General features: G+C 48.0%; 57 protein-coding genes. 18 read left to right on the top strand and 39 right to left on the bottom strand.

The genetic code is table 11. The features are described from left to right. Positions 1 to 17: 17 nt before the first annotated feature. The 6 genes from ACZ50P_RS00285 to gatC form a co-directional block, all read right to left on the bottom strand. The gene (locus ACZ50P_RS00285; RefSeq protein WP_464132658.1) at positions 18 to 1379 is read right to left on the bottom strand and encodes an LPXTG cell wall anchor domain-containing protein; all 1362 of its coding nucleotides are present in this window, start codon (positions 1377 to 1379) and stop codon (positions 18 to 20) included. Between the two features lie 114 nt (positions 1380 to 1493). After that, positions 1494 to 1961 (bottom strand): DUF192 domain-containing protein, encoded by a 468-nt coding sequence (locus ACZ50P_RS00280; RefSeq protein ID WP_464132656.1) that lies wholly within the window; start codon positions 1959 to 1961, stop codon positions 1494 to 1496. Beyond that, positions 1927 to 2841 (bottom strand): Ppx/GppA phosphatase family protein, encoded by a 915-nt coding sequence (locus ACZ50P_RS00275; RefSeq protein ID WP_464132652.1) that lies wholly within the window; start codon positions 2839 to 2841, stop codon positions 1927 to 1929. The genes ACZ50P_RS00280 and ACZ50P_RS00275 overlap by 35 nt, the downstream gene beginning before the upstream one ends. Positions 2842 to 2853: 12 nt before the next feature. Continuing rightward, positions 2854 to 4287 carry an Asp-tRNA(Asn)/Glu-tRNA(Gln) amidotransferase subunit GatB gene (gene gatB / locus ACZ50P_RS00270; RefSeq protein WP_464132651.1) on the bottom strand — a complete coding sequence of 478 codons (1434 nt, stop codon included), beginning with the start codon at positions 4285 to 4287 and terminating at the stop codon, positions 2854 to 2856. After that, positions 4277 to 5752, bottom strand: coding sequence for an Asp-tRNA(Asn)/Glu-tRNA(Gln) amidotransferase subunit GatA (gene gatA, locus ACZ50P_RS00265; RefSeq protein WP_464132648.1), 1476 nt, complete (start codon positions 5750 to 5752; stop codon positions 4277 to 4279). The genes gatB and gatA overlap by 11 nt, the downstream gene beginning before the upstream one ends. An 8-nt stretch (positions 5753 to 5760) precedes the next feature. Then, positions 5761 to 6042 (bottom strand): Asp-tRNA(Asn)/Glu-tRNA(Gln) amidotransferase subunit GatC, encoded by a 282-nt coding sequence (gatC, locus tag ACZ50P_RS00260; protein WP_464119218.1) that lies wholly within the window; start codon positions 6040 to 6042, stop codon positions 5761 to 5763. A 113-nt stretch (positions 6043 to 6155) separates the two neighbouring features. On the opposite strand from gatC, the gene ligA reads away from it, so the two are divergent. Beyond that, positions 6156 to 8153, top strand: coding sequence for an NAD-dependent DNA ligase LigA (gene ligA, locus ACZ50P_RS00255; protein WP_464132646.1), 1998 nt, complete (start codon positions 6156 to 6158; stop codon positions 8151 to 8153). Between the two features lie 72 nt (positions 8154 to 8225). Here the strand turns inward: ligA and ACZ50P_RS00250 are convergent, their stop codons facing one another. Both ACZ50P_RS00250 and ACZ50P_RS00245 read right to left on the bottom strand, forming a co-directional pair. Continuing rightward, positions 8226 to 8420, bottom strand: coding sequence for a histone-like protein (locus tag ACZ50P_RS00250; RefSeq protein ID WP_011162677.1), 195 nt, complete (start codon positions 8418 to 8420; stop codon positions 8226 to 8228). An 88-nt stretch (positions 8421 to 8508) separates the two neighbouring features. Continuing rightward, positions 8509 to 9975 carry a metallophosphoesterase gene (locus ACZ50P_RS00245; RefSeq protein ID WP_464132643.1) on the bottom strand — a complete coding sequence of 489 codons (1467 nt, stop codon included), beginning with the start codon at positions 9973 to 9975 and terminating at the stop codon, positions 8509 to 8511. 30 nt (positions 9976 to 10005) lie between these two features. Between ACZ50P_RS00245 and murD the strand changes: the two genes are divergently transcribed. Beyond that, complete coding sequence (murD, locus tag ACZ50P_RS00240; protein ID WP_464132641.1) at positions 10006 to 11307, top strand: UDP-N-acetylmuramoyl-L-alanine--D-glutamate ligase; 1302 nt, start codon at positions 10006 to 10008, stop codon at positions 11305 to 11307. Here the strand turns inward: murD and ACZ50P_RS00235 are convergent, their stop codons facing one another. From ACZ50P_RS00235 to ACZ50P_RS00185, 11 genes are all read right to left on the bottom strand, one after another. Beyond that, complete coding sequence (locus tag ACZ50P_RS00235) at positions 11308 to 13341, bottom strand: hypothetical protein (RefSeq protein ID WP_464132638.1); 2034 nt, start codon at positions 13339 to 13341, stop codon at positions 11308 to 11310. Positions 13342 to 13474: 133 nt separating this feature from the next. Then, positions 13475 to 13915 (bottom strand): hypothetical protein, encoded by a 441-nt coding sequence (locus tag ACZ50P_RS00230; RefSeq protein WP_464119213.1) that lies wholly within the window; start codon positions 13913 to 13915, stop codon positions 13475 to 13477. Beyond that, positions 13915 to 14562 (bottom strand): fructose-6-phosphate aldolase, encoded by a 648-nt coding sequence (fsa, locus tag ACZ50P_RS00225; RefSeq protein WP_464119212.1) that lies wholly within the window; start codon positions 14560 to 14562, stop codon positions 13915 to 13917. The genes ACZ50P_RS00230 and fsa overlap by 1 nt, the downstream gene beginning before the upstream one ends. A gap of 60 nt (positions 14563 to 14622) precedes the next feature. Further along, the gene (locus ACZ50P_RS00220; protein WP_464119210.1) at positions 14623 to 15132 is read right to left on the bottom strand and encodes a hypothetical protein; all 510 of its coding nucleotides are present in this window, start codon (positions 15130 to 15132) and stop codon (positions 14623 to 14625) included. Next, positions 15129 to 15815, bottom strand: a complete 687-nt coding sequence (locus ACZ50P_RS00215) for a 4-hydroxy-tetrahydrodipicolinate reductase (protein ID WP_464119209.1) — start codon at positions 15813 to 15815, stop codon at positions 15129 to 15131. Before ACZ50P_RS00215 ends, ACZ50P_RS00220 begins: the two co-directional genes overlap by 4 nt. Next, complete coding sequence (gene dapA, locus ACZ50P_RS00210; protein WP_464119208.1) at positions 15812 to 16693, bottom strand: 4-hydroxy-tetrahydrodipicolinate synthase; 882 nt, start codon at positions 16691 to 16693, stop codon at positions 15812 to 15814. The genes ACZ50P_RS00215 and dapA overlap by 4 nt, the downstream gene beginning before the upstream one ends. Continuing rightward, positions 16690 to 17547, bottom strand: coding sequence for a diaminopimelate epimerase (dapF, locus tag ACZ50P_RS00205; protein ID WP_464119207.1), 858 nt, complete (start codon positions 17545 to 17547; stop codon positions 16690 to 16692). Before dapF ends, dapA begins: the two co-directional genes overlap by 4 nt. Further along, positions 17544 to 17735: a hypothetical protein gene (locus ACZ50P_RS00200; RefSeq protein WP_464119206.1), complete on the bottom strand. Its 192-nt coding sequence runs from the start codon at positions 17733 to 17735 to the stop codon at positions 17544 to 17546. The genes dapF and ACZ50P_RS00200 overlap by 4 nt, the downstream gene beginning before the upstream one ends. After that, entirely contained in the window at positions 17719 to 18585 is an 867-nt protein-coding gene (locus ACZ50P_RS00195) for a tetratricopeptide repeat protein (protein ID WP_464132637.1), read from the bottom strand. The genes ACZ50P_RS00200 and ACZ50P_RS00195 overlap by 17 nt, the downstream gene beginning before the upstream one ends. A gap of 4 nt (positions 18586 to 18589) precedes the next feature. Beyond that, positions 18590 to 19162, bottom strand: a complete 573-nt coding sequence (locus tag ACZ50P_RS00190; RefSeq protein WP_464132635.1) for a hypothetical protein — start codon at positions 19160 to 19162, stop codon at positions 18590 to 18592. Between the two features lie 73 nt (positions 19163 to 19235). Then, the gene (locus ACZ50P_RS00185; protein ID WP_464119202.1) at positions 19236 to 21641 is read right to left on the bottom strand and encodes a DNA translocase FtsK; all 2406 of its coding nucleotides are present in this window, start codon (positions 21639 to 21641) and stop codon (positions 19236 to 19238) included. Positions 21642 to 21733: 92 nt separating this feature from the next. Between ACZ50P_RS00185 and ACZ50P_RS00180 the strand changes: the two genes are divergently transcribed. The 5 genes from ACZ50P_RS00180 (at position 21734) to ACZ50P_RS00160 (ending at position 25493) form a co-directional block, all read left to right on the top strand. Next, positions 21734 to 22372, top strand: a complete 639-nt coding sequence (locus tag ACZ50P_RS00180) for a radical SAM protein (protein ID WP_464119201.1) — start codon at positions 21734 to 21736, stop codon at positions 22370 to 22372. A gap of 34 nt (positions 22373 to 22406) precedes the next feature. Then, a complete protein-coding gene (locus ACZ50P_RS00175) occupies positions 22407 to 22706 on the top strand; it encodes a helix-turn-helix domain-containing protein (protein WP_011162662.1) in 300 nt (99 codons plus the stop codon). 104 nt (positions 22707 to 22810) lie between these two features. Next, positions 22811 to 24223 (top strand): replicative DNA helicase, encoded by a 1413-nt coding sequence (gene dnaB / locus ACZ50P_RS00170; protein WP_464119200.1) that lies wholly within the window; start codon positions 22811 to 22813, stop codon positions 24221 to 24223. Between the two features lie 14 nt (positions 24224 to 24237). Then, positions 24238 to 25164: an SDR family oxidoreductase gene (locus tag ACZ50P_RS00165; protein ID WP_464119198.1), complete on the top strand. Its 927-nt coding sequence runs from the start codon at positions 24238 to 24240 to the stop codon at positions 25162 to 25164. Between the two features lie 125 nt (positions 25165 to 25289). Next, on the top strand, positions 25290 to 25493 hold the full coding sequence (locus tag ACZ50P_RS00160; protein WP_464119197.1) for a hypothetical protein: 204 nt from the start codon (positions 25290 to 25292) through the stop codon (positions 25491 to 25493). A gap of 55 nt (positions 25494 to 25548) precedes the next feature. Here the strand turns inward: ACZ50P_RS00160 and ACZ50P_RS00155 are convergent, their stop codons facing one another. The 4 genes from ACZ50P_RS00155 to rpsF form a co-directional block, all read right to left on the bottom strand. Next, positions 25549 to 26433 (bottom strand): S1 family peptidase, encoded by an 885-nt coding sequence (locus ACZ50P_RS00155; protein WP_464119195.1) that lies wholly within the window; start codon positions 26431 to 26433, stop codon positions 25549 to 25551. A 169-nt stretch (positions 26434 to 26602) separates the two neighbouring features. Beyond that, positions 26603 to 27046 (bottom strand): 50S ribosomal protein L9, encoded by a 444-nt coding sequence (gene rplI / locus ACZ50P_RS00150; protein WP_464119194.1) that lies wholly within the window; start codon positions 27044 to 27046, stop codon positions 26603 to 26605. 14 nt (positions 27047 to 27060) lie between these two features. After that, the gene (locus ACZ50P_RS00145) at positions 27061 to 27951 is read right to left on the bottom strand and encodes a DUF2232 domain-containing protein (protein WP_464119193.1); all 891 of its coding nucleotides are present in this window, start codon (positions 27949 to 27951) and stop codon (positions 27061 to 27063) included. Between the two features lie 20 nt (positions 27952 to 27971). Further along, entirely contained in the window at positions 27972 to 28430 is a 459-nt protein-coding gene (rpsF, locus tag ACZ50P_RS00140) for a 30S ribosomal protein S6 (protein ID WP_464119192.1), read from the bottom strand. Positions 28431 to 28578: 148 nt separating this feature from the next. Between rpsF and ACZ50P_RS00135 the strand changes: the two genes are divergently transcribed. After that, complete coding sequence (locus tag ACZ50P_RS00135; protein ID WP_464132632.1) at positions 28579 to 29268, top strand: FHA domain-containing protein; 690 nt, start codon at positions 28579 to 28581, stop codon at positions 29266 to 29268. Positions 29269 to 29280: 12 nt separating this feature from the next. Then, positions 29281 to 30159, top strand: coding sequence for an alpha/beta fold hydrolase (locus ACZ50P_RS00130; protein WP_464119189.1), 879 nt, complete (start codon positions 29281 to 29283; stop codon positions 30157 to 30159). Positions 30160 to 30259: 100 nt separating this feature from the next. Here ACZ50P_RS00130 and ACZ50P_RS00125 read toward each other — a convergent pair whose 3' ends face one another. From ACZ50P_RS00125 to ACZ50P_RS00105, 5 genes are all read right to left on the bottom strand, one after another. Beyond that, on the bottom strand, positions 30260 to 31903 hold the full coding sequence (locus ACZ50P_RS00125) for a S8 family serine peptidase (RefSeq protein ID WP_464132631.1): 1644 nt from the start codon (positions 31901 to 31903) through the stop codon (positions 30260 to 30262). A 211-nt stretch (positions 31904 to 32114) separates the two neighbouring features. Further along, positions 32115 to 32363 carry a hypothetical protein gene (locus ACZ50P_RS00120; protein WP_464119186.1) on the bottom strand — a complete coding sequence of 83 codons (249 nt, stop codon included), beginning with the start codon at positions 32361 to 32363 and terminating at the stop codon, positions 32115 to 32117. A 332-nt stretch (positions 32364 to 32695) separates the two neighbouring features. After that, entirely contained in the window at positions 32696 to 33484 is a 789-nt protein-coding gene (locus ACZ50P_RS00115) for a succinate dehydrogenase/fumarate reductase iron-sulfur subunit (RefSeq protein ID WP_464119184.1), read from the bottom strand. Positions 33485 to 33494: 10 nt separating this feature from the next. After that, on the bottom strand, positions 33495 to 35411 hold the full coding sequence (locus tag ACZ50P_RS00110) for a fumarate reductase/succinate dehydrogenase flavoprotein subunit (RefSeq protein ID WP_464132628.1): 1917 nt from the start codon (positions 35409 to 35411) through the stop codon (positions 33495 to 33497). A 12-nt stretch (positions 35412 to 35423) separates the two neighbouring features. Continuing rightward, on the bottom strand, positions 35424 to 36083 hold the full coding sequence (locus ACZ50P_RS00105) for a succinate dehydrogenase cytochrome b subunit (RefSeq protein WP_464132627.1): 660 nt from the start codon (positions 36081 to 36083) through the stop codon (positions 35424 to 35426). Positions 36084 to 36264: 181 nt separating this feature from the next. On the opposite strand from ACZ50P_RS00105, the gene ACZ50P_RS00100 reads away from it, so the two are divergent. The 8 genes from ACZ50P_RS00100 (at position 36265) to ACZ50P_RS00065 (ending at position 43876) form a co-directional block, all read left to right on the top strand. Then, the gene (locus ACZ50P_RS00100) at positions 36265 to 37038 is read left to right on the top strand and encodes an electron transfer flavoprotein subunit beta/FixA family protein (RefSeq protein WP_464119182.1); all 774 of its coding nucleotides are present in this window, start codon (positions 36265 to 36267) and stop codon (positions 37036 to 37038) included. Positions 37039 to 37050: 12 nt separating this feature from the next. Beyond that, on the top strand, positions 37051 to 38019 hold the full coding sequence (locus tag ACZ50P_RS00095; RefSeq protein WP_464119180.1) for an electron transfer flavoprotein subunit alpha/FixB family protein: 969 nt from the start codon (positions 37051 to 37053) through the stop codon (positions 38017 to 38019). A 134-nt stretch (positions 38020 to 38153) separates the two neighbouring features. Then, a complete protein-coding gene (locus ACZ50P_RS00090; protein ID WP_464132625.1) occupies positions 38154 to 38687 on the top strand; it encodes a lysophospholipid acyltransferase family protein in 534 nt (177 codons plus the stop codon). Positions 38688 to 38790: 103 nt separating this feature from the next. After that, positions 38791 to 39600: a peptidylprolyl isomerase gene (locus tag ACZ50P_RS00085; protein WP_464119177.1), complete on the top strand. Its 810-nt coding sequence runs from the start codon at positions 38791 to 38793 to the stop codon at positions 39598 to 39600. Between the two features lie 12 nt (positions 39601 to 39612). Next, positions 39613 to 40581, top strand: coding sequence for a peptidylprolyl isomerase (locus tag ACZ50P_RS00080; RefSeq protein WP_464132623.1), 969 nt, complete (start codon positions 39613 to 39615; stop codon positions 40579 to 40581). Further along, complete coding sequence (locus tag ACZ50P_RS00075) at positions 40574 to 41518, top strand: peptidylprolyl isomerase (protein ID WP_464119174.1); 945 nt, start codon at positions 40574 to 40576, stop codon at positions 41516 to 41518. The genes ACZ50P_RS00080 and ACZ50P_RS00075 overlap by 8 nt, the downstream gene beginning before the upstream one ends. After that, positions 41511 to 42461, top strand: a complete 951-nt coding sequence (locus ACZ50P_RS00070; RefSeq protein ID WP_464132622.1) for a 4-hydroxythreonine-4-phosphate dehydrogenase PdxA — start codon at positions 41511 to 41513, stop codon at positions 42459 to 42461. The genes ACZ50P_RS00075 and ACZ50P_RS00070 overlap by 8 nt, the downstream gene beginning before the upstream one ends. Positions 42462 to 42508: 47 nt before the next feature. Further along, on the top strand, positions 42509 to 43876 hold the full coding sequence (locus ACZ50P_RS00065; RefSeq protein ID WP_464132619.1) for a phosphomannomutase/phosphoglucomutase: 1368 nt from the start codon (positions 42509 to 42511) through the stop codon (positions 43874 to 43876). A 37-nt stretch (positions 43877 to 43913) separates the two neighbouring features. Here ACZ50P_RS00065 and ACZ50P_RS00060 read toward each other — a convergent pair whose 3' ends face one another. Next, on the bottom strand, positions 43914 to 44360 hold the full coding sequence (locus ACZ50P_RS00060) for a hypothetical protein (protein ID WP_464132617.1): 447 nt from the start codon (positions 44358 to 44360) through the stop codon (positions 43914 to 43916). Between the two features lie 145 nt (positions 44361 to 44505). Between ACZ50P_RS00060 and ACZ50P_RS00055 the strand changes: the two genes are divergently transcribed. Further along, positions 44506 to 45438 carry a hypothetical protein gene (locus tag ACZ50P_RS00055; RefSeq protein ID WP_464132614.1) on the top strand — a complete coding sequence of 311 codons (933 nt, stop codon included), beginning with the start codon at positions 44506 to 44508 and terminating at the stop codon, positions 45436 to 45438. A 101-nt stretch (positions 45439 to 45539) separates the two neighbouring features. On the opposite strand, the gene ACZ50P_RS00050 is transcribed toward ACZ50P_RS00055, so the two are convergent. The 10 genes from ACZ50P_RS00050 to dnaA form a co-directional block, all read right to left on the bottom strand. Next, the gene (locus ACZ50P_RS00050; RefSeq protein ID WP_464119165.1) at positions 45540 to 45854 is read right to left on the bottom strand and encodes an ATP synthase F0 subunit C; all 315 of its coding nucleotides are present in this window, start codon (positions 45852 to 45854) and stop codon (positions 45540 to 45542) included. Between the two features lie 31 nt (positions 45855 to 45885). Next, the gene (atpB, locus tag ACZ50P_RS00045) at positions 45886 to 46575 is read right to left on the bottom strand and encodes a F0F1 ATP synthase subunit A (RefSeq protein WP_464119164.1); all 690 of its coding nucleotides are present in this window, start codon (positions 46573 to 46575) and stop codon (positions 45886 to 45888) included. After that, on the bottom strand, positions 46565 to 46921 hold the full coding sequence (locus tag ACZ50P_RS00040) for a hypothetical protein (protein ID WP_464119162.1): 357 nt from the start codon (positions 46919 to 46921) through the stop codon (positions 46565 to 46567). The genes atpB and ACZ50P_RS00040 overlap by 11 nt, the downstream gene beginning before the upstream one ends. After that, the gene (locus ACZ50P_RS00035; RefSeq protein ID WP_464119160.1) at positions 46918 to 47154 is read right to left on the bottom strand and encodes an AtpZ/AtpI family protein; all 237 of its coding nucleotides are present in this window, start codon (positions 47152 to 47154) and stop codon (positions 46918 to 46920) included. Before ACZ50P_RS00035 ends, ACZ50P_RS00040 begins: the two co-directional genes overlap by 4 nt. Next, on the bottom strand, positions 47154 to 47951 hold the full coding sequence (locus ACZ50P_RS00030; RefSeq protein WP_464119159.1) for a tetratricopeptide repeat protein: 798 nt from the start codon (positions 47949 to 47951) through the stop codon (positions 47154 to 47156). Before ACZ50P_RS00030 ends, ACZ50P_RS00035 begins: the two co-directional genes overlap by 1 nt. Position 47952: 1 nt before the next feature. After that, positions 47953 to 50433 (bottom strand): DNA gyrase subunit A, encoded by a 2481-nt coding sequence (gene gyrA / locus ACZ50P_RS00025; RefSeq protein ID WP_464132613.1) that lies wholly within the window; start codon positions 50431 to 50433, stop codon positions 47953 to 47955. A 22-nt stretch (positions 50434 to 50455) separates the two neighbouring features. Next, positions 50456 to 52876 carry a DNA topoisomerase (ATP-hydrolyzing) subunit B gene (gene gyrB, locus ACZ50P_RS00020; RefSeq protein ID WP_464132610.1) on the bottom strand — a complete coding sequence of 807 codons (2421 nt, stop codon included), beginning with the start codon at positions 52874 to 52876 and terminating at the stop codon, positions 50456 to 50458. Positions 52877 to 52963: 87 nt separating this feature from the next. Further along, positions 52964 to 54088, bottom strand: a complete 1125-nt coding sequence (recF, locus tag ACZ50P_RS00015) for a DNA replication/repair protein RecF (RefSeq protein ID WP_464119153.1) — start codon at positions 54086 to 54088, stop codon at positions 52964 to 52966. Next, positions 54088 to 55194: a DNA polymerase III subunit beta gene (gene dnaN, locus ACZ50P_RS00010; protein WP_464119151.1), complete on the bottom strand. Its 1107-nt coding sequence runs from the start codon at positions 55192 to 55194 to the stop codon at positions 54088 to 54090. The genes recF and dnaN overlap by 1 nt, the downstream gene beginning before the upstream one ends. Before the next feature lie 232 nt (positions 55195 to 55426). Then, positions 55427 to 56842, bottom strand: a complete 1416-nt coding sequence (gene dnaA / locus ACZ50P_RS00005) for a chromosomal replication initiator protein DnaA (RefSeq protein ID WP_464119149.1) — start codon at positions 56840 to 56842, stop codon at positions 55427 to 55429. Positions 56843 to 56942: the final 100 nt, after the last annotated feature.

The raw sequence follows: 56942 nt of genomic DNA, 5'->3' as shown, positions 1-56942 counted from the left end.
TTTCCACCGACCCCGGATTAAGTTCCGACGTGAGTGTTGTCCATGGCTTGTTGTTCAAGCTCTTTTTGTTTTCTTTTCTTTCTCATCACAATCAGCACAGCCAAACCTGCCGCTGCCAGACCCACAACAGCCAAAGCCATTGTTGTGTCATTATCCATTCCCGTTGGGGCCTCTTCGGCCACTTGCGGAGCCGGAGGATTGATGGCTTCAACCGGTGGTGGTGGTGGAGGTGCCATTTCCTGAGCCATATCCGGTGGCGGAGGCGGAGGCGCCATTTCGCCAGCCTGATCCATTGGAGGTGGAGGCGGGATGTCCATCTGCGCCTGCTGCGCCATTGGATCTTCAGGCATTGGTGGAGCTGGAATCTCTTCCTGCATTGCAGGCGGAGCCTGCTCTGGCATCGCTGCCGCTACTTCCTGATGCTGCTGAGGAGCTGGAGCGGCCGGAGCTGCGGCCACTGCGCCACCTCTCCAGTAACGAAGTTCTGTTCCTTCTGCGATCTCACCTTTGGAATCAACAGAGTTGGAAGCCCAAACTTCTTTCCACGCATTATCATAACCCAGAAGAGTCTTGGAAATTTTTCTGATATTGTCGCCAGCTTTTGCCACATATGTTTCAGGAGCCAGTCCGTTGTCTTCATAGTAAGTGATCATACGGGCCGAATCATCCGGACGGTGTGGGGAGTTGTAGTAAACTTTGTCTCCGGCGCGCACATCGCGTGAATGATAAGTGGGGTTTCCTTTTTTCAGCTCAGCTCTTTTATCCGTACCGTAGATCATCTGGCTGATGCTCTTAAGCGTGTCGCCAGGACGGGCAAAGTAAACTGTATTAAACCAAGTGCCGCCGGCTTTCCATGGCGTCGTTGCCACTTTCTGCAAAGGAACGTTGGCTTTTTTCGGAGCTTCCGAAGGGGCTGAATCAACAACTGTTGTGGAGGAATCACTGACTGAGGAGCTTTCAAACACTGAACTGGATGTTTCAGACTGAGCTACAGATGTGGAAGTTTCAACAGGTTCTGGAGTTGTGGCTGTTGTTGTGGTTGATTCCGCGAAAGGATCTGCCGGAAGAGTTTCTGTCGTTGTTGCAACATCTGTTTGTTCCGTTGTCGCCTCACTGTCGGCAACCGTAGTTTCAGTTGTTGTGGTCGTGGTTTCCGTCGTGGTGGTTGTTTCACCCAAAGCGTCTTCAGGAAGTTGATCACTGGCCAGGGAATCATCGCCCGCGATCTCAAGAGCCTCGTCACCTTCCAGCTTCTCAAGGTCAGCAGAGTCAAAATCAGCAGCTACTTCAGAGTCTGCTTGGCTATCCTTAGACGTACAGCTTGTTACTTGGAATGCCAGACCGAGGCACGCTAGTAAGACAACGAGTTTTTTCATCATGTATTCATCCTTGATTGATGCCACGAAACATACTGTTTCAGTTAAGCGTTATTAACAATCTAATGCACAAGATCGAAGGCTTGCAAATACTAAGAAATTCACTGGACTTTCGATCTAGTGAATTTTCAGTTTCGATCCCAGCTTTATCTTATTCTTATCGAACCAACCTGCGTTCATTTCAAGTGCGTACTTTGCTGGTTGTGCGCTGGCATAAGAAGGCAGAGCCGAGTCCGGGACACCTTTGCCAGATTTCATCTCCTTGATATCTATCAGTTTCATTTCTGCATCGAAGTAGCCAATAGACAAATCAATCAGGGTGTTCTTCATCCAGAAAAAACGTGTCTCAGTGTTCTTAAAGATGAAGAGCATTCCTTCATCTTCCCCCATTTTGGTCCTGAACATCAAACCGCGTTCGTGCTGATCCGGAGTCTCCGCCACTTCTACGACAAAGGTCTTGCCACCCAAAGAGATTTTCTTTTTGGAAAAATCCTTGGCAAAAGCTGACGGCATTATAAGGACAACAAGCAGACTGACCTTCGCGAAAAAATTAACGAGACCTAAGCATTTCAAGCGCCACGCCATAACGAACTCCTTTGGTGGATACCATCATCCCGTCCAGGCCCAGGGCCTCGACGACAGCCAGTAAGATGGAAGCCCCCGCAAAAATAATATCAGCTCGTCCACCGAGTTGATACTTGGTCTTTTTTTCTTCGACTGTGGTACGGGCAAACTCTTCCACCCAGTGATGCAGACGATCTTTCTTTAAGAAGTATCCATCCACTTTGGCCTCGTCAAAACCGCCCACCTCAATAGCCACCAGAGATGTCGGAGTTCCGGCCACAGCAATAATTTGATCAATGTTGTGCTTTTCCAGCTCGGGAAGAACTGTCTTCAGCTGTTCCTGAATATATGCTTCCAGGCGACGGCGATCGTCTTCCTTCACTGGTTGAGCGCTGATAAACTTCTCTGTCAGTCGCACGCCACCGATATCTAGGCTTTCCCCGAAAAGAATGTCCGAGGCCTTGCCCACAATCAGTTCTGTTGAGCCGCCCCCCACGTCCACCACCAAAGATGTCAGTTGAGGATTTTTGGCGCCTGCGGTGGCCCCTTGATAGGTGATACGGGCTTCATCTTCGCCAGGGATGATCTCAATCGGAATGCCCAGCTCTTCACCAATACGGAAGAGCTCCTGACCGTTGCGCGCATCACGTGCGGCTGATGTCGCCATCGCCAGAACCTGATCAACTCTTTCAGCGTCAATTTCCTTCTTGAATTCCGTCAGACACTTTCGCGCCCTTGCCAAGGCATCAGGATGAAACTCGCCCGTTTGACCAACACCTTGACCTAAACGCACCACCTGAACAAGATCCCGATGCACTTTGCGAATACCGTTTTCATCACCATCAGCAATCAGACACAAAAATGTGTTCGTTCCCAGATCAAGAGCAGCAACCTTCTTCATTCCTTTTCCTATCTACTTTAACTTTTCCTGCAGAATCTTATTAACCATATCCGGATTTGCCTGCCCCTTGGAAGCCTTCATAACGGCCCCCACGAAGAAACCAAAAAGATTCTTCTTTTTGCCCGAACGGTGGTCCTCCACCACCTGAGGGTTGGCTGCCAGAACTTCATCGACAATCTTTTCAATGGCCGCCGGATCAGAAATCTGCACCAGACCTTTTTCTTTAATCACAACTTCAGGGTCTTTGCCGGTATCCCACATTTCCTGAAAGACAGTCTTGGCTATCTTTCCAGAGATAGTTCCTTTATCAATCAACGCAATCATGCGCCCCAACTGGGCTGGCTTGATCGGGGAGTCCTTGATGCTTTTCCCGGCGCTGTTGAGCTCACGCATCAGCTCCGTCATAATCCAATTTGACGAAGCTTTAAAGTTCTTCGCTTCCCTGGCGGTTTCTTCATAATAGTCCGCCACATCTTTTTCCATGGTCAGAACCGAGGCGTCGTAGGCCGGCAGGGCATGTTCCGTTTCAAATCTTTTGGCCCTTGCAATTGGCAACTCGGGAAGCTCCTGACGGAATTTTTCAATCATGCCGTCTGTCACGATGATTGGCAGCAGATCCGGATCTGCAAAATATCGATAGTCTTGAGCATCCTCTTTACTGCGCATCGAGAACGTCCGGTTCTTATCCGGGTCCCACAAGCGGGTCTCCTGCACGATCTTTTCCCCGCGTTCAACCTCATCAATCTGCCTTTCAATTTCATATTCGATGGCTTTTTCAACGAAGCGGAACGAGTTGATATTCTTAATCTCGACACGAGTCCCAAGCTGCGGATCGCCGATCTTGCGTACGGAAACGTTGCAGTCACAGCGCAACGATCCTTCCTCAAGATTTCCGTCGCAGACATCCAGATAGCGAACTATCTGACGAATGGTGCGTGCGTATTCGGCGGCTTCCGCCGGTGATCTGATATCAGGCCCGGAAACCACCTCCAACAAGGGAATGCCCGAGCGGTTGTAATTGATCAGTGTGTATTCACCAAAGTGTGTGGATTTGCCCGCATCTTCTTCCATGTGCGCACGCGTGATGGAAACGGTTTTTTCCTTCCCATCAACCGTGAATGTCACAGAACCATTTTCACAGAGCGGCAGATCATATTGAGAAATTTGATACCCTTTGGGTAAGTCCGGGTAGAAATAGTTCTTGCGGGCAAAAACAGATTTTCTTCTGATGTCACAGCCCAAAGCCAAACCCGTTTTTATGGAGTACTCAATCGCCTTGGAATTAACGACAGGCAAAGTTCCCGGCATTCCCACACTGACGGGAGAGGTATTTTCATTATCCCCAGCCTCAAAAGAAGTGGAGTCACCACAGAACATTTTTGTTTTTGTGCTGAGCTGAACGTGAATCTCTATGCCGATGACGGCTTCATAACCTCTATACGACATGGGGATTTTTACCTTTCACCGGCGAAGCGCCTTCTAAAGCATAAGCCACATTCAGCATCTTCTGCTCCTCGAAATGCGCCGCCGTCAGTTGCACACCGATCGGCAGCCCCTCTTTGGACATTCCAAAGGGAACACTCATCCCCGGAAGTCCCGCCAAATTTGTGGAGGTGGTAAAGATGTCATTCAAATACATCGTCAAAGGGTCCGAAATGCGCTCGCCCAGCTTAAATGCCGGCGCCGTGGTGACCGGACTTAAAATCACATCACATTGTTTGAAGGCAGACTGATATTCTTCCAGTAACAAACGGCGAACCTGACCCGCCTTGGTGTAATAAGCATCATAGTAACCACTGGACAGGCAGTAGGTCCCCAGCATAATTCGACGCTTTACTTCGGCGCCGAAACCCTGCCCGCGTGTTTGGCTGTAAAACTCTGCCAGATCAACTGACGACAGATTTTTAAATTCGGCTCTGAATCCGTACTTGACCCCGTCGTATCGGGACAGATTCGAAGACGCTTCGCTGGCTGCCACAAGATAGTAAACTGGGACCGCATACTCGGCCAGTGGCAAAGACACTTCAACAATTTCAGCACCGAGTTTTTTAAGCTCAGTGACGGCGTTTTCCACAGTTTTTTGCACATCAGAGTCCAGACCCTGGGCGGATAAATATTCTTTGACCAGCCCGACCTTTAAGCCCTTCATATTGGCATTGAGGTTGTGACTCCAGGCGGGTACGGCTTTCTGAGAAGTGGTGCCATCCTGCGCATCAAAACCTGAAATCACTTCAAGAGTCAGGGCCGCATCTTTGACCGTGCTGACCATGGGGCCGGCCTGGTCCAATGAAGACGCATAGGCGATGATGCCATAACGACTGACACGGCCATAAGTGGGCTTCACACCCACAATGCCGCAAAAGCTGGCGGGTTGGCGAATCGATCCGCCGGTGTCAGTGCCTAGTGTGCCCGCCACTAAGCGCGCCGCCTGTGCCGCCGCAGAACCACCCGATGATCCTCCTGGAACTCTTTCCAGATCCCATGGATTTCTGACAGCTCCATGAAAAGACGTTTCATTGGAGGACCCCATGGCAAACTCATCCTGATTCAATTTTCCCAGAACAACGGCACCAGCAGTTTTTAACCGAGCCACCGCCGTGGCATCATATGGCGGCACAAAGTTTTCCAGCATCTTAGAACCCGCTGTCGTTTTAAGTCCTTTGGTGCAAAACATTTCTTTGATACCAAAAGGAACTCCCGCAAGAACGCCCGCATCTTCACCTTTGGCGATGCGCGCATCAAGAAGTTCGGCTTCTTTCAATGCATTTTCATTCAGCGAGGTGAAGGCGTTGAGTTTTCCATTCAGCGAATCGATGCGATTTTGAAAGTGCGTTGTGACTTCTTTGGCGCTGATCTGTTTGCTCTTCACAGCCTCGGCAATCTCGGACAGGGTGGCAAAAGTTAAATCCATAACGTTCCTTAAACTACCGGTGGCACTTGGAAAAGGTTTCCTGATTTTGCCGGCGCGTTGTTTGTCATCTCTTCGGCAGAGAAGTCCTGTTTTACGACGTCTTCCCGCCAATAGGATTCAATTTCTGTGGGTGTAATCAGGGGCTCAACACCGGCTGTGTTGACCTTGGATATCTTTTCAAAATGCCCTAGGGCTTTCGCCAGCTGGGTGCTGTATTCCAGCGCCTCCTGTTCAGTCACATGAAGTCGGGCCAGTTTGGCAATATGCTCAATGGTTTCTTTATCGATCATTTGAAAAACTCCTTGAGATGGCACATACAAGCTATCTTAAACGGCAACACACGTCACTCTTGGGACGTGCAATTTCTTGGTGACTGGACCTTCAATCATGGTACAAAGAGGGCATGTCCAAGAAACGCCACGAAGAGCTTAAGAAGATCATCTCCGAACACGACCATAGCTATCATGTTCTTGATAAGCCCACCATTACGGATTTTGAATACGACAAACTCTTTTCCGAGCTGTTAGAGCTTGAGAAAACAGAGAAAGGTCTGGACCTGGCGGATTCTCCCTCTCAACGAGTGGGTGGAAGCATTTTAGAGGGGTTTGAAAAAGCCCCGCATCGTCTGCCCATGCTTTCTTTGGCGAATAGTTATTCCCCCGAGGACATCTTTGATTTTGATGAACGCATAAAAAAATTTCTCAATACCGACGAGCCCATAGAATACCTCTGCGAACTGAAATTCGATGGACTGTCCATGGAGCTAATCTATGAAAATGGTCACTTCGTCAGGGCGATCACACGCGGTGATGGTTCCGTGGGCGAAGACGTCACCCAGAACATCAAAACCATCAAAAGTATTCCATTAAAATTACGTCATAAAGATCCGCCGGCTCTTTTTGAGGTTCGCGGAGAGGTTCTGATGTTCAAGCAGGACTTTGCCAAGCTCAATGAAATGCAGCAGGAGAATGGCCAGCAGACGTTTGCCAATCCTCGCAACGCCGCCGCGGGAACAGTTCGTCAATTGGACTCAAAAATTGCAGCCTCCCGTCCTTTGCGGTTCTTTGGATATGCCCTGGGAGCCACCGATGGGGTTGCTTTTGAAACACAAAAAGAGATCCAAGAGTACTTCGCTGCACACGGCATACCGACAACTCTGAAATACAAGGAAGACCTTCTGCGGGTTGCAAAAGGACCTGAAGAGGTGGTCGAGTACTATCACCACATCGAGAAGGTTCGGCCCGCTCTGCCTTTTGATATCGATGGCGTCGTTATCAAGGTCAACTCTCTGAGATTGCAAGAGGACTTGGGACTTGTCGCACGCAGCCCTCGATGGGCCACGGCCGCCAAGTTTAAACCTGAACAGGCTTTGACGACCATTGAAAATATCGTGGTGCAAGTTGGTCGCACAGGGGCGCTGACCCCCGTGGCGATCATGAAGCCCGTCAAAGTCGGCGGCGTCACCATCACCAACGCCACCTTACACAATCAAGACGAGATCACCCGTAAAGATATTCACATCGGGGACACGGTGGTTATCCAACGTGCCGGGGATGTCATCCCTGAAGTCGTCGAGGTTGTGAAGGACAAACGCCCCAAGGGAAGCACGCTGTTCTTGATTCCTGAAAATTGTCCTGCCTGCGGCTCCAAGGCGGTGAAGGCCGAGGGTGAGGTCGTTACCCGCTGTGTGAATCCACTTTGTATCGCCATGGTCAAAGAATCACTGAAACACTTTGTGGCTCGACGTGCGATGAATATCGACAAAGTCGGTGACCGTTTGATTGAGACTCTGGTCGATAATAAACTGCTTTCCAGCTTTTCAGACTTCTATCGCCTGTCCAAAGAAAACATCCTGTCTTTGGATCGCCAGGGCGATAAGTCCGCAGAGAACATCATCAAATCCATCGAAGCCAGCAAACATCCAACACTGGCACGATTCATCTTTGCCCTGGGAATTCGTTTCGTCGGAGAGCAGACCGGAAAACATCTGGCCGATCACTTCCTGACTATTGAAAAGTTCCTTGGCGCCAGTGAGGAAGAGCTGCTTCTGGTGCCAGAGATCGGCCCTAAAGTGGCAAAGTCCATTCGTGATTGGACCTCCAATCAACGTTTGGTGGATGATGTCCATGCCATGATCAAGTTGGGAGTGAAGATCGCAGAACCCCTGCGCTCTCAAGAGGGGGCTTTGTCCGGAATGAGCTTCCTGATCACTGGAACGTTGCCCGTGAAGCGGGATGATGCCAAAGACCTGATTGAAAAGAATGGCGGAAAGATTCTCAGCTCTGTTTCCTCTAAGCTGAACTACTTGGTGGTGGGTGATGATCCCGGCTCTAAAGTTGAAAAAGCTCAAACTCTGGGCGTAAAAATCATCTCTTGGGACGACTTGCAGAAAATGATCTAAGCACCAAAAAACAAAAACCCACGGTTACAAGCCGTGGGTTTTATAAGCGCCTTGCAAAGGCTTTTGACCGAATTAAAGGTGGTCAATAACGATGTCGCGAGCCATTACAGTCTTACGACCGTCAGCTTTCGCGCTCTCAACACCTTTTAGGCAAAGTTGCTCAATTGCCTTACTGAGTACGTCGATAGTCTCAGCAGATGTGTTCATTTGACCTTTTTCTTTGATAAGTTTTTTTACTTTGCTTGTAACTACAAGTACTTCTGCCATGATATACCTCTCCATCCATGTTAAAACGAACAATAAAAGGTTTGCATAGGGTCCTGGGATTGACAATATGAAATCTTCTTGCGCCGCACTAATTTATAGAGCGGCCCGGGTTCAATAAGAGCTCTGACTTGCCATCGACGAACTTGAAAAGCTCTGCCTGCCTTGTCCCACTTTCACCTGGGGATATCCATACAAAAGTTTTTTGATCCAATGGCTTTGTACATTCAACATCCAGGAATGCGGGGGACCAGCAGCCACTATTTAAGTGTTCGACCGAACCGATGATCTCATGCCGGGTGTGGTGTGTGTGTCCATAAACTATTCGATTCACCTTGGTGATTGCACTGGTCATTGCCAGCACACGGTCGTCGGGCTCTTTGTACCCAGACACCAAAGATGTAACTGACTTACTATAAAACAAGAAGAATGGCAGAAGCAGAAACAACGGAATGAAAGCCCAGAAGAAGGAGATTTCATAGATTGAACGAACAACCACCATCAGTTGAAAGATCAGATAGAACGCGACAAAAATAATAAACGCACGATCCAGCCACAGCTCTCTTGCCAATAAAAAAGGATTGCTGGCAGCCGGGGCCACAAAGAGCTCTTTCAGCTCGCGAACCATCCGCGGTTCTGCATTTGCTTTTTCAGCAATGAAGGCCACTCGATCTTCGATCTTCAGCGGATTACGTATCGGGGCCGCCAGGCGATCAAAGAACGAATGCAGCAAAGTCACCACCGAACCCCAGAACCATGTCAACACCAGCCCGGGTTGAGCCCGCAACATATACTTTAGGAAGAAGCGAATATATTCCGGAATCGACATGATGTAGTTGCTGTCCACGTGGGGGTTAAAAAATCCCATACCATTCATTAGATAACGGCAGGCCAGATTTCCGAATGGGAGCTTGAGCGACACAAAGTTATAGCCCCGAACATAAGGATTGATCGGGTCTTCACACATGCAATACGGATCGTATTGATTGCCATGCTCAATCAAGGTGTCCTGGTTGCTGATGTAGAACCATTCCACAAAACGCACCTGCATCTTTTTGTCTTCTGGCAAATCCAAGTGCTTATAAATTTCCGCCTGCACTTCCGTGAAATGCAACTCGAGGTCATGATTGCCAATAACAAACACAGCCCGATTCCCACGCAAAATGAATTCCCGTAAGGCACGAACCCACTCGGCGTGATCTTGCAGAATGACTTCAATTTTGTAACGAGACCGCTCTTCGATCGGGAAAAGTCCCCGATGCTTCTCCAGCCAGCTCATGTGGAACACGGGTTCATCAGGCAGCTTTAATACACTGTCAAAGTCGAAAATATCCCCATTCAGCACCAGCTCCACCGGAGCCCCTTGAGCCCGTTCTTCGCAATGCTTTAGGAAAGACTCAAAGACATCGTCAAAGAAAAACTGACGTGTCTTAAACTTCTTCCACAGAGGAAAACGCAGGTTGACCGGTTCGGCTTCGCACAAATGCAGATCACTGATGATTGCCGTATGCGAGGCTGTTTTAAAATCAGGAAAGGGTCTTGAAAAAAAAGTGGGCAAAGCTGCCTCCCACGATCTATGATCGTGCAGATGAAAGAATTTATCAAGAACCTGAAGACTCCAATTGCAATTGTCGGCATGGGTAAAAGTGGTGAAGCCGCTCGACGCCTGCTGCTTCTGGCGGGATATGCCCCAGAATCCATTCTTACCTTTGACGGCAAACTAGAGTCTGCTCACTTTCGTGATCCACAGGCTCTTATGTCGCAAGGCGCACCACGCACTTTGGTGGTTTCTCCCGGGGTGCCGCTGGCTTCGCCATGGATACAGGAAGCTCGCACCAAAGGTGTTGCCATAACCAGCGAAATTTCGTTGGCCTGCGCCACGCTGGAAAACGAAAGACTTATCGGTATCACGGGATCTGTTGGCAAAAGCACCACCGTGTCCATACTGGGCGCTGGCTTGCACGCCTTTTCCAAAACGGGTTTTGTGGGAGGCAATCTAGGGACACCCTTTGCCGACTATGCTGCCGATGTTCTGGAAAAAAAACGTCCTCGTGCTAACTGGATCATACTTGAGCTTTCCAGTTATCAGTTGGAAAACTGCGAGGGTCTGGAATTGGATTATTCCGCCATCACGTACTTCACTTCGAACCACCTTGAGCGATATGAAAACCTAGAGCACTACTATCAGACAAAGTGGAAGATCCTTTCTTTGACGAAGAATGTGCTTTTATTGAATCGCGAAGGTGGCGATCTTGTGGAGTACTTCAACAAGAATGGCTCTTCCCAGCAGATTCAGGTCATTTCCCGTCAGGATCCGTCTTTACAAGCCCTGCATCTGGAGCAGGCTGAACTGATTGGACAACACAATCAGGACAACCTGGCACTGGCAAGCTCACTGGCGCTGGCCGCTGGATGGCCAGTGACGGCCATTGCGGGCATGAAGGCGTTCAAGGGGCTTGCCCATCGCCTTGAAAGCGTCGGCACTGTCAAAGGTGTGCGCTTTATCAATGACAGCAAAGCCACGGCCATGGACAGCGTTCTGATTGCCGTCACCGCAGCTCATGACACTCTTCAGTCCGCGGGCAAACTATGGGTCCTTCTTGGTGGCCGCGACAAGAACCTTCCCTGGCAGGATCTGAAACCGCTGGAGGCCCTGCAAAACACAGAGTTTGTATTCTTCGGCGAATGCCGTCAAACGGCTCAAGCCAAATCAACCTTGCCGGGAAAATCTTTCGTCAGCATGCAAGACGCCATGGAGTTCATCCTGTCACAGGTAAAACCCGCCGACACAGTATTGTTAAGCCCTGGGGGCACCAGTCTTGATGCCTTTAAGTCTTTTGAAGATCGCGGAGATGTCTTTAAAGCGATTGTGCGGGATTTCGCACGGTAGTTATTCTCTGAAGTTCAAAACAGATAGCGTGTTCGGATCCACCGGAAGAACACGCGAATAGATTTTCTGAGTTCTCTCGCCAACGACAACTACTTCATGAATATCTTCAGGGACGTTGTAGATAATAAAGCCCCCGCCAGCGATCCCTTTTCCATTCTGCAGAATGCGACCCTGCATATCAAAGTACACTATCTGACGTGGATTGATATTGTCGTAGGCGGCCAGATACACCTCGAAGTTTTCATCCGGGACAAAACCTACGATCACGCCTGCTGATGGCAAATCATCAATCTTCAGATAGTTCTTAATCGCACTCAACCACGACCAGTGAACAACTGGAGCGTGCACGAACTCATCGTTGTCGTTATAGACATAACGAGCTGCCACGTAATCTGCACCCTCGGGCTGAACACGCATCAGACCGTAACGCTTCAGATTCGGCAGTGTGACTGTTGCGACCCCTGTAACCTGCAGTTCTTCAGAAAGACTTTGCATAGTCACAAGACCCGTCACAGGTTCACCTGTGAAAGCATCGTAAACCCTTAACGGCACGGATTCATTTTTAATCGTAGCGGCAATATCACCCTGAGCAACTGAGCCTTCTTCCACAACCACGTTCTGGTAGCCGAGAATCACATCCGCTCGAGTCGCCAGAAGGGAATGGAATCCGGGGGAAGCATCGACAAAAGCAAACAGACCGTTTTCACTGGTGGCCTGCAGACTTGGATCAGGAAGCATAAATTGATTGAAGTAAACCGGCACCAAGCTTTGATCAGATTCCACCTGCACTTCGATACCTGCCAGGGTCTTGCCATCCAAAGTCACTTTACCCCAAATGACTGTTGGAGCCCCATCAAATGACATCTGCCTTTGCTGAGAAAGAATGTCCTGCAAAGCCTGAATCATCGTATTTGGATAAAGGGGAGTCTTAAATTCCGAACCGGAAACTACAATTGCCGCCGTCTGCATGTGAGAAGGGGCTGCGGCTCGCATTACCGTGGTGGAACCACGGGTGACATTGTCCATCGCCACGGCTCCATCTTTTCTGGGGGCGACTTCTTTAGCACCTTTTACAAAGGTCACAAGTGTTTTTGCCGGGGCTGCATCATCCGGTCGCGGGTTATAGGCGCTTGTCACAATACCCGCAAAGTCAGGATGCGGTTGGATGCGGATCTTGGGTCCCTGCAGAGTGTTCTGGCCCACGGACGCAACCCGGTTCAGGCGGAAGCTGCCTTCACCCAAAGTCTTACCTTCTTTATCTACCAGCTTGGCGACAATAGATCCGGTCACATCCTCGACCTCAATATTATATTGTCCCTGCACCAAATTCACACGGCCCAGTTCTTTCAGGACACCTTCGTCACTGCGACGGATCTCGATATGATGTTCGTTGGTCACTGCAAGTCCGCCAGTGATTTCCAACGGCCCAGAGATGGTCCGAATTCCAGCCGGCTTTTCTTCCACCAATCCATAGGAAGGCAAGTTCGGATCTTCCCCGGCAGATTCGTTCTTAGGCGCTACATAGACATCTGCTTTGGGGACTGACGTGTTGGCGCGCCCCTTTGAATCGATTCCCGCAACATACACTTTCGAATTTGCTACGCCTGTTTCGGCCGTGATCCCGGACTTCTGCAGGACTTCCCGGGCCATGTCCGACCAGGTTGGTTGGCTCCAATCCTGAGACAACACTTCGTTTTTTTGCTGGGCCACCTGCAGGCGTCTGGCTTGCGCAGCAGGAAGTTCATTTATCCACTGCGAAGGATCGCTGTCGATGGTTCCTGGAGTCTGTGCTGATTGCGAGGCAACAAATCTTTCCGGCGTTTTCTGAATGACCATTTCGGTCAGCTCGATCTTCTTGGCAAAAAGAGGAGCAGAGGATTTTTCCGACGCCAGATTCAGTGGTTTGATTTTTTCGATGCGGACCCATTCCGAAAGTTGCCTCTCGGATTCCAGCATCTCTTCAAACGCAATGTGTGGTGGTGAATTTTTCTGAGCCTTGATGACAAGTGCATCGTAAATAGGAATGAACTTCAAGCCACCTGTGGGGCTTGACCAGTATAAGCATCCAGCAAATACGGTCAGCGGTATCAACAACCGCTTCAGTCGCAGTCCTTGCAACAGTCACCTCATTATAAGAATAGTCACTTCTGACTAGTCTTTATCGTATTTAGAAGGAACGGAAGTCGTCAATCACGTTGCGACTGTCGCGACTTTGGTTAAGCGTCTGGCGCAGCTTTTCCGCGATGGGAGCGGCTCTGTCGTCATCGCGGTCAAGGAGGTCAAAACCTCCTTCTTCATTACGACCTTCGACCAGAACCTGCACTTGCACATCATAAGGACGGCGATCGCCCAGAATTGTGACGTGCGTATAATATCTTTCTTTGGCCATATCCATCTTCTCGATATTGCTGCCTTTTTTGTCGTAATAGCGGGACGTCATTTCGCGCCCGTTCTGGCTTACCGTGCGAGGCTCACCAATCACAGACATGACCACACGACGTGTCTCGCTGAGGTTCAGGGGCGTTTCACGTAGAATCACGCCCCCAGTTCGACAACTGGACAAAAGAACAGTCATTAGAAAGACAAATAACAAAGAAAGTTTGTTCATTACTTCTTCTGAGCCTTATTCCAATCGTCCATAAAGGCTTTAATACCTTTGTCGGTCAGTGGGTGATGAGTCATCTGCTGCATCACTTTAAATGGAATTGTAGCGATATCGGCACCCATTTCAGCTGCAAGTTGAATATGCATCGGGCTACGCACGCTTGCGACCAAGACTTCAGTGTCGAAATCATAGTTGCGATACATTTGGATAACCTGATCAACCATCTGCATACCTTCAACACCAATGTCGTCCAAACGACCCACAAACGGGGACACCATGGTCGCACCAGCTTTTGCAGCCAACAAGGCCTGCATTGGAGAGAACACCAACGTGACGTTGGTCTTGATCCCTTCCGCTTTCAGTTTCTTAACAGCAATCATGCCGTCTTCGCACATAGGGATTTTTACAACGACATTTGAAGCCAGCTTTGCCAGCTCTTTACCTTCGCGCACCATCTCTTCATGTTGAAGACTGATCACTTCGGCGGACACTGGACCTGAGATCTCTTTGCAGATCTCTTTGATCACTGTGTGGAAGTCTTTACCGCTTTTTGCGATCAAAGAAGGGTTTGTGGTCACACCATCAACCCAACCACGCAGGTTGGCTTGCTTGATTTCTTCAATTTCTGCCGTGTCGATAAAAAACTTCATGGGAACTCCAAGATTCTAATCAGTGATTTTAGATACTCACAATTTGTACGTTGGCTGATTTTAAAAATCAACCAGGCTTTTACCCTGAATATAAAACTCTGCCTGCTTCGCTGGTTGTGCCGTCTTGGCAATCTCACTGAGGCTTTTTTGATAGATGGGATGCTCATAAGCCCCCCAGGCCTCGGCGGCACAGCGGATAATCAGCGGATCCTGATGCATCTGCGGGTATGGCAGAGTCAGGCGGGGAGACATCACAATCATGTCATCAAAAGTCAGCAGCGTCAGTTCCGCATGGCTGCGCTGAAGTAAACCCGGGGCACCCTGTTCACACTGGGATAAAACCAGATGCAGGCACTGATCCACTGATAGAGATGTCTCAAATCGCACAACAAATTCCATGCGTGCGCTCAGATCCTGACGTTCGTCGGTAAGGTAACGCTTGTAAACAGAGGAGATGGCGACGATCTCCCCACACTCTGAAAGCTTCTCCAATAGTCTTTTGGCTTTTTCGACCCCGCCGACAAGATCCAAAGTCAGATAAATCAGCGCGATATGCCGCTTGGAATTCATTTCTTCTTCCCGAAAAGAACATCGCGGATCTGATAAAGGCCTGGCTTCTGTTTTACCAGCCATTCCGCCGCCTGGACGGCTCCTTTGGCGAACACCGTGCGATTTAAAGCCGTGTGTTCGAAGGTCAAAACCTCTTCGTCACTCATCGCGAAAATCTTATGAACCCCGAACACACCACCCCCACGAATGGCCAAAGCGTCTGGCAGTTTTTTGCCAACCGCTTTTTCCAGATTCTCCTGAAGAGTGATCGCCGTTCCTGAAGGACGGTCTTTCTTGCGATTGTGGTGAATTTCTTCAATTTGAAAGTCAAAATGTGAAATAGCCGACAGAGACTTTAAAGCCTCGTTCAGTACCGCCACACCCAGGCTCATATTTGAAGACCACAGAACAGGGATCTTCGCGCTGTACTTTTGCAGAAGATCCTTTTCTTTTTTTGAAAAACCCGTCGTGCCGCAGACAACAGGGGTTCTGTGCTCGGCCGCTTTTTTTAAGACATCCTTCAAGGCCTCTGGAGACGAAAAATCAATCCACACATCCACAGTCGAAGCTTTCTTTTCATCCCACTTTTCACCCCGCAAGGGGGCATAGACCAGATCGCACCGAGGATTTGCCTCGATAACAGCGGATATTTCCTTGCCCATTCTGCCGGCGGACCCGAACAGTCCGATTTTGATTTTTTTCACAGAAGACCCACTTTTTTCATTTCTGCACGCAAGGCCTCGGTGTGTTCCGGCGCCAGCTCAACCAGCGGCAATCGAAGCTCTGCAGATTCAATCAGACCCAAAAGCTGAACAGCTTTTTTAACCGGGATGGGATTTGCTTCCACAAACAGAAGATTGATCAGGTCATTGTACTTCGCAATATCCGCGCGAGCTTTTTCGATAGCGCCCTCAGATACCCACTTCTTCCACTGCACCATTTGGGCAGGGATCACGTGCGTTGCAACCGAGATCACACCATGACCACCGACACCCAGGAACTCCACGTAGGTTCCATCATCACCGGAAAGCATCACAAAGTCCTTCCCGCAGGCAGCAATCAGCTCTTTGGCAACATCGATTTTTCCCGTGGCATCCTTGATGCCGATAACTCCCGCGACCTTGGATAGATCACGAGTGGTTTCTGCGGATAAAGAAGTGATCGTTCTTCCCGGGACATTGTATAAGATCGTCGGAATCTTGACTGAACTGGCCACCGCCTTAAAGTGTTCATACAAACCCCGCTGCGGAGGTTTGTTGTAGTACGGAACAACAACCAGGATTGCATCAGCCCCCAGTTCTTCCGCTTTGCGTGAATCTTCAATCGTTTGCGCCGTGCTGTTCGAACCCGTTCCCATAATCAAAGGAACGTTGTTTCCACAGACTGAACGCAGGTGCTGCAACAGCTCTGCTTTTTCCTGTCCTGTCAGCGTCGGACTTTCCGCCGTAGTCCCATTGACGACGAAACCGTCAATGCCGTTTTGCAATTGGTGCTTCACCAGCTTATCCAACGACGCAAAGTCTATTTTGCCATTTTTAAATGGCGTAATCAGCGCCGTGAAAGTTCCTTTGAAATTTTTCATCCCACCACCTCAAGATTATATTTAAAATCACCAATAAACACGGCATCGCCCTCCATCAGTGGATGGGGGTCGCCCGCGATGAAGCTGACAAACATCACTCCACCAGGCATCTGCACTTCAACGCGGGATTCTTTGGTTTGTTGCGAATACACAAAGGCAGCGGCCACCGCGCCGGTCCCGCAGGCCAGAGTGTAATCCTCAACGCCACGCTCGAAAGTCACGGCACGAATTTTCGCAACAGATTCTTCGGCATAAAAAGTGACATTGGCCCCCGCAGGCTGCAAGTCATGATGCGAACGTGCTTCACGCGCCATATCCTTCAGCGCAACGGTGTCAGAGAAAGCGTGGATCTTCTGAACCAGATGAGGGACGCCGGTGTTCACCAAAGCAAACGTCTCCGTCGAACTGGATTTGGTTTTTAGTTCAATCTGCTCCTGAATGAATCGTGCCTCAGGCATACGAACGCGGACACGAGTGTCCCCAAGAACATGGGCTGTCACCAGACCCGCACCGGTTTTAAAGCGTAAGGCCCCCGTGGGACTGCCGCCCAGGTTTTCATAACAAAAACGGGCCGCACAGCGTGCAGCATTGCCGCACATTTCTGCGGTTGATCCGTCATTGTTGAAGAAGTCCCAGTTGTAATCAAATCCCTCAGATCCTGATTCAATCAAAAGAAAGCCGTCCGTTCCCACGCCCAGAACCCGGTCACAGACCAGCTTCGCAAATTGAGCCCGGGTCATCTTCAGATGGCTTTCAATGTCCTTCCAGATCGAACCATCGCGAGCATCCACCAAAGCGAAGGTGTTACCCGCGCCAGACATCTTCGTGATCGTGATTGGCAAAAAGGCACTCATGGCTGTCCAGCCTCTGAATCCTTGGACTTCTTTTTAACGGGAGTTGGGGATGTGGAATCTTTGAAAGTCGGCTCACCGCGCCCCAAAGGCGCCGGATTCAGCGGAGGAAGAGGGCGTCCTTTCACTCCGCAACCGAACATCGCTAGTGAAAGAGCTGCCAAAATGATCGTTTTATTCAGATGTTCCATGGATCCCCTTCAAATCGCCTTCCACCTCGGTGATACGGCGACAAAGCATGGGGTCTATCATATACTGTCTATACTGGTTCGCTGAAATGTTTTTGCAGGTCATCACGTATTTCTGAGCTTCCTCAGTATTAGGGCTCTTCTGCATCTGACTGACCTTCCAGATCCAATAGAAAGACTCAGGATATTTATCATCAGCCTTCTTTAAAAGAGCCAAGGACTCCTGAGCTTTGACAGGGCTGTTGAGCTCCAGATACTTCTGCACTTCCAGGGCATACCAGAATTTCTGCTGGGAACTCTTTTTAACTGCCACTGAGTCGATAACTTTCTGATATTCAACCCATTTCGACTGGCAGGCCAATGCCTGAGCCTGGGTCAATTTCAGCTCTTCATCAAAAGGGACCACCAAAAGCTGCTTTCTGACAGTCTCAAGACCACCTTTGCAGTCTCCTTTTGCGATCATCAGACGTGAAAGTTCGTTCACGATCGGGAAGTTATCAGGCTCGATACGAGCGGCCTCAGCCACCTTGTCCAGAGCTTGATTGATCTCGGACTTACGCAAGGACACGCCGGTCTCAAAAAGTTGCTGAGCCTTGTCACTGAAGAAGATGTTGGAAACCTCATTCACTGTCTTTTTCAGTTCACTGACAGCCTGAGGACGGGTTTCTCGTTGAATCGCGCTGGACAGAATATTGAGCGCCTGTTGGCGATCGCGCTGCAGACTCAAGTTATAGGCTTTTTCAATAATGTCTTTATAGGTCTCAGACTTGGGAGCTTTGGCCTGAGCAAAAACGAAAGGGCTGGAAAGAGTAAGAGCCGCTAAGACAGCGGCTCTTAAGAACTTCAACTTCATTGAACTATTTCTTTTGGAAAGACTTCAAAGCAACAGTCACGTTACCGAACTGGCTTGGAGCCACTTGTTTCAAAAGACCGGACATTGGGATTTGCTGTGGGTTGATCCAAGCATTGATCTCAGAGTTGTCTTCTTTGTTTTTCAAACGAGCGTGGATGCAATCGAAAGTACCTGCTGGAACAGTGATACGATCTTCTTTAACTTCAATTACTTCTACGTCTTGTTTAGGTACTTGTTGTTCTTTACCGTTCACCAACAACTTTTTAGTTTCGCCAGTGTTTGGATCGATCAACATTTCCATTTTTTGCTTACCAGCAAAACCAAGATCCACATCCTGATTCAACCAGATGCCATCAGCTCCGATGGATTTTACAGACATGATCATGGAACCTTTGATGAAACCCATGTCCACGCTGTAGTCAGCTCTGTCGCCAACTTTCCAGTCCAAACCGGTTGTCTGAGCTTGCTCCAGAATACCAGGCATTTGTGCCTGAACCAGAACGTCCGTTACAGATGGTGCTGCAACTGCATTAACAGAGAACGCCAAACCTAGGGCCGCAATAAGAGCCTTGAACATAAAATTCCTCCTTGAATGGTTATATGGTCCCCTAATGAGACCACGACCAAGGGTAGTGCAGTCAAGACTCTATTTACTGTTCTCTGTAACTACTCACCAGAACTTGACGCGGCTTGCTGCCATTCGCAGGGCCGACGACACCTTCTTTTTCGAAGATCTCAATCATGCGTGCTGCTCGCGGATATCCGAGTCTGAATTTGCGCTGAATTAAAGACGCAGAGATTTCTTTCTGCTCAGAAGCCCACGACAGAATTTCATCGTATCTCTCATCGTACTCTTCTTCACCAAAGCCACCACCGTCGCCGCCGCCAGCTTCACCGCCATCACCCCCAGCAAATCCATCCAGCGCTTTCATGGCCAGAGGATCGTATTCAGGTTCTGCTTGAGATGCCCAGTGTTTTACAACATTGCCAATTTCACCATCTGACAAATAAGGACCGTGGTGACGGGTCGGCTTACCAACACCTGGTGCCTGGAACAACATATCCCCATTCGGAAGCAAGCGTTCCGCACCCGAGTCATCAATGATGATTCGCGAGTCCATCTTAGAAGCCACCTTCAGGGCCACGCGGCCCGGGATGTTTGTTTTAATCAAACCCGTCACGACGTCTTTACGCGGAGACTGGGTCGCCAGAATCAAGTGGATACCGCAGGCGCGCGCTTTTTGTGTCAAACGCTGGATCGGCTCTTCGATGTTTTGTTTTTCCACGATCATCAAGTCTGCCAACTCGTCTACCACGATCACGATATAAGGAAGTGGCTGATAGTAGTACTGATCCAGCTTCGCTTTACCTTCTTCCAGCTCCAGGTTGATCTTTTCATGCTCTTCAACTTCAGCCTTGGAAAGGTTGCCGGTTTTTTCGTTGAACGCTTCAATTTTACCAACACCGAATTTGGACAAAGACTTATAACGCTTTTCCATTTCACGCACAGCCCACTTCAGTGCTGTTGCCGCCTTCTTCGGCTCGGTCACGTGTGGTAGCACCAGATGCGGAACAGTGGAGAACGGCGCCAGGTCGACCATCTTCGGGTCAATCAAAACCAAACGAAGTGTTTTAGGGGAGTGACGGAACAAAAGGCCCGTGATGATAGAACCCACAAACACCGACTTACCCGACCCCGTTGTACCGGCAATCAGCAAATGCGGCATCTTTCTTAGATCAACCACCTTCGGCTCTCCATCCACCGCACGGCCCACGGCCATCGGCAGCGCCAGGTCTTCGCTCCAGAACTGATCCTCGGCAATCAGGTCTTTGTAATAAACGGTTTCACGCTTCAGGTTCGCGGTTTCGATACCAACCACATCCGTGCCCGGAATGTGACCCACCACACGCACAGATTCTGAAGATAGGGCCAAAGACAGGTCATCTTCCAGCTCCGAAATCTTCGAAATTTTCACATCGGCATTGGGCTTAAATTCATACATGGTCACCAAAGGACCCGGCTTGGCATCCTGAATGGTTCCTTCGATCGAGAAGTTTTTCAGCTTCTCGACCAAAGAGTCGGCTTTGCGCTGAATCTCGGCCTTGTCAATCTTGATACGGGACGCTGGAGGGTCTTCCAGCAGCGCCAGTTTCGGCATATCCCAGTTTTCAATACGACGAGGCGGCTTGGCCTTCATCACAACTTTGCGCTTCTGTGCCAGACGAACCGCAGGAACCTCTTCTTCCTCTTCTTCGTCAGACTCCTCGGAATCCTCTTCGTCAGATTCTTCTTCGTCTTCTTCTTCGGCGGCGGCCAGAAGTTCTTCCAGCTCTTCGTCCTCTTCTTCTTCCTCGGCGTCTTTTTCTACGAACTTCTTGTCGGAAAGAGGGAAAATGCTCTTGGCTTTGGTTTCTTTGGCATCAGATTTTTTAGATTTTCCTTTTTTACCTTCCTGCACAAACATTCCAGAGAAGAATGCCGCCACCTTATCCATGACTTTCTTTTTCTTCATGGAGGCCAGAAGTCCCTGTGGAACTTCGGCAAGCTCTTGCAGTGTTTTTTCAGAATAGAAGACCACCAACACGGCCATCAGTGACCACAGGATGACCTGCACACCCACAGAGTTAAAGGCCCCCATCAAAGCCTGAGAAACGCCCAGACCCAATAAGCCGCCTAAATAGATTTGCCCCTGGAAAATCTTGGTGTTCGGCAAATACAACGAGAATAGAGCGGCCACATTCACTATCAGCAGAAAGGCCCAGACAAAACGAATGTTTTTAAGGTTCAGGGACTCACCTTTGAAAGCAGCATAGGCAATTTTGACAAAACAGGCCACGACCACCCAGGCTGCCAGGCCCATGCCCTGATACAACATATCGGCAAGGAAACTGCCCACAATTCCGCAATAATTTACAGCTTTTAGCCCTTGCCCTATGGAATTTAGGGAGGGGTCTAGTGGGTTGTAGCTAATCAGGGAAAGAGCAAAGAACAGCCCTAAACCCAAAAAGCCTATTGCAATGACGTCCTGTCGAAACTTTTTAAGGAATTGGTTCATTTAAAAAATTTACGAAATTCCCAGCAGTTAGTCATGCACCCTAGGGCCTTCCTTGACTTAAGCCCCGGGGTGCAGGACAAAGAGCCAGTCAAATGCTTAAAATAAATGAGATTTTCTATAGTATTCAGGGTGAAACCACCTATGTCGGCTGTCCAACAGTCTTTGTGCGCCTGACCGCCTGCAATCTGCGCTGCACCTATTGCGACACCAAATATTCCTATTATGAAGGCGAGATGCAAACGCTGGAAAATATTCTGGCGGAAATCGATTCCCACAAAGCCCCGAACGTCTGCATCACGGGTGGAGAACCTTTGTTGCAAAAAGAAGTGCACACATTGATGAGAATTCTTTGTGATCGCGGTTACAAAGTTTCTTTGGAAACAAGTGGATCAAAAAGCATTGCTGAAGTTGATGCGCGTGTGAAAATTATTTTGGATGTGAAAACTCCAGATAGTGGTGCAGCAAATTCATTTGTGATGGAGAACATCGGCTTTTCCACTCCCAGCACGGAATACAAGTTCGTGATTTGTTCAGAAAAAGATTTCGAATGGTCTGAGGAATTCTGCCGTCAACATAATTTATTTGAAAAATTTGTGGTTTTATACAGCCCATCATACGGCCAAGTCTCTGAACGCTGGTTGGCAGAAAAAATTTTGCAGAAAAATTCATCAGCAAGGTTGCAATTACAGCTGCATAAGTATATTTGGAATCCCGAAACACGCGGAGTATAGTCCTTAACGATTCATCTGAAATTTTGGGAGTTCCATGACGCCGAACCTAAACAGTTCCGATAATCTTTTTGTCGCCAACCTTCAATCTGTAAGCTTGGAGAAGTTAGTTAAAAGCAAACTTGAAGTTTTGTTTGCTCAACAAAAAGAAGCACAAGTTGAGTTGAATGGTTTGTACAATGTAGTTCTGGAACAAGTAGAAAAGCCACTTCTTGAGCTTGCTTTGCGCGCCTATAATGGCAACCAGGTGAAAACCGCGCAAATGCTGGGCATCAATCGCAACACTCTTAAGAAGAAAATTGACAACTACAAGATTCGTGTAAAGAAAATGAACTAAGATTCGTTCAAGTCTTGCATCAGCGGGCCAACCGAGAACCACCACCACGCACGAGGCCCGCAAACTTTGAGTTCTATTAATTTTCGCCACTCTAGAGGGGTTCAATGAGTACGCGAATACCACCACAAAATATTGACGCCGAACAGTCCATTCTGGGCGGTTTGATGCTTGATCGTGAAGCACTCGATCAGGTCGGTGACGTTCTGATGGCTGATGACTTTTATAAGCCAGGCCATCAAAAGATCTACGAAGCCATTAAAGAGTTGCACGCCAAAGGCCAGCCTATTGATATCATCACTGTGACGAACGTTTTGCAGTCACAGGGACACATGGATATTGCCGGCGGCCCTGAATATCTGATCAGCCTTTTGGATAAAACCATTTCTTCTGCCAATATCGGCACGCATGCCAAGATCGTTAAAGACAAGGCCACTTTGCGTCGCTTGATTGCAATTAATTCCTCTTTGATCGAAAAAGCCTACGAACAAGATTTCGTGGACGTGGAATCTTTCGTAGATCAGGCAGAATCTGAAATCTTTAAAGTGGGCGAAAACAAAACCAAAACAGGTCTTGTGGGCTCTATGGAAATCGTCAAGGCTTCCATTCAAAAGATTGAAGAACTTTACAAGAACAAAGCCGAGATCACCGGCCTTGCCACAGGCTTCAAGAAGCTGGATGAAATGACCGCCGGTCTACACCCGGGCGAGATGACGATCATTGCCGCTCGTCCGTCCATGGGTAAGACAGCCTTCTCTCTGAACATTGCTCAGCACGTGGCCCTTCGTCTGAAAAAGACTGTGGCTTACTTCTCTTTGGAGATGGGTAAAGAGTCCATGATGATGCGTATGCTGTCTGCGGAATCCAAAGTCAGCATGAGTGAAATCCGTAACGGTCGTATTCAGGATTCGGCATGGCCGAAGCTGATCAACGCGGCCAGTGCGCTTTCTGAAGCATCTATCTTCATTGATGATACGCCGGGTGTTTCTCCGTTTGAGATCCGTTCCCGTGCACGTCGTTTGAAAGCCGAACACGGCCTTGATCTGATCATGATCGACTACTTGCAGTTGATGAGCATGAAACAAAAGATGCAATCACGTGAGCAAGAGGTTGCCGAGATTTCCAAATCTTTGAAAGCCATCGCCAAGGAACTTCAGATTCCAGTGATCGCTCTGGCCCAGCTGAACCGTGGGGTTGAGGGACGTACAGAGAAGAAACCAATGCTTTCTGACCTGCGTGAGTCCGGATCTATCGAGCAGGATGCCGACGTTATCATGATGCTTTATCGTGATGACTACTACGACAAAGAAAATCCAGACAAACAAGGTCACGCCGAAGTGATCGTGGGTAAGCAGCGTAACGGTGCCACAGGCCCTGTGAAAATGCGCTTCGATGCCCAGTACAATAGATTCCGCGATGCAGACCCGGAAGGCCCAGTGAGTCCACTGCCTCCACCGCAGGCGCCCCCACCAATGCCGGGCGGCAGACCTAAAAACTTTGCACCTGGATCAACCGTCTAAGATAATGGGGCCCTATGAGGCCCCTTATTTATTTTTTCCAACGTAAGAAACCTCAACACTATAAGCCTGTCGTTCTGATCACGGGATGCAGCTCGGGTATCGGCATGGCTGTCGCCAAACTTCTGCATGAACGCACAGAATATCGTGTGGTCGCCACCGCTCGCGAAAAAAGCCTGGAAAAAGTTCGCAATGAGTTTCGCGAAGACGATCGTTTCCTGATCCGGGCTCTGGATGTGACTGACGAAAAAAGCCGCCAGCATCTGATCCACGATATCAGTCGCACCTGGGGTGGCGTGGATATTTTAATTAACAACGCCGGCATTTCCTATCGCGCCGTGGTTGAGCACATGACGGAACAAGATGAAGAACTTCAGATGGCCACCAACTATTTCGGTCCCATGGGGTTGATTCGTCTGTGTCTGCCACATATGCGTGAAACGGGTCGGGGCAAGATCATCAATATCTCCTCGGTCAGCGGGATGCTGGCCATGCCGACGATGTCTTCATATTCAGCCTCTAAGTTCGCCCTGGAAGGCGCCAGCGAGGCTTTGTGGTATGAGATGCGCCCCTTTGGCGTCAGAATCTGTCTGGTTCAACCGGGCTTTATCCACAGCCCTTCGCACAAGAACGTCTATCACACGCCGCAATCAGATCCGACTCGGAACTGGAGCGGGCCGTACTGCGATTTCTACAAGAACATGACCCCCTTTGTGGAGCGTATGATGAACATGTCGCTCACAACGCCAGAAAAGGTGGCCAAGCAGATCCTGAAGGCCATGAAAACTGAAAATCCGCCACTGTGGCTTCCGGCCACTCTGGATGCCACAGTGTTTTACTATATTCGCCGCTTGCTGCCGCGACGGGTGCTTTTGCCGTTCCTGTACTGGTGCCTGCCGGGCGCACGGAATTGGGCCAAGGAACATTCCCATCGGCGCAGCTAGGGGTTTTGTAAGTCCAAACTGGACCTTGGACTTGATTGCGCCTTTGGGGTTGAGTTCGCGTTAACCTCTTGATGGACTGGATTCGTCTTCACTACAGAGACCTTTGAAAAGCATGGAGGCTGATCATGGGAAATAAACTGGCGAAGGCAGTGGTTGCGGCAACAGGACTGCCCCAGGACCCTGTCGAAAGAGAATTTAACAACCTGCTGGAAAAGCATGGCAAGAACCCCGAAAGCCTCACGCTCGAGGAACTGCGGGAAGTGATGGCAGACTACCTGCAAACTGTGTTTTTGGAAATGCAGGTCGAAAACAGCGCCGAGAGCGCATAAAAAAAGGGTCCTCATCGGGACCCTTTTCTATTTTCTAAATCTCTTCAGATGAAGATTATTGTTGTTGAGCCAGGCGCTGTTGTTGTTGCTCTCTTTTGCTCAAAGTTTTGATCGCTTTGTTGATGAATGTCGCTTGAGATTTTACCTTCGTGTAAACCGCTACAAGTGAACAGTCATCTTTGCCGTCCTTACCAGCTCCACGGCTTGTGATGCCCCAAACGTATTGAACACCATTCACTTCAAGGAATGCTGGGCCACCAGAGTCACCATGGCAAGCGCCTTTACCTTGAGTTTGATCCAACAGCATTTCAGTTTTACCGAAGCTGTCAGCGATCTCGACATCCACCTTGCGAAGACGATCGTCAGATTTTGTATTCACACCATCGGTTTCAATCAATCCGTAACCTGCCAATGTCACCTTTGTGCCCGGAACAAGAAGGGATTCGTCAGACAAGAACTTTGCAATCTGATAGCCCGGCGCCATGCCGCCTGCGAATCTTAGAACCGCAACGTCACTGGCGTCTTCGCCATCCTGACCGATTTTACCGTAGTCTTCATGAACTTCAGAATCCACCACCAGGCGGATGTCAGTTCTTTGCATTTTATTGATGTCTGTATTGAAGATCACATACAAAGACACTTCTTTGTATTCTTCACCCACCTGAGGAACACAGTGGCCTGCAGTCAGAACCATATTGTGTTTAAGAAGGGAGCCTGTACAGATGAACTGACCTTCTTGATCGTCCGCTGTCTTTACAGAAGCGATGATCGCCACAGTCGTCTTTGCAATGCTGTCTTTGGTATCCACCGGCTGACCACCGATAATACCTGTGCTTTGTGTGCCGGACTGAACAGAGTTTTGAGTTGCTGGGGAACAAGCCGCCAAGGCCGCCGCCACACCCGTAAGAACCAAAGATTTTGTAACATTGATAAGTTTCATATGCCCCCCACCTTCCCCTAAAAGGTGAGGCCTTTAAACACCCAAAATGGCACCGGTGCAATACAATTTTTCAAATCAAACCCATAAGAAAGTCTTATGGCAAAAAAGTAAAAGGGACCCGTTGGGGTCCCTTTTAAAGAAACTTTCGCTTCAGATGCTATAAATCGGCTTACGCGCGCTCAACAGCGATCTGGATCTTTGCTTCCATACCTTCAGAGTAGCGAACCACAGCTTTGTGTTGACCCAAAACTTTGATTGGCTCTTCAAGATGGATGTCACGACGATCTACGGAGTGACCCATTTTTTGAAGTTCTTTGGAAATGTCTGTAGTAGTTACAGTGCCGAAAAGCTTATCAGTTTCACCAGCAGCCAACTTGAATGTGATAGTTGTGCCGTTGATCTTGTTAAGAAGCTCTTGTCTTTCAGCTTGAGCTTTTTTCTTCTTAGCTTCAGCAACGCGTTTCAAGTGTTCGTACTCTTTTACGCGTTTTTCAGTAGCTTCCGCAGCCAATTTGCGTGGGAACAGGAAGTTTCTTGCGAAACCTTCAGAAACGTTCACCAACTCACCAACACGACCTACATCTTTAACATCTTTTTGAAGAATAACTTTCATGTGATCTCCATTTTTTAGCTGTTTTCAGTCGGAGTCTTCATCTTGCGAAGACGCGCCCTGAAATCAACCCAGTAATCGACCAAGCCAACCACTGCCAGAATCGGCAATAACTGACCGACCAAGATTATGTACGTCAAAACTCGCATGAACAATCCTGCTCGCATCGAGTTTAGAAATACCTCCAACACCGCCAGCCCCTGAAAGAAATAAAGAACGATTGAAACGTTCAGTATATTAACTGCGAGGATAGCAGTGGCCTTACCGCCAAAACTCACCATTGTTAGAAGGAAGGCTGTCATCGCCACCCAAATAAAATAATCGGGCAAACGATATTCCAACAACTTGAGCTGAGAGGCAATTTTCTCGCGGGGCAAATTGAGCCACGAAAAAACCCTTCTCTCAAAAATAAGTCCCAAACCCAGGGCTAACACTAACATGATAACCACGGCTGAGGGCACCTGCTGGATCAAAACACCCGGATCCAACTTCACCGCCGGATTCATTTCCTGAACCTTTTGGGAGAACTGTTCCACCAGCTTCTGAACTTCAGCATACGTGTTGATCCCGTTTCTTTTGAAAGCTCCCATGATCCCCAGGCCCGCAGCCACAGATCCCACAGCAACACTCAAGAGTCCCGAAATCCACCACCCAAGTCCTCTTTGTTCTAATTCCATGTAGGCACCTAAAGTCATCCAAACGGAGCCTAAGAACAGAGCCAGAGGTTGAGCGTTCAGGAGCCACGCAGCTCCTGTGACTACGATCCCTAAAATCCAAAAGGCGATAGGACCGTAGGCTTTGCGCAAGACACGGAGAAGGGGGGCGCCCATAATCCCTGTGAGCATCGACAACAAAATCGAGAGTGATGAAATTGTGATGAACTTTTGGGGGGTCGCCGTCTTCTTCATGGCTTACGCCTTTACTTTAATTATTCGCCTTTATCGAAACGCTCAGAACGCTCTGCTTTTGCAGCTGCGAAAGCAGCTTTACGAGCAGCAGCTTTTGCTTCACGTTCTTTTTCACGAGCAGCAGATTCAGCAAGACCTTTTTTGAAGCCTTCCATGAATTTTGCCAAAGAAACGCGATCATCCAAGCGAGTGTGCATGAAGCGAAGAACTTTATCGTTGATGCGCATTGTACGTTCCAACTCAGCGATAGCTTGTGTGTCAGCTTCGAATGTAGAGTGGAAGTAGATTGCCTTTTTCAACTTGCCAATTGGAGTTGCCAAAGTTCTTTTGCCCCAAGTTTCCAAAGAGTTAACAGAACCTTTGTAAGATTCGATTGTCGCTTTGTTCTTCTTGAATAGATCTTTTTGATCTTCCAGAGTTGCATCTGGATGCATGATAACGACAACCTCGTAAGGTTTTTTCGTTGTAGTAGTTTCCATTGAACTATCCTTTCGGTTTATAGCCCCCACTTCTGTAAGCGGGAGCAAGGATGACTTTTTTAAATGTTTAACGGGTTTAGCACGGCTTTGGCCCAAGCACAAGGATTAGGCAATTGAATCCCCAAGAAACCAGTCCTAGAATGTGTAAATGGTCACTTTTATTGAGATAATGGACGGCCCCAACGAAGGCTCCCGCTTTAAGGTGGAAGAGGGTTTGACCCTCGGTCGATCGAAAGCCGACATCATCATTAAAGACGGTAAAGTCTCTAGCACCCACGCCCAGTTTGCCCTGGACGGGAAGGGGCAGTACGTTCTGCAGGATCTGGATTCCTCTAACGGGATTCACATTAACGGCCGGCGTGTGAAAAAAGTGGCGTTATTACCGGGGGTTATCTTTGAGCTGGGCAGAACCCAGTTCAAAGTCGTGACCGTCGAAGAAGAACTCGCATTGGACTTCTCCCGCCTCATAACTTGGCGCAGCATTTTGCGGGACCGTCTTGGGGACATCCCTGCGCCGGAAAATTCAACGCCTGCCAATCTGCAAAGCTTCAGTCCGGCTTTGCGGCTTCAGTTCATTCAGGGCATTCAAACTGATGAGGAAATTATTTTAGGGTACGGACCCCGATCGGCGGGGGCGGACTCTTTGGATATTGAGCTTCTGGATGACGAGGCCCCGCAAGAGGCCTTCGAACTGCACCCCGGTCCAGGCATGGTCGAAATTAAAATCCAAGCCAAGGGGCGGGTGACCCTTAACCAGAAGACAATAGATGCCGAAATGCTCAAAGACGGGGATTTGATTTCAGTAGGAAATACCCTTATTAAGGTCAGCTACGTCTAGAGGAAAGGCATCATGGAGACCACACCGAAAACCACCGGCAGCTTTGAAAGCTTCGATGGCACACCCATCTACTACGAAGTTCGTGGAGAAGGAGAGCCACTGGTGCTGGTGTATGGCATCGCCTGCCTTTTGAATCACTGGCATCATCAAATAGAATACTTTTCAAAAAAATATAAAGTCATCAGCTTTGATCTGCGTGGCCACCAGAAAAGTTGTCCCGTAGCCGACGCCAGTCAACTGACCGTGGAAGCCCTTTCCAAAGACATGATCGGCCTGCTAAAGCATCTGAACATCAAGAAAGCTCATTTTGCCGGGCACAGCTTCGGCGCACCGTTGCTTTTGGATCTATATTCACGCCAACCGGATCTGTTCATGTCGATGATCTTCATCAATGGATTTGCCAAAAATCCGATTAAGGGCATGTTTGGTTTGGACGTGATTGAGCCATTCTTTTATTTTGTGAAATCCCAGTACGAACATCAGCCGGACCTGTGGAATACTCTGTGGAAATTGGCGGTGGATAATCCAATGTCGATGTACCTTGCGGCCTTGGCTGGTGGATTCAATTTAAAAGTGACACACTTTAAAGACATCGAAGTCTATGCCCGCGGTGTCGCGCGCATGAATCTGGAAGTGTTTCTGCGACTGTTTGAAGAGCTGATGAAATACGACGGCGAAAGTGTGCTGGAAACCATCGAGGTGCCGGTACTGATTATTTCGGGTGAAAAGGACATGGTCACACCCATTCGATTCCAGTATCACTTCAAAGAAAAAATCAAACACTCCGAGTTCGTGCTTGTTCCTTACGGATCTCACTGCACACAGCTGGATTTCCCCGACTATACCAATCTGAAGATGGAAAAGTTTCTTATCGAAAGCTCCGTCAAATAGATCTTGGCATTCCTGATTTTGATTTCGGATAAAAATAGAATATGAAAAAGGCCACTCCTGAGAGTGGCCTTCCTCTTTTGATAGATCACGGAGCTAGCCTTTATCTCCAAGCAGCTTTTGTGATGTCAAATCCGTATTTGTTAACAGAGTCGTCGGAAGTGAACACGATTTTCACGTAGTCACCATCGATCACTGGAGAGAACGTTTCATCGTTCTTACCGCTCATAGTGCCGTAAAGTTTGCCCGCGGCATCGTAGAACTTCACGTTGTCATAATCTCTCTCCGTGTCGAACTTCGAGAAGAAGATGGAGATCTGTTTTGCACCCGGAACAGAAACCTCATACGTCAGATTCGCCTTGCCAGCATAAGGGTGAGGAGTGGAGTGAGCCACATCCACCGTCTGCCAGTTCACTGGATCGTTTGGATCCGGCTGTGGAAGAGTGTTTGTCAGCATGGCGTAGGCATTTGCCAAACCACCTCTTGCTTTACCACGCAGACCTGCAATTGGCTTGGATGTGGAAACAATTCTTTCCTTCATTTCAATACCAGTCAGGTTGGGCTCAGCGGAAGCCAGAAGAACTGCCATACCAGACACGTGAGGTGTCGCCATGGAAGTACCAGACCAAGAGTCATAACCAGTTCCAGTGATCGAAGAAACGATATTCACACCAGGCGCACCCACGTGAACCTTTGTCTTACCGTAGTTAGAGAAGGAAGCAATCTGACCACGATTGTCGATAGCCGCAACAGAAAGCACGTTTGGCACATCGTAAGTTGCAGGGTAAGTCGGGTTGGAATCATTGTTGTTGGATTCGTTGCCCGCAGCTGCCACGAACAAAGCCCCAGCTGCATTGGATCTTTCGATCGCCTGCTTCAGTGTTTCAGAGTAGCCACCGCCACCCCAGGAGTTGGAAAGAATCTTTGCACCTTTGGAAGTCGCGTAATCAATCGCCTTCAAAGCTCCGTCCAAAGAACCCGAACCGCTTGCAGAAAGGAACTTCACACCCATGATGCGCACATTCCAAGCCACACCCACGATACCTTTACCATCGTCGCCAGTAGCACCGATCGTACCAGAACAGTGAGAACCGTGACCGTGGTCATCCAGAGGGTTGCCTGTTGGTTTAGCAGCTGTCACGAAGTTCGCGCCGTAGATGTCGTCGATGATTCCGTTGCCATCATCGTCAACGCCGGGCTGACCATTCAACTCTGCATCGTTTGTCCACATGTTACCTTTAAGATCTGGGTGGTTGTAGTTCACACCCGTGTCGATCACCGCCACGATAACGTCTTTAGAACCTGTTGTGATATCCCAGGCTTGAGCGGCTCCGATATCCACGCCGGCAATACCTTCACGCTTTTGAGAATCCGGTTGACCGTTATTGATCATGCCCCAAAGTTGACCCAGCATCGGATCGTTTGGAGTTCTGTTGATTCTGTAGATATAGTTTGGCTCGATGATGTCGATGTTTGGATTTTGTGCCAATGACTTTACAACATTGGATTGAATCTCAAACACGGGACGTTTGATCACCACGATATTTTGACCAGGGATGGTGTCCTTCACGTAAGAACCTAATTCTTGGCTCAAGATATTCAAAGAAGATGTCGCGACTGCGTCGTCTTTGAATTTTACGATGAATTCACCAGGTACTGCCTCAGGTGCAGCCGCAAATGCGTTTAATCCAGTAAGCAACAAGCCAAGTGCCAGCGCTTTGGAGGCTCTTTCCATAAGCCTTTTCATGTGATCCCCTCCTTCAATGGGTGATTTTCTATCGACAGAGAGGGGAAAAATTTTCCCCAGACGTCCCTAGTTCCAAAATGGTACCAATGAGGGTAGGGGCTGGTTATCTATTTTTTATTGTGGTTAAGAATTTCTGAATTTTTGGCTGAAAGTCCAGCTTATCCCACGACCATGGTCTAGGAGAAGCCGGACTTTGCACTTGTTAGCTGGACTAAGAAACGGCTTTTTTACCGGTCTTAGGTGTGGGATTTTCATCAATAAAATCAAAACTCATTTGTTGAGGAGCTTTGAATTGTACGATTCTTTGCGGATTCGCTGCGATCTCTTTGCGCTCTGAAGGTGTCACGACATTGACGCCCGCGGAAGCCTTAATAAGGTGTTTGATAAAGGCTTCTTTCACGCTGTCAGGTGCATCGTTTTTGAAACCCAGTTCTGCCATTAGTTCATTGATCTTCTTCATAAGCCCAATCCTTGGTCTAGTTTCGGAAGTTTGTTGAACGAGCTTTAGAAGAATGTCGAAGAAGAAAAGATCAAAGATGTCTCTCAATGAGAAAGACCCATGCCGCAGAATTTAAAGGTTAAAGTTGCCTGGTTGTTTTTTCTGGCTACAGCGCAACAAAGTGCTCTAAATCCGTAATTAAGCATTCAATATTAAAGGACTATTTCAGAACTAAAAATTTGGGTGACGCTTGCTTTAGGGAAGGATTTGATGCGGCTTAGCCAGAAAAAACAACCAGGCACCTTTTGAGGACGGAAATAAAAAAGGGAGTCCGTGGACTCCCTTTTCTTTTTTTAGCCGGCGCCGCCGTCTTTGTGTTTTTCACGTTTGGTGACGTTGGCTACGAAGAATTCGCGGTTCATGCGCGAGATGTTCGTCAGCTGAATCTCTTTCGGGCAGGCCGCTTCACAAGCACCCGTTGTTGTACATGAGCCGAAGCCTTCTGCATCCATCGCGCCCACCATGCGGATGGCGCGCTCTTTTCTTTCCACCTGACCCTGTGGCAACAACGCCATATGGGAGATCTTGGCAGAAGTGAACAAAGCAGCAGAAGCATTCTTACAAGCTGCCACACACGCGCCGCAACCGATACAAGTTGCTGAAGACATTGCTTCATCAGCATCCGCCTTCGGAACCAGAATCGCGTTGGCGTCCACAGCATTACCCGTGTTCGCAGTGATATAACCACCAGCGGAGATGATACGATCCAAAGCGGATCTGTCCACCATCAAATCCTTGATCATCGGGAAAGCTTTCGCGCGGAATGGTTCAATCGTCAGGGTTGCGCCATCAGCGAAGTTTCTCATGTGCAACTGGCACACGGTTGTGGATTTCATCGGGCCGTGAGCTTCGCCGTCGATCACAAAGCCGCAAGTCCCGCAGATGCCTTCACGGCAGTCATGGTCAAAGGCGATAGGCTCATCACCCTTTGCGACCAGCTCTTCATTTACTGCATCCAGCATTTCCAGGAAAGAAGCGTCTTCAGAAACATTCTTTGCCTGATACTCTGCAAAGCCCCCTTGGTCTTTAGGGCCTTTTTGTCTCCAAACTTTCAAGGTCAGATTAATATTTTTTCCAGACATGCTACGCCTCTTATTTATAGCTACGAGTTGCTAGATGTACGTTTTCAAACTTCAGTTCTTCTTTGTGGCGAACAGAAGTCTCGATTTTGCCAGTGTATTCCCACGCAGCCACGTGACAGAAATTCGTATCGTCACGTTTAGCTTCACCATCCACCTGGTATTCTTCACGGAAGTGACCACCGCAGGATTCTTGTCTTTCCAGGGCATCACGACACATCAACTCACCCAGCTCCAGGAAGTCCGCCACGCGACCGGCTTTTTCAAGCTCTGTATTCAGGTAATTTGCCTCACCTGGGATACGCACGTTATTCCAGAACTCTTCGCGGATTTTTGGGATTTCTTGAAGCGCTTTTTTCAAGCCCGCTTCATTACGACCCATACCGCAGTATTCCCACATCACATGACCCAGCTCTTTATGGAAGCTGTCAACCGTGCGAGAACCCTTGATGTTCATCATCTTGTTGATTTCTTCTTTCACGCCGTGTTCAGCCGCTTTGAAGGCTTCATTCGTCGTGGAAACTTTCTCTAGCTTCGTGCCGCCCAGGTAATTACCCAAAGTGTACGGAAGAACGAAGTAACCATCCGCCAGACCCTGCATCAATGCAGAAGCCCCCAGACGATTGGCCCCGTGGTCAGAGAAGTTTGCTTCACCAGCAACAAACAGACCTGGAATTGTGGATTCCAGATTGTAGTCCACCCACAATCCACCCATGGTGTAGTGAGGAGCCGGATAGATCATCATCGGTTGCTTGTACGGATTCTGACCTGTGATTTTTTCATACATTTCAAACAGGTTACCGTAACGCTCAGAGATTTTTTCTTCGCCCAAACGCTTGATCGCATCAGCGAAATCCAAATAAACAGCCTTGCCAGATTCATTCACGCCACGGCCTTCATCACAACGATACTTCGCTTGACGAGAAGCCACGTCACGAGGAGCCAGGTTACCGAAAGACGGGTACACGCGCTCCAAGTAGTAATCGCGTTCATTTTCTGGAATCTGGTTCGGATGACGTTTGTCACCGACAGCCTTAGGAACCCAAACACGTCCGTCATTACGCAAAGATTCAGACATCAACGTCAGCTTGGATTGGTTTTCACCGTGAACCGGAATGCACGTTGGATGGATCTGTGTGTAACAAGGGTTTGCGAAGTAAGCACCACGCTTGTGCGCCTTCCAAGCTGCTGTCACCGCGCAATTCATCGCGTTCGTGGAAAGGAAGAACACGTTTGAATAACCACCGGACGCGATCACCACCGCATCGGCTTCGTGAGATTCAATTTCACCTGTTAACAGGTTGCGCACGATGATGCCGCGGGCTTTTCCGTCGATCACAACAAGATCCAGCATTTCACGACGGCTGCGAAGCTCGACGTTTCCTGCATCCACCTGTCTCATCATTTCAGAGTAAGCACCCAACAAAAGCTGCTGACCGGTCTGACCGCGGGCATAGAAAGTACGGGAAACCTGCGCACCACCGAAGGAACGGTTTGCCAAAGTTCCGCCGTATTCACGCGCAAATGGAACCCCTTGAGCCACCATCTGATCGATGATGTTCGCTGACACTTCTGCCAGACGATAAACGTTGGCTTCGCGAGCCCGGAAGTCACCACCTTTTACGGTGTCGTAGAAAAGACGGTAAGTGGAGTCACCATCGTTTTGATAGTTTTTTGCAGCATTGATACCACCCTGAGCCGCCACAGAGTGGGCACGGCGAGGGGATTCATGCACGCAGAAGGCTTTAACTTTGTAACCCAGTTCTCCCAAAGAAGCTGCCGCGGAAGCGCCGGCAAGACCGGTGCCCACGACGATGATGGAGTGCTTTCTTTTGTTCGCAGGGTTCACCAACTTGTAGTCAAATTTGGTTTTAGTCCATTTGGATTCAATTGGGCCGCTTGGAATTTTGCTGTCTAATTTGTTAGCCATTGATTCGTCCCCTTAGTTGCCGTTCAGGAAAATAAATACGGGTTGAGAAATGAAACCCAAAGCAACGACCACCGCGTAGGCGTAGCTCAGTTTTTTCCATGTATTGCGGTAAGTGCCTTCCATCAGACCCAAAGACTGGAACGTGGAACCCACACCGTGACTGAGGTGGAAGCCCAAAAGGATCAAACACACGACATACCATGCGATGTAGCCCGGGCTTTGGAAGACTTCGACCATCAGCTTCGCCAGGTCACGCATCACGACGCCGTTTACTGTCGTTTCGTAATGAGTACCGTATTTGAAGGTGATCAGGTGAAGAATGATGAAGACAAGAATCAGACTTCCCTGAACCGCCATGGTTCTGGAAGCCAATGAAACCTTCTTTTGGCCGCTGGCTGCAACTGCGTAACGCTGCTCTTTGGCTTCACGATTGTGCTTCGTAAGGCTGAGGGCGCAGAAAACGTGAACTATCAACGCCAGAACCAGAACAGCTTCTGCGACGTAAATGATGTTACCGCTTGTTAACGCGTGTCCGTAAGCATTGTAGGCATCATGGCTTACGAAGATTAAAAGATTACCGGCCATGTGTGCGAGAACAAATCCCGCCCAAATTAAACCGGTGATTCCCATTAGGTACTTTTTCCCGACGGTAGAACCGAGAAATCCAGACATGGTGTAGAACCCCTTGTTTTTTGGTGTGTATTTTCTCAATAAGTTTCCACTTACCTTACTCCCGCGGGTTGCTTTTTGTCCATGTCCCCCGTCATGTTTCGCGACACGTTAAATATACAATTTAGTTTTGCCTTTCCTGGACTTGCGATAGAACAAAGCCCTCTTAAAAACGGGGTAAAATATGAAGATTTTTGTGTGTATCAAGCAGGTGCCTGACACCGAAACAAAGATTAAGATCTCTCCCGACCAAACCGGAATCGACACGGCGGGTATTAAATGGGTTATGAACCCATATGACGAGTATGCAGTTGAGGAGGCCAACAAACTTCGCGACGCAAACCCAGGGTCCCAAGTATGGGTTCTGAGTGTTGGACCAAAGGCTCGTGTTGTTGAATCTTTGCGCACAGCTTTGGCTATGGGTGCTGATGAAGCCATCGTGGTCAACGGCGAGGGTCTGGACAACTTCTCTACCGCAAAAGCTTTGGCTGAGGTGATCAAGGCCGAAGGCGGCGCGAAAGTCATCTTCTCCGGTAAACTTGCGATTGACGACAACGCCTCTTCTGTCAGCCAAATGCTTGCTGAATTCCTGAATGTTCCTCACACTACAGTGGTATCGAAATTCAATTTCAATGGCGAAAACGTTCTTGTTGAGCGTGACATTGAAGGCGGCGCCAAAGAAGTGGTGCAAATGATGACTCCAGCGGTTGTGGCTGCGAACAAAGGCTTGAATATGCCTCGTTACGCAAGTCTTCCAGGCATCATGAAAGCCAAAAAGAAAGTGATCAAAGAAATCGAATTCGCTTCTTTGAACATCCCGGCTTCTGACATCAAAGTTAAATACACAGGTTTTGCTCTTCCACCGGAAAAACCGGCTGTGAAAATGATCTCTGGTGATGCTTCTGCACAGGCATCCGAACTGGTTAAACTTCTTCGCGACGAAGCGAAGGTTCTGTAAGGAGCTTGCGACATGGGTAAAATTCTAGTTTTTGCGGAACACACAAACGGTAAAATCAAACGCAGCGCTCAAGAACTGGTTCAGGCAGCGGCGGCATCCGGTAACACGGTTGTGGCAGTGGCTTTCGGTTCTCACGCAGGTGATGTAACAGCTGCTTTGGGTCACAATGGAGCTTCTGAAGTTCACGTTGTAAAAGACGCCTCTTTGGATGCTTACAATCCAGAGTCCTTCACTGCAAACATGGCGGCGATCATCGCGAAGGTTCAGCCTTCCATCATCCTGGCTTCTGCTTCTTCTACAGGGAAAGATCTTTTCCCGCGTGTAGCAGCTCGCTTGGGTGTGGGTGTGGCAAGTGATTGCACATCTTTGACTATTTCCGGTGATAACGTGACGGCTGTTAAGCCTATGTACTCCGGTAAGTGCTTTGCGACTGTAAACTTTGAAAACAGCTCCACTAAAATTGTTTTGATGCGTGCAAACCAACTTCCAGTTGCAGCAGTGGACACCTCCAAAACTGCAAGCGTGGTTGAACACGCAGCAGCTGCGGTGGATCTGAAAACTTTGGTAAAAGAAATCGTCAAAGGCGCCAGCGAAAAGTTGGATCTGACGGAGGCTAACATCATCGTTTCCGGCGGTCGTGGACTTAAAGAGGCTGCGAACTTCAAGGTTTTGAATGATCTTGCTGATGTTTTGGGTGCGACAGTCGGCGCTTCTCGCGCAGTTGTTGATGCTGGTTGGGTTGGTCACGGTATGCAAGTGGGCCAAACAGGTAAAACTGTAGCTCCAACTTTGTACATCGCGGTTGGTATTTCCGGCGCGATCCAGCACTTGGCGGGCATGAGCGGATCCAAAGTGATTGTTGCGATCAACAACGATCCAAATGCGCCAATCTTCCAAAAAGCGACTTACGGTATCGTGGGTGACGCTTTGGAAATCGTTCCGAAACTGACTGAAGAGTTCAAGAAGGCTCTTCACCACTAATCGTGTTTAGAAAATATATTCTTCCGATTATTGTTTTCATCTTTTACCGAACCCTCTCATGGACATGGAGGGTTCGGCTTATTGAGCCTGATTCCCTGAAAAATTCGCTTGATTCTTCCACTCCATCGCCGGTGGTGTTAGCGCACTTTCACGGAGATGAGCTCGCACTTTTATCTGTCGTAAAAAGATATCGTATTGCCACGATTGCTTCGCAATCCAAAGACGGCGAGCTGATGGCCACCGTCTTGAAATGGTTAGGGGCAAGAACCAGCCGCGGTTCTTCCACACGCGGTGGTGTGCAGGCATTAAAAGGTCTTTTGCGTTTGGTAAAAGACGGGGGAAATTGCAGCTTTGCCGTGGATGGTCCAAAAGGCCCGTTACACAAAGTCAAACCCGGGGTCTTTGAACTTTCCCGCATGATTCATGGTCCGATCTACGCGGCGGGCGTGGCGTGCGATCGCGCGATTCACTTTCCTAAATCGTGGAATAAAACCTTCCTGCCAAAACCTTTCGCCAAAGTGATCATCTACTGGATTGGCCCCATGTCTCCGGTGAGTAAAGAGGTTGATCCAAGAAACCCAGACCTTGCTCTAGAGTTAGAGGGGCTTTTACACCAAGCTAGACAGCAAGCTCTTAAATTCATTGCGGATAATGATGCTCAGTGCTAGCCTTTTAGCGTAGAACTCGCTTTCAGATCTTCGAGGCAATGACGCCACTTGATTTGGAAATAGCGCTAGTGTGTCTTCAACTTTTTAGAGGGACTTTTAAAGTATGAAACTTGTAATCAGCATCTTGTTGCTCATCTCTGCGACCTCTTTCGCTCAGAAATCCAATGAAGTCGTGGCTCAGGTGGGTAAAAAAACCATCACACTTGAAGATTTCAATAAAAAGTACAATGAGGTGAAGTCACAAACGATCAATCCTCCAACCAAGGAACAATTCCTGGAAGATCTGGTTCGTTTTGAAATGGGTGTGCAAGAGGCTGAGAAACGCAATTTGCAAAAAGACCCTATCGTTCAAGAGCGCTTCGATCAGGAAATGTACAAGGCTCTTCTTGAAAAGGATATCGGCCAAAGAATTCAGAAGATCCAGGTTTCTGATGCTGAAATGAAAGCTTGGTACGCTAAAAATCCGGAGCTTCGCACCAGCCATATCCTGATTGAGTTCAAAGCAGGCGCCACTCCAACTCAGGTTGCAGAAGCGAAGAAACGTGCCACTGAAATTTATGACGAAGTTAAAAAAAGCAAAAGGCCGTTTGAAGAACTGGTGAAGTTGTACTCTGACGATGCGCTTTCCAAGCAAGTTGGTGGTGACATCGGTTGGCAGTCTCGTATAACTCTGGTTCCGAACTACTATGATGCTGTTGCCAACATGAAAGTCGGTGAGATTACGGGGCTTATCGAGACGAAGTTTGGCTTCCACATCATTAAGTTGACGGGTCGTAGAAGCTATGAGAACGCGAACAAACGCCAGATCAGAGCGGCTGTTTACGACGAGAAAAGAAAAGACGTCTTCAATGACTACTTTGAGAAGATGAAGAAGTCTTATCCGATCAAAGAAAACAAAAGTCTTTTAAAATAAGGATTTGATTCGATGAAAATCAATAAGAGCCCCGCACTGACGGGGCTTTTTATTTTTATGAGCCTCGCCCTGGCGGGATGTCCATCAAGCTATCAGAAGATCTCTACCAAGCCGGTAGAGAAGGTGAATGATCACGTTCTGACCTCAAAACAGTTCGCCAATCAGCTGGCACGCCGGCTGCGCAACTTCGATGCTCTGGCCGCCAAAGACCCGAACAATATCCACCGAATCAAAGAAGAAATTCTGCGTGATTTCCTGGTGAAGAGCCTGACGCTGGATTGGTCCCGTGCTCAGAGCATCGTGATTTCCGAGGCCACCCTGGATAAAGAGGTCGATACCCTGCGCGCCAACTATCCGGACGATCTTTCCTTCCGACGGGCCCTGGCGCAGGAAAATCTGTCCTTCTCGGAATGGCGTGAAGAGCTTCGTTATTCTCTGATCGAGCGTGAGGTCTTTAAAAAGATCAATGAAAAGGTCAAGGCGCCCACAGAAGAAGAGATTAAGCGCTATTATGAAGACAACAAAGACCGCTACAAACGCAAAGAACGCATTTATCTGCGCCAGATTGTTGTTGATGAAGATGCCAAGGCCGATGCCATCAAGGTCGATCTGAAATCCGGGGACTTCGCGGAGCTGGCTCGAAAATACTCGATCACACCTGATGCCAAACAAGGCGGCGTCGTGGGGTGGATCGAAAAGGGGACCGTGGACTACTTTGATCCCCTGTTCAGTGCCGGATCCGGAGTGCAAACAATCAAAAGTCCCTTCGGAATCCATCTCATTCGCGTGGAAAAGAAGGCCGCAGCCTCCACGTTGCCACTTGAGGAGGTCAAACCACAAATCATCAGGGCCCTGCGCGCACAACGCGAGCAGGCGGAATACGTCGCATGGCTTGATGCTCAGCTCAGAAGTAGTAAAGTCTTAAAGGACTACGAATTGATGAACTCCATTAAAGTGGATACAAGAGGAACCAATGATTAATCTTCTTTTTGCTTTGCTAGTGGCTACACCAAGTCATGCTGAGGTTGTGGAAAAAACTGTGGCTATCGTCAATAGCGAGTTGGTTTTGGAATCAGACTTTAAAGATCTTGAAAAACGCATTCCCAAGCCCGGCATGGTTGACGAGGCTCTGCTGTTTGATAAGCCCGTCACCAGCCTGAAGGGGAACCGCAAGGCGCAGCTGGATTATCTGATCCATGAAAAGATCCTTCAATCCGAGATCAAGCGCCTGAACCTGACGGTGACAAGTGACCGCGTGGATTCCGAACTGAAAGAGATGGCGAAAAAGAATAACGTCTCTGAGGCCGAGCTTGCCAATGTGATCAAGCAGCAAGGCGTGACTCTTGAAGACTACCGTCGATTCCTGAAAGACAGTATTGAAAAACGTTCTTTGATGGACGCCGAGATCATTTCCAAACTGCGCATTTCAGATGAAGACGCCTTAAATGAGTATCTGAAATCCAATCCGAACAATCGTCCCTCGATCGATGAATTTAGCGTATCCCACATCTTCTTTAACCCCAAAAAAGGGGGCGCAGAGGCGGCCATCAAACGCGCAGAGACTGTTTTGGGTAAACTTCGCAGTGGTGACAACTTTGAAAATCTGGCGCAGCAGTACAGTGAAGATCCGAACTTTTCTTCTGGTGGAGCCCTGGGAACCTTCAAGTCCGGTGAATTCCTGCCAGAAATTGAAGAAGCGATTTCAAGCCTGAAGGCGAATGAAACCACTCCTATTGTCAGATCCCGCATGGGCTTTCATATCGTGAAACTGACAGGGAAAAAGCTGACAACAGATCCGAAGTTTCAGGCAGCAAAAGAAAGAATCAAATCTCAGTTGTTGGAGATCAGCTTCCGTCGTCAGCTGAAGAACTGGCTGCAAACCAAACGTGACGAGTCTTTCGTTCGTATCAATGAGTAGAAAAAGAATTGCGCTTACTACAGGGGATGCTGATGGTATAGGGCTGGAGGTCACAGCCAAGGCTTTGCATCACCTGGGGCCTCAGTCCAACACACAGTTCATCATGTGGCGAGCTGAGGGTGCTCCGGATAAGTATTTGAGACTTATCGACAGGAAATTTGAGCGCATTGTGGTGGATTCACTTTCAGAAGCCCTGAAGGTGACAGGACCCTACCTGATCGACATTGCCTCAGAAGAATCACCAGCCCACTGGGTGGAAACATCTGCCAAGGCCTGTTTGAGAAAAGAATTGCAGGCCATGGCTACAGCCCCGCTGTCCAAAACCTCGATCAAAGAGGCTGGCTATAAGGATCTGGGACATACAGATATACTCAAACGTGTCTCCAAAACCCGTCATGTTCATATGGGTTTTTTGGGGGATAAGTTCAATGTGGTGCTGACCACCGCCCATATTCCCGTTCGTGATATTTCAAAACACCTAAGTTTTAGCACCCTGGCTGAAGCTCTTTTAAATGCCGATGATCTTCGTAAAAAGCTGCCTGCGGCTCAAGCGAAAAAACCTATCGGTATTCTGGGATTGAATCCCCATGCGGGCGAGCAGGGATTGATCGGACAGGAAGAGCTTTTGTTCTTCCCGGAATTGATCTCTTTCGCGAAGGAAAGAAAGATACCTGTTCAAGGGCCTCTGGTCCCCGATGCGGCCTTCTTCCCGGCGAATTGGCGCAAATATTCGATATACCTTTGCCTTTATCATGACCAGGGACTTATTCCCTTTAAAATGATCCACGGACAGGATTCCGGCGTGCATATGACCCTGGGTATCCCTTTCATACGCACCAGTGTGGACCATGGCACAGCCAAGGATATTTTCGGTCAGAACAAGGCCAATCCCCATTCGATGATTGATGCCGTTCGCTGGGCGGTAAAATTAGCTCGACTCTAGAGCGCAAAAATTATACTCCTAAGCCCTTGAAATAATTGAGGTGATATATGTTTCAACCTGTGATTTTTAGAGAATACGACATTCGCGGTGTCTATAACGGACAGTTCGACGATAACTTCGCTTACCTTCTGGGTCGCGCTTATGTCGTGTACATGAAACAAAATAAGAACATCGACAACCCGACAGTGGCTTTGGGTTGCGATGCCCGTGAAAGCTCTCCAGCGATCATCAAAAATCTTGCAAAGGGTTTGATGGACTCTGGAGCTAAAGTCATTCACTTGGGCCTCGTAACAACTCCCGTATGCTATTTTGCCACTTTCGAACTGAAAGTGGACGGCGCGGTTCAGGTGACCGGTTCCCACAATCCGCCAGAATACAACGGCTTTAAAATCTCTGTTGGTAAGGGCACTATCTTTGGTGCAGAAATCCAGAAACTTCTGCACATCATTCAAAAAGGCGAATTCATCGACGGAAAAGGTTCTGAAGAGTCCTTCGACATCAAGCCGATGTACTATGCTCGTTACGCAAAAGAGTTTGGCACAATCAAAGACACAAAAGTTGTTTTGGACTGCGGAAATGGTGCCGGTGGTTCTGTCGTAAGAGGTCTTTTCAACGCCGTTGGTCTGAACCCAACCATTTTGTTCGAACAGCCAGATGGTACTTTCCCGAATCATCATCCAGATCCAACAGTGGAAGAAAACCTTGTTGATTTGAAAGCCCAGGTTCTGAAAGAAGGCGCTGTGGCCGGTATTGGTTTTGACGGTGATGCGGACCGCATCGGTGTCGTCGATCACACAGGCCGCATGGTTTATGGTGATGAGTTGATGGTGATTATCTCCCGCGCGATTTTGGCTGAACAAAAGGGCGCAAAAATCATCGGCGATGTGAAGTGTTCTGATCGCTTGTATCACGATGTTGCAAAACACGGTGGTCAGCCGATCATGTGGAAAACAGGTCACTCTTTGGTGAAAGAAAAAATCAAAGTTGAAAAAGCACCTTTCGGTGGAGAGATGTCAGGCCACGTGTTCTTCGCGGATCGCAATTACGGCTACGATGATGCTCCTTATGCGGCTTTGCGTTTGGTAGAGATTCTGGCGAAAACTGGTAAAACCATTCCACAACTTCTGGAAGGCTTGCCACCTTCTTTCAACACACCTGAAATCCGTATCGATACTACAGAAGAGAAAAAAGTTTTGATCGTCCAAAAGATGATCGAAGCTTTCCCGAACACTCCGGATGCTGACTACAAAGTGGACTTCACTGATGGCATTCGTTTGAGCTTTGCCGACGGTTGGGCTTTGTGCCGTTCTTCGAATACCCAGCCTGTGGTGGTGGTTCGCTATGAGTCTTCTTCGCAGGAAGGCTTGGATAAAATCCGCGGCCGTGTGGAAGCGATTGTAAATAAGTATCTTTAAAAAAAGAGCCGGGTGAATAGCCCGGCTTTTTTTATGTCTATTTTCTTTTTGTTTTCCTGGAGGTCGAGATCTTTTTCGAAACCTTCTTGCGAGAGACTTTCTTTTTTTTCTTTTGCTGTGGCCAGACACCGATTCTTGGGTCTCCGGAACGAACAAGTTTTATGATGGAATCTGCCAGGGATTCCCAGCTTTCTGACGTGAAGGGCACATAAAGCCACTTAGGCAATACCGGATGTAGAACAAGTGAAGGAAACTGGGCCTGCAGGGCAGGGTGCTGTTCACGCGATGTGCAGATCAGCAGACCATTCCAGATATCATAGGGATACTTCTTTCCGCGATAGAGATCATTTCCAGCATCCTCCATGATCACAAGCTTCAATTGCCCCTGATAGTACAAGGCCAGTCCGCCGAACATGGATTTGATAATGGCATCAGGTTTTTCCTCGAAAAATTCATAGATCCAGCGGTTTTCAAAATGCTTCATAGATCAAAAGTAACAAGGCCTGCAAAGCCCCTCAAGACAGAAAAAGTCCCCTGTCAAAGTCTTAGACACCTGGTGTGTCTCCTCTGTAATCTAGAGCCTCTGAGATGTCATAAGCTTTGCAACTCAATATCCCCGAGGTGCGACTATGAGTCTGATTCGACACACAAAAATTCTTGGCGCCGCTGTTCTTTCATTGCTGCTATCAACTTCCGTGGCCTTGGCGGACTGCCGGGATTGCACCACTTTGGACTTCGAAAAGCAGATCCAACTAAATCTGCTCACACCCATGCTAAGCATGAATCTGAGGCAGAAGATCGACTATATACAATCTCAGGGCATTGACGTTTATCGAGTGAAAGATACAGAAGATCTTCCCGTGACTGTTCCTTTTTTACCTTACGCCACTGAGGATATGATTCCCAAGAAGTTCCTAAAAGTATTTTCCGAAGGCGCCATCGGTCTTTACATGACCGAGTCCAACTACGCCTATGGAGTTGAAAAACCCACCATCCTCTTGATTGAAAGCACTGATGACTGGACCGTCATTCATGAATACGCTCACTATCTTTTTGACCGAGCCCGCATGATGACTGACAACACCCGCGAGTCCCTTCATCTGATGCACACCGAAGACGCACAGGAAGACTTTTTTGAAGCCAAAGAGATTTATCGCAACATGGGTCAGTATCGCGACGAAGACCACAAGCGCAGAACCATTCAGAGCTTTGTGTTGTTTGCAAAGATGCAGGTGTTCTTCGAGCGTTCGGCCAGTCTTGAAGAAACCACAATTGAAAAACTTCTGCGTAGTTACTATGTCTCACACGGGCCGCATGGCTTCGGCCACAAAGATATTGAAAGAAGCGACCGGTATGTCTTCAACACTTCACAAAAGGCTCAGCAGTCTTTGCGCCTTGTTCTGGAGGATTGTGTTGATTTGGCGAAGACTTTAAATAGTCAGGACCAGGCTCTTCTTAAAGAGCTATCTGACGTTTGCACTCAAGCGGATCTTTTAAAAAAAGAAAGTGTGAAGGTTTACGAGAGCACCGGTCTTAAAAAACCCCTGGAAGAGTCGAACTAGAGGGATTCATATTTTGAAAATAAAAAACCCACAACCGATGAAAGTTGTGGGTTTCTAAAGACCGTTTAACCGGCCTTCTTGATCAAGAGATCAAGCCTGAATTATTTCAAGCCCAAAGCGATGATCAATGCGTAGATAACTAGGGATTCGATAAGAGCTAGACCCAAGATCATTGGGATCAAAAGCTTACCAGAAGCCGCTGGGTTACGAGCGATACCTTCCAAAGCTGTGGAAGCTGTTTTACCTTGAGCCATAGCGCCCGCGAAAACAGACAAAGAGATAGCGATAGCTGCTGCGATAGCAACAAGACCGCGGTCTGCGTTAGCAACAACAGTTTCAGTTACAGCAACAGCTGCGTCTTGAGCGAAAGCGGAAGAAGCAAGCAAAGTGATAGCTGCGATGATCATTTTTTTCATGTGAACTCCTTATGGTTTAAAATTTTGCCTTTTAGTGATCGTGTGCAATCGCGAATGCCACGTAGACCATTGAAAGCAAAGTAAATACAAAAGCCTGAACAAAACAAACGAACAATCCCATGATGTAGAATGGAATTGGTACACCGATTGGTACCAGATCCAGGAACACGGAAAGAACCGTGTGGTCACCCATCATAACGTTCGCAAGACGAAGACCCAAAGAGAACGGACGAACAACGTGAGACACGATCTCGATCACGAACATCAATGGCGCCAGGAAAATAACCGGACCCATGAAGTGTTTAAGATAAGCCACAGGGCCGTTTTCTTTCACACCTTGGAAGTTATAGAACAAGAACATCAAAACACCGAATCCGAAAGTGGTGTTCATGTTCTCTGTCGCAGGAGTCATACCCGGAATCATACCCAACAAGTTGTTGAACAAGATGAAGAAGAAGACGGAAGCGAAGAACGGGATGTAGTGCTTACCGTGTTCACCGATAACCATCTCAGCCAGGCCTGATGTCATTTCAGTTAGAAGTTCGAAGATCCCACGAAGAGAGAACTTACTCGCAGGCATAACAGCAGTTTCACCTTTTCCAAGTGAAGCTCTTGCCATCAAACCAATTCCAAACGCTGCAACAGTTGCGATACCCAAAGTAGCAACGTGTGCGTATTCGTGACCTACTCCAGGAGCCAGTTGTGTCCAGTTAAATGACATCTTCTTTTCCTTCTCTTAAGGCTTCTTTCGTCGCGTAAGCGAGTGCTGAAAGAATAAAACTTGCAACACCGAGAGCGAACCACAAGGTATCGAACCACGGCAAGGCAACAAGCTTAAAGATAATAATCCCTAAAATCGCGTACTTAAATACAATGATCCCGATGGCTAGGGCAACCAATTTCTTATTGAAGATCAAGACCCAGGCAATTCCCGCCAGAAAGAAGCTCAGAAAAATGACCAAGCTACCGGAAATGAAGGAATAATTGTGTTGTGGCGCAGCAAAAAGCCCTAAAAGAAGGCCTCCTAGGAGGATAAGAAGGGCTTGAATGGTAAGAACAAATTTCATGGCGTTCCGGGTGGTTTCTTGGATTCTGATTCTTTCTCATCTTGTTTCTGCATTCTTTGCAGCAACCAGATGACCCTCCACAACCAGCCCACCAAACTGGCCAGGCTTAATCCGGCAAAGATTAGGCCCTTGGTTTGATATTTCTGATCAAGGTATTGCCCAAGGTAAAAACATCCCAGAATCAAACCGACAAGCTCAAAGCCGATGGATGCAAAGATTATATACTTTTTCATTACTTCCTGAAGCCTTTCGCGCCGGGGGCATTCTTCATACGTTCCTGAAGGCGCTTGATTCGCAGTTCAATATACTCCGGAGGATTGTATTTCCCTCGATGTTCTTCCAAAACGGCAATCGCACTCTTGAAATCAAGATTCTCTTCGTAACAAACCGCCAGGGTCAATGCGACATTCTCCTGCACGGCTTTGTCAGGATAGTCATCAATCAGATCCTTAAAGATCACTGCGGCGTTCTTAAAGTCTTTCTTCGCAACCAGAATATTCCCTTTTAACATCATCGCGCTAAAACGGATATTGTCGTCACTTTTAAGCTTCAAAAGAGAATCAATCTCCGACTCGGCCTGAAAGAAGTTGTTCAGGTAGTACTGTGCCCGCGCGATGTTCATTTTATATTGAGCAGCCTCCAGATCCGTGTGAGGCATCTGCTGCAACTTACTGAACTCAATAATGGATGCCTGATAATCCTGAAGGTTATTGAAGTAGATCGAAGCAATCTGTCTTTGGGATTCCAGCCGTTCTTTTTCGTCAGTGGAATTCAGCACAATATAATGGTGATAAGCGACGGCCTTTTTAAAGTCCTTGATTTCAAAATAGGAAATTCGGGCGGCTTCGCGAGCCGCCTCCAGTGGGTATTTGCTGGGAGCGTCTCTTTTAATGACTTGATCCAAGTACCCCAGGGCAATTCGATAATGTCCCTGGGATATGGATTTTTGCGCTTGTTTAAAGTCTGCTTCTTCCTGGGAAGAGCAGGCGGACAGAGCCAAAACTAGGGCAACCAGCAAGGCTCTGATCATTTTAGTGAGTGACTCCCTCTGGAGCTGTTTCTTCAGCCGCAGATTCATCCTCCGCTACAACGGCAACACCGGTTACGGTCTCTTCCTTCTCATCAATGTTGATCAGGCGGACACCTTGAGTGTTACGACCAAGAACAGAGATATCAGTCACCTTCATGCGGATAACCTGCCCCTTGTCTGTAGAAAGGATAAGCTCCATGTTGTCGGCCACTTTTTTGGTGCCGATAACAACACCGACTTTGTCTGTGGTTTTCTGAGTGATAATACCCACGCCACCACGAGACTGAATACGGTACTCGGCCACTTCGGAGCGTTTTCCATAACCTTTGGAGGTCACCATCAAAATAGTGTCTTTGGTGTTCTTTTCAAGAACTTCCATCGCCACCACGATGTCGTCTTTTGCAAGAGTGATCGCTTTCACGCCGCGGGCGGTACGGCCCATACCACGCACATCAGCTTCGTTGAAGCGGATGGACATACCTTCTTTGGTCGCAATGAAGATATCACTCTGACCGTCAGAAATTTTCACATCGATAATCGCGTCATCCAGATCGGTCGTCAGCGCAATCACGCCGGCTGTTCTTGGGTTGGAGAAGGCATCCAAAGATGTTTTCTTGATCACACCTTTTTCCGTCAGCATCACCACGTATTTACTTTCACTGAACTCATTCACCGGCAGAATCGCACGAACGCTTTCACCATTGGAAAGCTGAACCACGTTGGCCAAAGACTTCCCTTTGGAAGTTCTGGTGCCCAGAGGCAGACGGTGAACTTTACACCAGTAAACTTTACCTTTGTCAGTGAAGACCAGCAGCATGGTTTTGGTGCTCGCAGAGAAGATGTCCGTTACGTAGTCTTCTTCTTTGGTCTCCATGCCTTTAAGACCTTTACCGCCACGTTTTTGCACGCGGTATTCTTCAACCGGGATACGTTTGATCAGGCCTGTGTTGGTCACAGTCACAACCATTTGTTCGTCGGCAATCAGGTCTTCATCTTCCAGATCACTCAGGTCACCCGTGATTTGGGTGCGTCTTGGATCGGCATAACGTTTTTTCAGGTCTTCCAGTTCGCCGACGATGATTTTGTAAATCTCACGAACATCAGAAAGTACAAACTTCAACCAGTCGATTTGTTTCATCAACTCAGCCAGTTCAGCGATGATCTTATCGCGTTCCAAACCTGTCAGGCGCTGCAAACGCATTTCCAGGATTGCTACGGCTTGTCTTTCAGAGAAGTCGAATTTTTCCATCAGGGCTTCACGAGCCGTGTTGGCTTCTTTGGATGCTCGGATGGTTTTGATTACTTCTTCGATGTGATCCAGGGCTTTTTTCAGACCTTCCAGGATATGGGCGCGCTCCTGGGCTTTTTTCAGTTCGAAGATACAACGTTTGGTGACGACGTCACGGCGGTGATCAACGAACGCTTCCAGCATGCCTTTCAAATCGAAAGTCACGGGTTGGTTTTTCGCATCCAGAGCCAGCATGATAATACCGAAGCTCGTCTGCATTTGAGTAAACTTATAAAGTCTGTTCAGGATCACGCTGGCGTTTTCACCGCGTTTCAGAACAACCACGATACGCATACCTTCACGCGAAGACTCATCACGGATGTCCGAAATGCCTTCGATTTGTTTGTCACGAACCAGGTCCGCCATACTTTCAATCAGTTTGGCTTTATTCACCTGATACGGGATCTCGGTGATCACGATCTCTTCACGGTCTTTAACCTGAACAATTTCTGCCACCGCTTTGATTGTGATAATACCGCGGCCTTTTTTATAAGCCTGCAAGATACCTTCACGGCCGGCAATCACACCAGAAGTCGGGAAGTCCGGACCCTTAATGTGTTGCATAAGATCTTCAATCTGACAGTCCGGGTTGTTGATCAGGTGGATACATCCATCAATAACCTCACCCAGGTTGTGCGGAGGAATGTTGGTCGCCATACCCACCGCGATACCCGCTGAACCGTTCACCAAAAGATTTGGGAATTTGGACGGAAGAACCGTCGGAATCAACAAAGAGTCATCGTAGTTCGGACCGTAAGAGACAGTTTCTTTTTCCAGGTCGTTCAGAAGCTCCTCTGCCAAAGCCGTCAGACGGATCTCAGTGTAACGCATGGCTGCCGGGCTATCACCGTCGATGGAACCAAAGTTCCCCTGACCATCCTCAAGCGGGTAGCGCAAAGAGAAGTCCTGAGCCATACGAACCATGGTATCGTACACAGACGCATCACCGTGAGGGTGATATTTACCGATCACGTCACCCACCACACGGGCCGACTTCAAATACGGTCTGTTGTGGCGGTTGTTCATTTCACTTTGAGCAAACAAAACACGGCGGTGAACCGGTTTCAAACCGTCACGCACGTCGGGAAGCGCACGGCCCACGATCACGGACATGGAGTACTGCAGATAAGCTCCGCGCATCTCCTTACTGATATCAACTAACGTGACGCCTTTTTCTTCTTGATTATTTTCCATAAAATTTCAAATCCCTTAAAAATTAAACGTCCAGGCTTCGTGCCAACAATGCGTTGTCGTGGATGAATTGACGACGAGGTTCAACCATTTCACCCATTAGGATGGAGAAGGTTTCGTCGGCGGCAACAGCATCGTCGATAGTCACTTTCAGAAGAGTTCTGTTTTCCTTGTTCAGAGTGGTTTCCCACAACTGCTCCGGATTCATCTCTCCCAATCCTTTATAGCGCTGGATGTAGATTCCTTTTTTCGTGGATTCCATCACGTGAGTGTAGAAGTCGTTGTAGTTCTCAAACTGAACTTCGTTTTCACCTTCAAGAATGGTCAAAGGCAGAGTGCTGATCGCCTGAATATCAGACCAGATTTTTCTAAGCTCGATGATTTCAGAAGAACGCAGATTGTCCGTGCTGAATTTCGTCGTCATGCGGTCAGCATAACGAACGGTGTAGATGTCAGCATAGATTTTGCCGGTTTCAGCTTCTGTTTTAACTTCGCCTTTGTATTCGGTAATACCCAGTGTCTGATCAGAGTTAACCCAGGCACCCAGGTCTGTAAGAACCTGTTCAATCTTTTTGGCATCTGTGAAGGTTTTTTCAAAGTCAGATACTTTACTCAACAGGAAGTACAAAACGTCCTTGTCGTATTTCTTAGAGGAAACACGCAGTAGATCATTGAAGCGCTGGATATTCAGGATCAACTGACGCAGTTCTGTTTCCGGCAGGGACTCTTTACCTTTGATTTTGAAGTTTCCAAGACCGGAGCTAAGAAGATATTCCGTCAAAGCCGCTTCATTTTTCAGGTAAGTTTCCTCTTTGCCTTTTTTCGCGCGGTACAGAGGTGGCTGGGCGATATACACATAACCACGCTCAAGCACCAACGGCATCTGGCGATAGAAGAAGGTCAGAAGCAACGTCATGATGTGTGATCCATCGACGTCGGCATCGGTCATGATGATGATTTTGTGATAGCGGATTTTATCCACGTTCACGTTGTCTTTGCCGATACCGGTTCCCAAAGCAGAGATAATAACTTTGATCTCTTCCGAAGAAATGATTTTATCGAAACGTGCTTTTTCGACGTTCAGGATTTTACCCTTCAACGGCAAGATCGCCTGAGTGCGACGGTCACGTCCTTGCTTCGCGGAACCACCTGCGGAGTCACCCTCCACCAGGTACAGTTCACAAAGAGCCGGATCACGTTCCTGACAGTCAGCCATTTTCCCTGGCAGGGATCCGCCATCCAAAACAGTTTTACGACGAGTCAGATCGCGGGCTTTTCTGGCAGCTTCACGGGCACGAGCTGATTCCACACACTTGCCGATGATATTTTTTGCCACGGATGGATTGCGATCCATCCAGTCCGCAAGCTTTTCATTTACCATCGTCTCGACAATACCCTTAACTTCGGCATTACCCAGTTTGGTTTTTGTCTGACCTTCGAACTGAGGTTCACGAACTTTGACAGAGATCACAGCCGCCAAACCTTCACGGATGTCCTCACCCTCAAGGTTGGCTTTCAGATCTTTCAGAAGATTTTTTTCAGTCGCATACGCATTCGTTGTACGAGTCAATGCGGCACGGAAGCCGACCAGGTGAGTACCACCTTCATGCGTGTTGATGTTGTTGCAATAAGTGAAAATGGATTCAGAGTAGGAATCATTCCACTGCATGGCGATTTCCACATCGACATTGTCTTTTTCGCCCTTGAAGTAAATCACTTCGTTGTGCAGGGATTTTTTGGACTGATTCATGTACTTTACGAATTCAGCCACACCTTCGGAATACTGGAAGTCCTGTTTTTTGCCGTTGCGTTCGTCGGTCAAAGAGATATGCAGGCCCGCATTCAAGAAAGCCAGTTCACGGAAACGGTTGGCAAGAGTGGTGAAATCGTAACTGAGAGTTTCGTCTTTGAAGATGGTGCGATCCGGTTTGAAAGTTACTTTCGTTCCGGTTTTTGTTGTGACTTCACCTTTTGCTACAGGAGCCAGAATTTTTCCACGCTCGTAGTTTTGTCTCCAGAAGTGTCCATCGCGCTGAACTTCAACTGACACACGGTCAGATAGTGCATTCACAACTGAAGCACCAACCCCGTGCAGACCGCCGGAAACTTTATAACCACCGCCGTCGAATTTACCACCAGCGTGCAAAACGGTCATAACCAGTTCCAGAGCGGATTTACCAGTTTGTGTTTGAGTCGCGACCGGAATACCACGACCGTCGTCTTCAACGGTGATGGATTCATCGGCATTGATGGACACACTGATTTTTTTGCAGTAGCCAGCCAAATGTTCGTCTACCGAGTTATCCACAATCTCATACACAAGGTGGTGATAACCTTTGAAAGCGGTATCCCCGATATACATCCCGGGACGCTTACGAACTGCTTCAAGACCTTCAAGAACCTGAATTGAATCGGCCGAATAGGATTTTTGTTCTTCTACTGACACTGGAACCCCTCATTGCTTTGCATACCCTTCGACACTCTCGAAGAAGTCGCGTTCATCATTCGCTTCCGGTTTAGAAACCGAAAGGATCTACTCAAGGATATGACCATCCTTGATGCGCACAACGGAAAGCTGATCGAGGCTGAAAGAGTCGGGTAACGTGAAATCCGTGGTCGTCACAAAAATCTGCGTATTGATCTCGTGTAAGAACGTAATCAGTGCATCTCTTTTGGCTTTATCGAGCTCGGAAAGTACGTCATCCAACATCAGCACAGGATAGGTCCCGTGAGCCTTCCTATGATACACAATTTGGGCCATTTTGAAAGAAAGAATGATCGCTCTCTGCTGCCCCTGGCTACAGAAAAATCGTGAGTCTTTTTGCCCATATAGGAACACAATATCGTGCTTATGTGGACCGACCAAACTTGTCCCGCTTGAGAGCTCCGCATCATGCAGTTCACGCAGACGTTTGGTGAGCGCATTTTCGACTTCTTCTCGTGTAAAACTCACCGCGTTTTGATCGGAAATCAGGTATTCCACCGAGATATCCACATTCATGTTACCGGAAATGTATTGCATGGCATTATTAAACTCTTTGGAGAGTCCTGCCAAAGCAGTGATGCGGGCATGGGTCAAATCGGTCGCTAAACGCACAAATTGGGGCTCCAGGGACTCCAAAAGTCCTTCCGTGACCGTTTTGTCCTGTAAGCCCTCTAAAAAGTTCTTAAGGATCTTGTTGCGCGTTTTCAGGGCTTTTCGATAATCCGCAATCAAACTCACATTTCGGCGGTCAAAAGTGACGAGCAGTTCATCCACCAATTCACGGCGATGATCAGCCCCTTCTTTGATTGAAGCCAGACTTTCCGGACTAAACACAACACTAGCGAAGATTTTTCGAACATCGGCCGAGTTCACACGTTTTTCGTTTAACGTCAGGACCTTGCGACTTTTTGAAAGTCCCATCTTCAGTTTGTAGTGAAGTTCATTTTGACTGATCAGCGCCTGGATGACGGATTCGCTGTACTGGGAATTAATCAAAGTGGAATTGTCAGAGTAGCGGAAGGAGTCCCCTTGAGAGATCATGTACATCGCCTCAAGGAGATTTGTTTTCCCTTGTCCGTTTTCCCCGAGGAAGACATTCACTCGAGGAGAAAAGGACAAGACCACGTCCCGATAATTTCGGAAATTAACCAGACGCAGTCGTTCGAAGATCATTAGATTCTCATCGGCATCACAACGCAGGTGTAAGTCTGATCGTTGTGAGGTCTCATCAAACCAGGGGACAGGTGATCGTTCAGCTCAAAATCAATCTTATCCTGGTTCATACTTGTCAGGATGTCGGTGATGTACTTGGCATTGAAACCAATTTTGATTTCATTACCTGCGTAATCCACTTCGATTTCCTCTTTCGCATCACCCAGCTCTGGATTGTTGGAAGAAATTTCCATACGACCGTTGGATAGATTCAACAACACCGCTTTGGACTTTTGATTTGCCAACAAAGAAACGCGTTTCAGTGAAGTCAGGAATGCATCACGGCTTATCATCACTTTTTGCGGAAGCTTCTGTGGAATAAACTGTTGATAATTCGGGTACTTTCCTTCGATCAAACGAATCATCAGAATTGTTGATGAATGTTTCAATACGAATTGGGAGCCTTCCACAGCTATTTCCACAGTGCCTTCGATGCTTTCAAGAATTTTCTTAATTTCATGAAGACCTTTGCGTGGAATGATCACACCTTGAGTCGCATTCACTTTGATTTCTGAGGATGGTTTATTCACCAAACTCATACGGTGACCGTCAGTTGCCACCATTTTGAATCCAGACTGTGGATTGAGCTCAAAGAAAACACCATTCAGGTGATAGCGAGTTTCGTCTGTGGAAACGGAGTAGATTGTTTTATCAATCATCTCTTTCAAAACTTGTGCATCAATTTTAATAAAAGCCTGAGAGTTGTAAGTTGGGAAGATTGGATATTCTTCAGCAGAGATACCCACAATCTTGGATGTGTACTTCCCTTGTTTGATCTCCAGCCAGTTATTTTCTTTTTTAATCAGAGTGATAGGGCCTTCAGAAAGTTCTTTGGCAATATCGAATAAACTTTTTGCACTGACGGCGACTTTGCCTGGTTGATGAACTTGAACTTTGATTTGGTCTGTCAGGCTGACTTCCAGATCTGTGGCAAAAACCTTCAACGTGTTTTGGTCTGCTTCCAGCAAAACATTGATCAAGATTGGCATTGTGTTGCGTTTCTCAACAATGTTCTGAGTTTTTCCGATAAGGCTTAACAGATCTCGCTTATCAATTTCTAATTTCATGAAAGACCCTCTTTTGAACGCTCTTATTATCTAATTCTATATATATAAATATCTAGTAGTAGTAGTAGGGGCGTGGAAAACCTAACAAATCCCCTAAGTGCATGTAAACACTAAAAAACATTTGTGGATAAAGACCCTGTACAACTTTGCAGTTTTTGAGCCTTTTTTGGGGGTAACTTTGATCCACATTTTAAGCCCCAAACTCTTCCACAACTCTTTCCACAGTCCACATTCACACCCCTGTGATATTGTGGATACGCTGTTCTAAATCTTCGATATCCTTGGCAATATCCTGGTCCGCTGCTTGTAGATTCTTAACCCGTTCCAGAGCATTCATCACAGTTGTATGATCTTTACCACCAAAAGACTTCCCGATATCCACCAATGATTTATCCAGGAACTTCTTAATCAGATACATCGCGATTTGACGTGGAACGACAATCGGCTTCGCTCGGGTGGAAGATTTTAGATCCAAAACACGCACCTTAAAGTGGTCAGCGACCAGCTTCATGATCTCTTCCACAGAAATAGTGGATTGAGTTTCGTGGTGAGATAGAATGCGCTTCACCAAGTCATAATCAATCGGAAGACCCTGGAGCTCAGAGAACATCTTTACTTTTTTTAGATTGCCTTCCAACTCTCTGATCGAGCGTTTGGATATTCTGGCTATGTAGTTCACGACGTCTTCAGGAAGGCGCACATTGAACTTTTCGGCCTTGTAGCGAAGGATGGCAATACGCGTTTCCAGATCCGGCATGGTGATGTCTGCGATCAACCCACGCTCCAAACGGGTGCGGCTGCGGTCTTCCAGGCCGTGGATATCTTTAGGCATCCGGTCGCTGGCCAAGATGACCTGCTTACGGCTGTCGATAAAACTGTTCACTGTGTGGAAAAACTCTTCCTGGACAGCCTCACCACGAGCAATAAACTGCACGTCGTCGACCAGAAGGATGTCGGAGTTCTCGCGGTATTTTTGGCGGAACTTATCCATTTCATGGCGGCGGATGGCTGAAATACACTCATTCATAAAGCGTTCAGCCGAGATGTATGTAATTCTAAGTTGCGGATATTGTTCGCGAATATGATTTCCCGCAGCATGCAGTAAGTGGGTTTTACCCATTCCCACAGGTCCATATATATAGAGTGGGTTATAATCATCGGCCCCCGGATTACGGGCGACGTTAAAACAGGCGGCATGGGCAAATTCTGAGTTTTTCCCCACGACAAAGGTAGAGAATGTCAGATCTGAATTGAGACTATCCGTACTAGACCTTGGTTGAGTAGGCTGGATATTCTGAGCACGCGCCAATTGTGCTTGGAGGATCTCAGACCCACTTAAAAGTTCGTCCGGGGTGGAGGATGTCTCAATATGAGAATTTATTTTGTTCCCCGTAATACTGAACTCGACTTCAAAGGGTTTTCCATAAGTATCTGAAATCTCTGTATAAATCTTATCCTGAAGGTTCTCAATCACGAAGTACTGGTGAAGGGCATTAGGCACTCCAAGGACTAGGCGAGGGCGTTCGCTTGGCCCCGTAGTGCTTACGTACTCAATAGGGTCCAGCCAGGTATCCAACAACTTGTTATTGTCGTTCCTGCTTTTCATCTTGGTTTTGATAAGTGTCCAAAAAGACGAGTTTAATTCCACGTGATTCCCCTCAAGTACCGGGTCCTCTTAACAAGGGGAGCTGAAGTTTTCAACAGTTGACCTTATTGCCGCATTGTGCTTTATTAATGCCCCACGTATC

It is taken from the genome of Bdellovibrio sp. CKG001 (assembly GCF_055397465.1).
The sequence above is the reverse complement of the archived record's forward strand: the minus strand, read 5'-3'. Positions and strand labels throughout refer to the sequence as shown.

Excerpts from the sequence above, each read along its gene's own strand:
- atpB (WP_464119164.1), bottom strand. The coding sequence starts at position 46,575 with ATGTCATTTAACTGGACACAACTGGCTCCTGGAGTAGGTCACGAATAC.
- rplI (WP_464119194.1), bottom strand. The coding sequence starts at position 27,046 with ATGAAAGTTATTCTTCAAAAAGATGTTAAAGATGTAGGTCGTGTTGGT.
- dapF (WP_464119207.1), bottom strand. The coding sequence starts at position 17,547 with ATGAGTGCCTTTTTGCCAATCACGATCACGAAGATGTCTGGCGCGGGT.
- ACZ50P_RS00135 (WP_464132632.1), top strand. The coding sequence starts at position 28,579 with ATGGTCACTTTTATTGAGATAATGGACGGCCCCAACGAAGGCTCCCGC.
- ligA (WP_464132646.1), top strand. The coding sequence starts at position 6,156 with ATGTCCAAGAAACGCCACGAAGAGCTTAAGAAGATCATCTCCGAACAC.
- ACZ50P_RS00110 (WP_464132628.1), bottom strand. The coding sequence starts at position 35,411 with ATGGCTAACAAATTAGACAGCAAAATTCCAAGCGGCCCAATTGAATCC.
- ACZ50P_RS00040 (WP_464119162.1), bottom strand. The coding sequence starts at position 46,921 with ATGAAATTTGTTCTTACCATTCAAGCCCTTCTTATCCTCCTAGGAGGC.
- ACZ50P_RS00035 (WP_464119160.1), bottom strand. The coding sequence starts at position 47,154 with ATGAAAAAGTATATAATCTTTGCATCCATCGGCTTTGAGCTTGTCGGT.
- gatA (WP_464132648.1), bottom strand. The coding sequence starts at position 5,752 with ATGGATTTAACTTTTGCCACCCTGTCCGAGATTGCCGAGGCTGTGAAG.
- ACZ50P_RS00180 (WP_464119201.1), top strand. The coding sequence starts at position 21,734 with ATGCTTAAAATAAATGAGATTTTCTATAGTATTCAGGGTGAAACCACC.
- ACZ50P_RS00125 (WP_464132631.1), bottom strand. The coding sequence starts at position 31,903 with ATGAAAAGGCTTATGGAAAGAGCCTCCAAAGCGCTGGCACTTGGCTTG.
- ACZ50P_RS00190 (WP_464132635.1), bottom strand. The coding sequence starts at position 19,162 with ATGTTCAAGGCTCTTATTGCGGCCCTAGGTTTGGCGTTCTCTGTTAAT.
- dnaN (WP_464119151.1), bottom strand. The coding sequence starts at position 55,194 with ATGAAATTAGAAATTGATAAGCGAGATCTGTTAAGCCTTATCGGAAAA.
- ACZ50P_RS00120 (WP_464119186.1), bottom strand. The coding sequence starts at position 32,363 with ATGAAGAAGATCAATGAACTAATGGCAGAACTGGGTTTCAAAAACGAT.
- ACZ50P_RS00080 (WP_464132623.1), top strand. The coding sequence starts at position 39,613 with ATGAAAATCAATAAGAGCCCCGCACTGACGGGGCTTTTTATTTTTATG.
- ACZ50P_RS00060 (WP_464132617.1), bottom strand. The coding sequence starts at position 44,360 with ATGAAGCATTTTGAAAACCGCTGGATCTATGAATTTTTCGAGGAAAAA.
- fsa (WP_464119212.1), bottom strand. The coding sequence starts at position 14,562 with ATGAAGTTTTTTATCGACACGGCAGAAATTGAAGAAATCAAGCAAGCC.
- ACZ50P_RS00175 (WP_011162662.1), top strand. The coding sequence starts at position 22,407 with ATGACGCCGAACCTAAACAGTTCCGATAATCTTTTTGTCGCCAACCTT.
- ACZ50P_RS00070 (WP_464132622.1), top strand. The coding sequence starts at position 41,511 with ATGAGTAGAAAAAGAATTGCGCTTACTACAGGGGATGCTGATGGTATA.
- ACZ50P_RS00185 (WP_464119202.1), bottom strand. The coding sequence starts at position 21,641 with ATGAACCAATTCCTTAAAAAGTTTCGACAGGACGTCATTGCAATAGGC.
- ACZ50P_RS00030 (WP_464119159.1), bottom strand. The coding sequence starts at position 47,951 with ATGATCAGAGCCTTGCTGGTTGCCCTAGTTTTGGCTCTGTCCGCCTGC.
- ACZ50P_RS00085 (WP_464119177.1), top strand. The coding sequence starts at position 38,791 with ATGAAACTTGTAATCAGCATCTTGTTGCTCATCTCTGCGACCTCTTTC.
- ACZ50P_RS00075 (WP_464119174.1), top strand. The coding sequence starts at position 40,574 with ATGATTAATCTTCTTTTTGCTTTGCTAGTGGCTACACCAAGTCATGCT.
- rpsF (WP_464119192.1), bottom strand. The coding sequence starts at position 28,430 with ATGGAAACTACTACAACGAAAAAACCTTACGAGGTTGTCGTTATCATG.
- recF (WP_464119153.1), bottom strand. The coding sequence starts at position 54,088 with ATGATCTTCGAACGACTGCGTCTGGTTAATTTCCGAAATTATCGGGAC.
- ACZ50P_RS00230 (WP_464119213.1), bottom strand. The coding sequence starts at position 13,915 with ATGAACAAACTTTCTTTGTTATTTGTCTTTCTAATGACTGTTCTTTTG.
- ACZ50P_RS00275 (WP_464132652.1), bottom strand. The coding sequence starts at position 2,841 with ATGAAGAAGGTTGCTGCTCTTGATCTGGGAACGAACACATTTTTGTGT.
- ACZ50P_RS00105 (WP_464132627.1), bottom strand. The coding sequence starts at position 36,083 with ATGTCTGGATTTCTCGGTTCTACCGTCGGGAAAAAGTACCTAATGGGA.
- ACZ50P_RS00285 (WP_464132658.1), bottom strand. The coding sequence starts at position 1,379 with ATGATGAAAAAACTCGTTGTCTTACTAGCGTGCCTCGGTCTGGCATTC.
- ACZ50P_RS00280 (WP_464132656.1), bottom strand. The coding sequence starts at position 1,961 with ATGGCGTGGCGCTTGAAATGCTTAGGTCTCGTTAATTTTTTCGCGAAG.
- dapA (WP_464119208.1), bottom strand. The coding sequence starts at position 16,693 with ATGAAAAATTTCAAAGGAACTTTCACGGCGCTGATTACGCCATTTAAA.
- ACZ50P_RS00165 (WP_464119198.1), top strand. The coding sequence starts at position 24,238 with ATGAGGCCCCTTATTTATTTTTTCCAACGTAAGAAACCTCAACACTAT.
- gatB (WP_464132651.1), bottom strand. The coding sequence starts at position 4,287 with ATGTCGTATAGAGGTTATGAAGCCGTCATCGGCATAGAGATTCACGTT.
- ACZ50P_RS00160 (WP_464119197.1), top strand. The coding sequence starts at position 25,290 with ATGGGAAATAAACTGGCGAAGGCAGTGGTTGCGGCAACAGGACTGCCC.
- ACZ50P_RS00100 (WP_464119182.1), top strand. The coding sequence starts at position 36,265 with ATGAAGATTTTTGTGTGTATCAAGCAGGTGCCTGACACCGAAACAAAG.
- murD (WP_464132641.1), top strand. The coding sequence starts at position 10,006 with ATGAAAGAATTTATCAAGAACCTGAAGACTCCAATTGCAATTGTCGGC.
- dnaB (WP_464119200.1), top strand. The coding sequence starts at position 22,811 with ATGAGTACGCGAATACCACCACAAAATATTGACGCCGAACAGTCCATT.
- ACZ50P_RS00050 (WP_464119165.1), bottom strand. The coding sequence starts at position 45,854 with ATGAAAAAAATGATCATCGCAGCTATCACTTTGCTTGCTTCTTCCGCT.
- gatC (WP_464119218.1), bottom strand. The coding sequence starts at position 6,042 with ATGATCGATAAAGAAACCATTGAGCATATTGCCAAACTGGCCCGACTT.
- gyrA (WP_464132613.1), bottom strand. The coding sequence starts at position 50,433 with ATGGAAAATAATCAAGAAGAAAAAGGCGTCACGTTAGTTGATATCAGT.
- ACZ50P_RS00200 (WP_464119206.1), bottom strand. The coding sequence starts at position 17,735 with ATGGAACATCTGAATAAAACGATCATTTTGGCAGCTCTTTCACTAGCG.
- ACZ50P_RS00065 (WP_464132619.1), top strand. The coding sequence starts at position 42,509 with ATGTTTCAACCTGTGATTTTTAGAGAATACGACATTCGCGGTGTCTAT.
- ACZ50P_RS00130 (WP_464119189.1), top strand. The coding sequence starts at position 29,281 with ATGGAGACCACACCGAAAACCACCGGCAGCTTTGAAAGCTTCGATGGC.
- ACZ50P_RS00055 (WP_464132614.1), top strand. The coding sequence starts at position 44,506 with ATGAGTCTGATTCGACACACAAAAATTCTTGGCGCCGCTGTTCTTTCA.
- ACZ50P_RS00220 (WP_464119210.1), bottom strand. The coding sequence starts at position 15,132 with ATGAATTCCAAGCGGCATATCGCGCTGATTTATCTGACTTTGGATCTT.
- ACZ50P_RS00145 (WP_464119193.1), bottom strand. The coding sequence starts at position 27,951 with ATGAAGAAGACGGCGACCCCCCAAAAGTTCATCACAATTTCATCACTC.
- ACZ50P_RS00095 (WP_464119180.1), top strand. The coding sequence starts at position 37,051 with ATGGGTAAAATTCTAGTTTTTGCGGAACACACAAACGGTAAAATCAAA.
- ACZ50P_RS00155 (WP_464119195.1), bottom strand. The coding sequence starts at position 26,433 with ATGAAACTTATCAATGTTACAAAATCTTTGGTTCTTACGGGTGTGGCG.
- ACZ50P_RS00115 (WP_464119184.1), bottom strand. The coding sequence starts at position 33,484 with ATGTCTGGAAAAAATATTAATCTGACCTTGAAAGTTTGGAGACAAAAA.
- ACZ50P_RS00250 (WP_011162677.1), bottom strand. The coding sequence starts at position 8,420 with ATGGCAGAAGTACTTGTAGTTACAAGCAAAGTAAAAAAACTTATCAAA.
- ACZ50P_RS00195 (WP_464132637.1), bottom strand. The coding sequence starts at position 18,585 with ATGAAGTTGAAGTTCTTAAGAGCCGCTGTCTTAGCGGCTCTTACTCTT.